The sequence below is a fragment of the Collinsella sp. AF11-11 genome, from assembly GCF_003465485.1.
Taxonomy (GTDB): domain Bacteria; phylum Actinomycetota; class Coriobacteriia; order Coriobacteriales; family Coriobacteriaceae; genus Collinsella.
This window is the reverse complement of the sequence record NZ_QSAS01000017.1, coordinates 1-40,917: the sequence shown is the minus strand read 5'-3', so window position 1 is coordinate 40,917 and position 40,917 is coordinate 1. Positions and strand designations below refer to the sequence as shown.

General features: G+C 62.2%; 38 protein-coding genes and 1 tRNA gene. 26 read left to right on the top strand and 13 right to left on the bottom strand.

All coding sequences use genetic code 11. The annotated features are described in order from the left end of the window. The first annotated feature begins 93 nt into the window (after nt 1–93). Genes DWV58_RS08775 through hisE form a run of 6 tightly spaced genes read left to right on the top strand, consistent with a single transcriptional unit; the run spans nt 94 to nt 3,220 of the window. On the top strand, nt 94–795 hold the full coding sequence (locus tag DWV58_RS08775) for an imidazole glycerol phosphate synthase subunit HisH (RefSeq protein WP_117776854.1): 702 nt from the start codon (nt 94–96) through the stop codon (nt 793–795). After that, complete coding sequence (locus tag DWV58_RS08770; protein WP_117776853.1) at nt 792–1,535, top strand: HisA/HisF-related TIM barrel protein; 744 nt, start codon at nt 792–794, stop codon at nt 1,533–1,535. The genes DWV58_RS08775 and DWV58_RS08770 overlap by 4 nt, the downstream gene beginning before the upstream one ends. 3 nt (nt 1,536–1,538) lie before the next feature. Then, the gene (hisF, locus tag DWV58_RS08765) at nt 1,539–2,321 is read left to right on the top strand and encodes an imidazole glycerol phosphate synthase subunit HisF (RefSeq protein ID WP_117776852.1); all 783 of its coding nucleotides are present in this window, start codon (nt 1,539–1,541) and stop codon (nt 2,319–2,321) included. 9 nt (nt 2,322–2,330) lie between these two features. After that, on the top strand, nt 2,331–2,663 hold the full coding sequence (hisI, locus tag DWV58_RS08760; RefSeq protein WP_370448365.1) for a phosphoribosyl-AMP cyclohydrolase: 333 nt from the start codon (nt 2,331–2,333) through the stop codon (nt 2,661–2,663). Further along, nucleotides 2,660–2,887 (top strand): hypothetical protein, encoded by a 228-nt coding sequence (locus DWV58_RS08755; RefSeq protein ID WP_117776850.1) that lies wholly within the window; start codon nt 2,660–2,662, stop codon nt 2,885–2,887. The genes hisI and DWV58_RS08755 overlap by 4 nt, the downstream gene beginning before the upstream one ends. 15 nt (nt 2,888–2,902) lie before the next feature. Next, nucleotides 2,903–3,220 carry a phosphoribosyl-ATP diphosphatase gene (gene hisE / locus DWV58_RS08750; RefSeq protein WP_117776849.1) on the top strand — a complete coding sequence of 106 codons (318 nt, stop codon included), beginning with the start codon at nt 2,903–2,905 and terminating at the stop codon, nt 3,218–3,220. A gap of 27 nt (nt 3,221–3,247) precedes the next feature. On the opposite strand, the gene DWV58_RS08745 is transcribed toward hisE, so the two are convergent. From DWV58_RS08745 to DWV58_RS08735, 3 genes are all read right to left on the bottom strand, one after another. After that, nucleotides 3,248–4,159 (bottom strand): PHP domain-containing protein, encoded by a 912-nt coding sequence (locus DWV58_RS08745; protein WP_117776848.1) that lies wholly within the window; start codon nt 4,157–4,159, stop codon nt 3,248–3,250. Between the two features lie 230 nt (nt 4,160–4,389). Further along, a complete protein-coding gene (locus DWV58_RS08740) occupies nt 4,390–4,809 on the bottom strand; it encodes a nitrous oxide-stimulated promoter family protein (RefSeq protein ID WP_117776847.1) in 420 nt (139 codons plus the stop codon). Beyond that, nucleotides 4,809–8,375: an ATP-binding cassette domain-containing protein gene (locus tag DWV58_RS08735; RefSeq protein WP_117776846.1), complete on the bottom strand. Its 3,567-nt coding sequence runs from the start codon at nt 8,373–8,375 to the stop codon at nt 4,809–4,811. Before DWV58_RS08735 ends, DWV58_RS08740 begins: the two co-directional genes overlap by 1 nt. 384 nt (nt 8,376–8,759) lie before the next feature. On the opposite strand from DWV58_RS08735, the gene larC reads away from it, so the two are divergent. From larC to DWV58_RS08705, 6 genes are all read left to right on the top strand, one after another. Beyond that, on the top strand, nt 8,760–9,245 hold the full coding sequence (larC, locus tag DWV58_RS08730; protein WP_233540553.1) for a nickel insertion protein: 486 nt from the start codon (nt 8,760–8,762) through the stop codon (nt 9,243–9,245). A 55-nt stretch (nt 9,246–9,300) separates the two neighbouring features. Then, nucleotides 9,301–9,849, top strand: coding sequence for a phosphodiesterase (gene yfcE / locus DWV58_RS08725; RefSeq protein ID WP_117776844.1), 549 nt, complete (start codon nt 9,301–9,303; stop codon nt 9,847–9,849). A 2-nt stretch (nt 9,850–9,851) separates the two neighbouring features. Next, a complete protein-coding gene (gene mazG / locus DWV58_RS08720; RefSeq protein ID WP_117629968.1) occupies nt 9,852–10,712 on the top strand; it encodes a nucleoside triphosphate pyrophosphohydrolase in 861 nt (286 codons plus the stop codon). 189 nt (nt 10,713–10,901) lie between these two features. Continuing rightward, a complete protein-coding gene (gene eno / locus DWV58_RS08715) occupies nt 10,902–12,191 on the top strand; it encodes a phosphopyruvate hydratase (protein WP_117564903.1) in 1,290 nt (429 codons plus the stop codon). 195 nt (nt 12,192–12,386) lie between these two features. Then, nucleotides 12,387–13,148, top strand: a complete 762-nt coding sequence (locus DWV58_RS10025; RefSeq protein ID WP_233540552.1) for a septum formation initiator family protein — start codon at nt 12,387–12,389, stop codon at nt 13,146–13,148. 20 nt (nt 13,149–13,168) lie between these two features. Continuing rightward, nucleotides 13,169–14,170: a hypothetical protein gene (locus tag DWV58_RS08705; protein WP_117776843.1), complete on the top strand. Its 1,002-nt coding sequence runs from the start codon at nt 13,169–13,171 to the stop codon at nt 14,168–14,170. Between the two features lie 85 nt (nt 14,171–14,255). Here DWV58_RS08705 and DWV58_RS08700 read toward each other — a convergent pair. Together DWV58_RS08700 and DWV58_RS08695 are read right to left on the bottom strand one after the other, a co-directional pair. Beyond that, a tRNA-Leu gene (locus DWV58_RS08700) sits at nt 14,256–14,340 on the bottom strand. Between the two features lie 31 nt (nt 14,341–14,371). Continuing rightward, nucleotides 14,372–14,995, bottom strand: a complete 624-nt coding sequence (locus tag DWV58_RS08695) for a hypothetical protein (RefSeq protein WP_117776842.1) — start codon at nt 14,993–14,995, stop codon at nt 14,372–14,374. Nucleotides 14,996–15,158: 163 nt separating this feature from the next. On the opposite strand from DWV58_RS08695, the gene DWV58_RS08690 reads away from it, so the two are divergent. Together DWV58_RS08690 and DWV58_RS08685 are read left to right on the top strand one after the other, a co-directional pair. Next, nucleotides 15,159–15,446, top strand: a complete 288-nt coding sequence (locus tag DWV58_RS08690; protein ID WP_117640417.1) for a PTS sugar transporter subunit IIB — start codon at nt 15,159–15,161, stop codon at nt 15,444–15,446. A gap of 11 nt (nt 15,447–15,457) precedes the next feature. Further along, nucleotides 15,458–15,832: a VOC family protein gene (locus DWV58_RS08685; protein WP_117640416.1), complete on the top strand. Its 375-nt coding sequence runs from the start codon at nt 15,458–15,460 to the stop codon at nt 15,830–15,832. Nucleotides 15,833–16,130: 298 nt separating this feature from the next. On the opposite strand, the gene DWV58_RS08680 is transcribed toward DWV58_RS08685, so the two are convergent. The 3 genes from DWV58_RS08680 to DWV58_RS08670 are packed head-to-tail and all read right to left on the bottom strand — an operon-like array spanning nt 16,131 to nt 18,756. Continuing rightward, entirely contained in the window at nt 16,131–17,426 is a 1,296-nt protein-coding gene (locus tag DWV58_RS08680; RefSeq protein WP_117640415.1) for a cell wall metabolism sensor histidine kinase WalK, read from the bottom strand. Next, complete coding sequence (locus tag DWV58_RS08675) at nt 17,410–18,195, bottom strand: response regulator transcription factor (protein ID WP_117640414.1); 786 nt, start codon at nt 18,193–18,195, stop codon at nt 17,410–17,412. The genes DWV58_RS08680 and DWV58_RS08675 overlap by 17 nt, the downstream gene beginning before the upstream one ends. An 18-nt stretch (nt 18,196–18,213) precedes the next feature. Beyond that, on the bottom strand, nt 18,214–18,756 hold the full coding sequence (locus tag DWV58_RS08670) for a DUF4342 domain-containing protein (RefSeq protein ID WP_117776841.1): 543 nt from the start codon (nt 18,754–18,756) through the stop codon (nt 18,214–18,216). A gap of 544 nt (nt 18,757–19,300) precedes the next feature. Here DWV58_RS08670 and DWV58_RS08665 point away from each other — a divergent pair. Together DWV58_RS08665 and DWV58_RS08660 are read left to right on the top strand one after the other, a co-directional pair. Continuing rightward, complete coding sequence (locus DWV58_RS08665) at nt 19,301–19,540, top strand: hypothetical protein (protein WP_117564911.1); 240 nt, start codon at nt 19,301–19,303, stop codon at nt 19,538–19,540. An 85-nt stretch (nt 19,541–19,625) separates the two neighbouring features. After that, nucleotides 19,626–20,351: a metallophosphoesterase gene (locus DWV58_RS08660; protein WP_117776840.1), complete on the top strand. Its 726-nt coding sequence runs from the start codon at nt 19,626–19,628 to the stop codon at nt 20,349–20,351. 17 nt (nt 20,352–20,368) lie between these two features. On the opposite strand, the gene gluQRS is transcribed toward DWV58_RS08660, so the two are convergent. Further along, nucleotides 20,369–21,487, bottom strand: coding sequence for a tRNA glutamyl-Q(34) synthetase GluQRS (gluQRS, locus tag DWV58_RS08655; RefSeq protein ID WP_255413164.1), 1,119 nt, complete (start codon nt 21,485–21,487; stop codon nt 20,369–20,371). Between the two features lie 394 nt (nt 21,488–21,881). Between gluQRS and DWV58_RS09895 the strand changes: the two genes are divergently transcribed. Then, entirely contained in the window at nt 21,882–23,828 is a 1,947-nt protein-coding gene (locus DWV58_RS09895; protein WP_158564553.1) for a DUF2207 domain-containing protein, read from the top strand. Nucleotides 23,829–24,280: 452 nt separating this feature from the next. Here the strand turns inward: DWV58_RS09895 and DWV58_RS08645 are convergent, their stop codons facing one another. Further along, nucleotides 24,281–24,922, bottom strand: a complete 642-nt coding sequence (locus DWV58_RS08645) for a GNAT family N-acetyltransferase (protein ID WP_117769936.1) — start codon at nt 24,920–24,922, stop codon at nt 24,281–24,283. Between the two features lie 277 nt (nt 24,923–25,199). Here DWV58_RS08645 and purH point away from each other — a divergent pair, with 277 nt between their 5' ends. The 4 genes from purH to DWV58_RS08625 all read left to right on the top strand — a co-directional run bounded on the left by purH (nt 25,200) and on the right by DWV58_RS08625 (nt 29,693). Then, nucleotides 25,200–26,807, top strand: a complete 1,608-nt coding sequence (purH, locus tag DWV58_RS08640) for a bifunctional phosphoribosylaminoimidazolecarboxamide formyltransferase/IMP cyclohydrolase (RefSeq protein WP_117583593.1) — start codon at nt 25,200–25,202, stop codon at nt 26,805–26,807. A 274-nt stretch (nt 26,808–27,081) separates the two neighbouring features. Next, nucleotides 27,082–27,789 (top strand): hypothetical protein, encoded by a 708-nt coding sequence (locus DWV58_RS08635; protein ID WP_233539219.1) that lies wholly within the window; start codon nt 27,082–27,084, stop codon nt 27,787–27,789. Between the two features lie 179 nt (nt 27,790–27,968). After that, nucleotides 27,969–28,640, top strand: coding sequence for a response regulator transcription factor (locus DWV58_RS08630; RefSeq protein ID WP_117776838.1), 672 nt, complete (start codon nt 27,969–27,971; stop codon nt 28,638–28,640). Nucleotides 28,641–28,649: 9 nt separating this feature from the next. Then, complete coding sequence (locus tag DWV58_RS08625) at nt 28,650–29,693, top strand: sensor histidine kinase (protein WP_117564916.1); 1,044 nt, start codon at nt 28,650–28,652, stop codon at nt 29,691–29,693. 312 nt (nt 29,694–30,005) lie between these two features. On the opposite strand, the gene DWV58_RS08620 is transcribed toward DWV58_RS08625, so the two are convergent. Further along, the gene (locus DWV58_RS08620) at nt 30,006–30,443 is read right to left on the bottom strand and encodes a universal stress protein (protein WP_117583590.1); all 438 of its coding nucleotides are present in this window, start codon (nt 30,441–30,443) and stop codon (nt 30,006–30,008) included. A 249-nt stretch (nt 30,444–30,692) separates the two neighbouring features. Here DWV58_RS08620 and DWV58_RS08615 point away from each other — a divergent pair, with 249 nt between their 5' ends. Together DWV58_RS08615 and DWV58_RS08610 are read left to right on the top strand one after the other, a co-directional pair. Beyond that, nucleotides 30,693–31,673: an undecaprenyl-diphosphate phosphatase gene (locus tag DWV58_RS08615; protein ID WP_089572431.1), complete on the top strand. Its 981-nt coding sequence runs from the start codon at nt 30,693–30,695 to the stop codon at nt 31,671–31,673. 227 nt (nt 31,674–31,900) lie between these two features. Then, the gene (locus DWV58_RS08610; protein WP_117776837.1) at nt 31,901–34,801 is read left to right on the top strand and encodes an ATP-dependent helicase; all 2,901 of its coding nucleotides are present in this window, start codon (nt 31,901–31,903) and stop codon (nt 34,799–34,801) included. Nucleotides 34,802–35,082: 281 nt separating this feature from the next. Here the strand turns inward: DWV58_RS08610 and DWV58_RS08605 are convergent, their stop codons facing one another. Next, nucleotides 35,083–36,015, bottom strand: coding sequence for a type I phosphomannose isomerase catalytic subunit (locus tag DWV58_RS08605; protein WP_370448364.1), 933 nt, complete (start codon nt 36,013–36,015; stop codon nt 35,083–35,085). Nucleotides 36,016–36,090: 75 nt separating this feature from the next. Further along, nucleotides 36,091–36,810, bottom strand: coding sequence for a GntR family transcriptional regulator (locus tag DWV58_RS08600; protein WP_117776835.1), 720 nt, complete (start codon nt 36,808–36,810; stop codon nt 36,091–36,093). 338 nt (nt 36,811–37,148) lie between these two features. Between DWV58_RS08600 and DWV58_RS08595 the strand changes: the two genes are divergently transcribed. The 3 genes from DWV58_RS08595 to nhaA all read left to right on the top strand — a co-directional run bounded on the left by DWV58_RS08595 (nt 37,149) and on the right by nhaA (nt 40,812). Next, nucleotides 37,149–38,102 (top strand): ROK family protein, encoded by a 954-nt coding sequence (locus DWV58_RS08595; protein ID WP_233540551.1) that lies wholly within the window; start codon nt 37,149–37,151, stop codon nt 38,100–38,102. Nucleotides 38,103–38,261: 159 nt separating this feature from the next. Then, nucleotides 38,262–39,185, top strand: a complete 924-nt coding sequence (locus DWV58_RS08590; RefSeq protein ID WP_006235927.1) for a manganese-dependent inorganic pyrophosphatase — start codon at nt 38,262–38,264, stop codon at nt 39,183–39,185. 268 nt (nt 39,186–39,453) lie between these two features. After that, nucleotides 39,454–40,812 (top strand): Na+/H+ antiporter NhaA, encoded by a 1,359-nt coding sequence (gene nhaA / locus DWV58_RS08585; protein ID WP_117757644.1) that lies wholly within the window; start codon nt 39,454–39,456, stop codon nt 40,810–40,812. Nucleotides 40,813–40,917: the final 105 nt, after the last annotated feature.

Below are 40,917 nucleotides of genomic sequence, written 5' to 3'. Positions count from 1 at the left end.
GGAAAACCTCCCATTTCCCGATGTCCAAGAAATGGGAGGCAGTTCACAGGCGCCTTCGTGGTGGTTTTGGATGATGAGAAGTGGAGGGGTCGCGTGGGCGAACCGAAGATTGTGGTGGTCGACTACCACAAGGGCAACTTGTCGAGCGTCGTGCGCGGGCTTGCGCGCGCCGGTGCCGCTGCCTGCACGTCGGACGATCCGGAGCAGATCCGCAACGCCGACGGCCTGGTCATCCCGGGCGTGGGTGCGTTCTATGACGCGATCGCCTTTATGCGTCAGAGCGGCGAGGAGGTGGCCGTGCTCGATGCCGTTGCCGCCGGAACTCCGCTGCTCGGCATCTGCCTGGGCCTTCAGCTGTTTTTTGAGCGCGGCGACGAGGGCGTGCCGGCGGACGAGGGCGTTGCCGCGGACGGTAATGCCTCCGAGCGGGCTGACGGCCCCTGGATCGATGGCCTGGGTATTATGCGCGGTTCGTGCACGCGCTTGGAGTCGAGCCGCCTGAAGGTGCCGCACGTGGGCTGGGACCAGGTGCACATGACGCCCGCCGGCGCGGCCGATCCGCTGCTTGCTGGTTTTGCCGAGGGTGCCAACATGTATTTCACCCACAGCTACGCGGTGGCCGACGACGCCGATGCCGCCGATGTGCTGGCGCGCACGCACTATACGCGGAGCTTCCCGTGCATCGTGCGTCACGGCAACGTGTGGGGCTGCCAGTTCCATCCCGAGAAATCTTCCGCGCTGGGTCAGCGCATTCTTAAGAACTTCGTCAATATCGTCGAGGAGGCCGGCCGATGATCCTGTTCCCCGCAATCGATTTGATCGGCGGCAAGGTCGTGCGCCTGGAGCGCGGCGACCGCAGCCGTTGCAAGGTATATTCCGATGACCCCGTCGCCGTTGCCCGCTCGTTTGCCGAGCAAGGTGCAAGCTGGGTGCACGTCGTCGACCTGTCCGCTGCCTTTGGCGAGGACGAGGACGCGTGCGCTGCCAACTCGGCGGCAATTAGGGCCATCTGCGGCGTCGATGGCCTGTCCGTGGACGTGGGCGGCGGCGTCCGCTCGCTCGCACGCATTGACGAGCTGGCCGGCTATGGTGCGCGCCGCATCGCGCTGGGGACCGTGCTAGTGACCGAGCCGGGTTTTGCCGAGGTGGCAGCGCACGGCTTTGGCGAGCTGCTGGTGGCAGACATCGCCGCCCGTGACGGCCAGGTCAAGGTGAACGGTTGGCGCGATGGCGCGGGCGTGGCACTCGATGATGCCGTGGCGCAGCTTTCCGAGCTGGGCTTTAAGCATCTGGTGTACACCGACATCGCGCGCGATGGCATGCAGACGGGCATCGATGTAGCGGCATATCGCCATGTGGCCGAGGTCGCGGGTTTTCCCGTCGTGGCTTCGGGTGGCATCTCGACGCTCGACGACATCCGTGCGCTGGCCGCGGTGGGTGAGGGCGCGATTGAAGGTGCCATCACCGGTCGCGCGCTCTACGAGGGCAACTTTACGCTGGTTCAGGCGCTCGCCGCCACCCGAGGGGAGGAGTAGTCCATGCTTACCAAACGCGTAATTCCCTGCCTGGACGTCAAGGACGGCCGTGTGGTCAAGGGCGTCAACTTTGTGAGCTTGCGCGATGCGGGCGATCCGGTGGAGCTGGCGCGTGCCTACGACCGCGAGGGTGCGGACGAGGTTGTATTTTTGGACATTACCGCGACGAGTGACAACCGTGCGACGACCATCGAGATGGCGGCGCACGCGGCCGAGGAGCTCACTATTCCCTATACCGTGGGCGGCGGCTTTCGCGACTTGGCGGGCATGCGGACCATGGTTGCCGCCGGTGCCGACAAGGTGTCGCTCAACTCGGCGGCCGTGCGTGACCCGTCGCTGATTAGCCAGGCTGCCGCGGCTTTTGGCAGTCAGGCCGTGGTCGTGGCGATCGATGCCAAGCGCGTCGGTTTGCCCGGAGAGCCGGGTGCTGACAAGTGGGAGGTCTTCACGGCGGGCGGCCGCAACGCCACGGGTATCGACGCGGTGGCGTGGGCCGAGGAAGCGGCTCGTCGCGGCGCCGGTGAGATCTTGCTGACCAGTATGGATCGCGACGGCACCAAGGCCGGCTTTGACCTGGCGCTCACCCGCGCCGTGGCCCGCGCGGTGCCAATCCCCGTCATCGCGAGCGGCGGCGTTGGTACACTCGAGCATTTTGCCGAGGGCGTGATCGAGGGCGAGGCCGATGCCGTGCTGGCGGCGAGCGTCTTTCACTTTGGAACCTTCAGCATTCGCGAAGTCAAAGAATACATGGCCAGCCAGGGAATACCTGTGAGATTGGATTTTTAAATGGAGCAAGTGACAACTGCGTCCGAGCTCAAATACGACGCCCGCGGGCTGATTCCTTGTGTGGTTCAGCAATATGACACCGGCGAGGTGCTTATGGTTGCTTGGATGAACGAGGAATCGGTGGGGCTGACGCTCAAGACCGGCACCACGTGGTTTTGGAGCCGCAGCCGCCAGGAGCTCTGGAACAAGGGCGCGACGAGCGGCAATATGCAGGAGGTCAAGGAGCTCTGGGCCGACTGCGATAGCGATACGCTGCTGGTAAAGGTCGACTCGCCGGGTCCGGCCTGCCATACCGGCAACCGTACCTGCTTCTTTAAGCGCGTGGAAGGGGGAGTGCAATGAAGGTCGTGACGCCGTTCGAGGTCGCCGACTGCAACACCGAGCTCCTCCGCGCGGGCGTGCCGTGCCGCGTGCACCTGACCGATGCCTGCGGGGCGCAGTCGTTTTGGCTCGAGGCCGAGAAGGAAAGGCTCGATGAGGCCCATGCCGTCATCGTTGAGTTCTTTGAGAAAAAGGGCGCAAAGCTTCGGTTCGATGAGACCGGTACTTACTTTACGCTGCAGTAACGAGAGGAAATAACCATGGGAGTCAGAACAGCTAACGTGCAGCTGGGAAACATCGGCGAGACGCTGACGGGACTGGCCGAGGTGATTCACGGTCGTCGCGACGCGTCGCCGGAGGAGAGCTATACCGCCCGCCTGCTGACCGATGTCGAGGACGAGCTGCTCAAGAAGCTTGCCGAGGAGGCGAGCGAGGTGATCATGGCCTGCAAGGATGACGACCACGACCACATTCGCTACGAGGCGGGCGACCTGATTTACCACCTGCTCGTGACGCTCGAGCGCTACGGCATCACCCTCGACGAACTGGCCGGCGAACTCAACGCCCGCCGCCACTAGTCATTGGGGACGTTCTTAAACGACTAGTTAGGCGAGGGGTGTGGATTCCCATTCGCCGGTGGGGTGGGGGATGTCGAAGGTTCGATAACCGCAGTCGTAGGCGTGGGCCTGAGCCTCGCGGATGTTCCAGCAGATGTCGCAGGCGCGGTGTGCGTCCGATCCAAAGGTAATGGGCACCTCGGCATGGGCAAAGCAGCGCAGCAATCCGGTCGTGGGATAGTAGTCGTCGAGGCCCTTGCGCGGTGCGGCGGTCGAGACCTCAATGCGGCGGCCCGTATCGTGGGCGCATTCGGCCATCTGCTGCCAAAACGGTGCGGGGTCAAAGTCGGGCGCAAAGCCTTCCTTCGAAAAGCGCATGACCAGGTCGGGGTGAGCCATTACATCAAAGTTGAGCGGGCTCTCGCAGGCGCGGCACCAGTCATCGACATAGCGCTCCCACACGCCGCGCACGCCTAAGTTTTCCCAAACATGCAGGTCGGTATCATCGTCGATCCAACCGCAGCGCGAATCGGGCGTATCGGGACGAGCGACGTCCTCCGTCCCCGCCGCGCCCGCAGCACCTGCCGCAATATTGCCTGGGTTGCCAATCCAATGCACACTGCCCAGGCGCACGACGGCGCCCGCGGACCAGCGCTCAACTAAAGGCTCGCAGCCTTCGTACCAATCACATTCAAATCCATAGATAAGCTCGAGCCTTGGCGCGATCTGCGCGGCGAGTTTGCAGACGTCCTCAAAGGCCAGGCGATGTGTCGGCAAGTCGCCCTCGACAACCTGCACTTCGCAGTTGGCGTCCATGCTGGCAGACAGGGTGAGGTGGTCGGTCGAGACCATGACACGGCAGCCGGCGGCGGCAGCAGCGCGGACGTTGTCCTCAAACGAGGCATGGCCGTCCGAAAACGAAGTATGGGTGTGGCAATCGACCAGCGGGCAGGCGGGCATGGCGACTCCTTTGCATTTGGTGAATCCGCTCCATTGTAATGGCGCAGCCCTCAACACGCCGGGCACGCCGGGGGTCGAAATCGATCGGAAAGGCTGCGCGGTGCGGCCTCGTTTGCTCTCAAAACGTGTACGTCAGCCTCCAAAAGCTGCAAAAAATGACATGTTTGGAGGCTGACGTACACGTTTGAGATGAGGACGAGGGGCGGGGCGGCGCGTGCCGGCGCCGGCGACTACTTGCTTCGTGCCGCCACGCGTTTGGCCTGCACCGTTACCATCGCGTGTCTTACGGCGGTGATGGGGCGATAGCGGATCATACACGGTCCCGACCAGCGCATGATCTCGCGGATCTTCTCGCGCATGGCAGGCCGGTAGCAATGCGAAGGACAGGCCGAGCAAAATGTCTTGGTGCCCATGTGCGGGCAGTGCTCAATGCGCGCGATGGCGTATTTCTGCAGCTCGGCGCATTCGGGGCAGAGCGTAATGGTCCGAAGGCCGAGCTTCACGCGCACGGGCTCATCGTCGCCAGCCTGTTCGACCGCATGCCCGCCGCCATGATGCCCACGACACCACAGCGCAATCATCTGCGACACCATTTGGGCCTCGCGCTCACGTTTGCGTGCCAGCTCCGGTGTGTCGACTGGGCGCGCCATTAGCTCAGCCTCCCGTGCTCGACCGAAAGCGAGAAATCGGCAAACGCGCAGGTGCTGGCACGGTGGCTTACGAGCACAATGGTCTTGCCGCGGCGCTTGAGCTCGTCGATTGCCTGCATCACGGACGCCTCGTTGAGGGCATCGAGCGCGCTGGTGGGTTCGTCGAGCAAGATGAAGGGTGCGTCGTTGAGGAAGATGCGCGCAAGGCCGATGCGCTGGCGCTCGCCGCCCGAAAGCGAGTCGCCCAGTTCGGCAACGGGCGTGTCGAATCCCTGTGGCAGACGGTCGATGAGCGTGGTGAGTGAGGCGGAGCGGCAAGCGTCGAGCAGCTCGGTATCGGTGGCGTTGGCGTGCGCGACCAGCAGGTTCTCGCGTACGGTGCCGCAGAACAGATGCGTGTCCTGGGTCATATAGGCCTCGTGGCTGCGCAGGCTCGCCGTGTTGATGTGGCGGGCATCGACGCCGCTCACCGTGATGGTGCCGGCTGCGGGGTCCCAAAAGCGCATGAGCAGCTTGAGCAGCGTCGACTTGCCCGAGCCCGAGCGTCCCATGATGCAGGTCATGGTGCCGGGCGCAAAGGTGCAGGTCACGTCGTCGAGGATGAGACTCGAGGCGGGGTTGTTCGCGGCCTGCTCTGTGGTGTCGGCACCGCCCGCGTCCACGCCGCCCGCATAGCTAAAGCCCACATGCTCGGCTGCGGCGCCGGCAAACCCAACGTCCTGTCCGTCGGAGACCTCGGCGCACTGGGGCTGCTCGTCGAGCAGATCGAGCACGCGTGCGCCCGAGGCGAGCGTCTCCTGCAGTGAGGCGCCCAGGCGGCTCACGGCCATCACCGAGCCAAACGACGACACAAAGGTAAAGACGGCGACAAACGCTGCGGCAAAATCAATCGTTCCCGCAGACACCAGCTGCAGCGCACGCCCGAGCATCACCAGATTGGCCGCAAGAATAAGCGCATCGGCTACGGCCTCGCTGGCCGTCTGGCGGCGCTTGAGGCGCGCGTCCACGGCGCCGACTTGCTCGGTCAGCTTGCCCAGGGCCCGGCTGCGATCGGCGCCACCGGCAAACTGGATAGTCTCGGACGCGCCGCGCAGACTGTCGAGCACAAAGGCGCCCAGCTTACCGGCGCCCTCGCGGCTCTGGCGACCGGTGGTGCCGCATGCCTTGGCCGAGATCAGGGGCAGCAGCACGCCCAGGACCGCGTAGGCCACGAGCGCGATGCCCGCGAGCTCGGGGCTCACAGCCAGCAAAAAGCCTTCAAACACAACGGTGCAGACCAGTGCGATGGCAATGGGCGAGATGGTGTGCGCGTAGAAGACCTCGAGCAGCTCGATATCCGAGGTGACCAGGCTCACGAGCTCGCCCTTGCCGCGGCCCTCGAGCTTGGCGGGGGCGAGCTGGCGCAGGGCGCCAAACACCAGGTCGCGAATGTGTGCGAGCAGACGGAATGCGATGTAATGGTTGCAGAGCTGCTCGCCGTAGTGGAGCGGCCCGCGCGCGATGCCGCAGGCGGCGCAGGCCGCGCATGCTGCGATAAGACCAAGCCCCAAGGCGTTGCGGCCCAGCGCGGCCATAAGGCCAAGGGCGCCAAAGGCCGGCACGAACGCGGCGGTGAGCATGCCAATGCTGCCCAGCGCGACGGCTAGCACAAGCCAGCCGGCAAGCGGTCGGACGAGCCCCATCATGCGCCACATGATGGACGGCGCCGAGCGACGGGCGTGGCCGGAGTCAGGCGCCGCGGCAGCGGAAGACGAACTAGTACCGTTGAGGCCATCGGCACAGGCGGCGCTGCCGTCAACAGCCTCAACCGCGCCGGCATCCTCAGCATCACCCTCTGCATACGCATATGCCGAGAGCTGCTCCTGGCTGTTCCACATGCGCGCATAGGCGCCCGCGGCGGCCAAGAGCTCGCCGTGAGTCCCGTGCTCGGCAATGCGGCCGCGTTCCAGCACCAGGATCTGATCGGCGTCCACGATCGTCGACAGGCGGTGTGCCACCACAATTACAATGTGCCCGCCGGCAAGCGACGCGATGACCTCGCCGATCGCGGCCTCGCTTGCGGCATCGACGTTGCTCGTAGCCTCGTCAAACACATAGATCGGCGAGTCGTGCAGCAGGGCGCGGGCCATGCACACGCGCTGGCGCTGGCCGCCCGAAAGGTTGGTGCCACCCTCGTTAATCACCATGTCGAGCCCGCCGTTGGCCCGCACAAAGGCCGCCACGCGCGTGCGGTCGAGCGCGCGCAAAAGCTCGGTGTCGGTGGCGTTGGGCTGGGCGAGCAGCAGGTTGTCGCGCAGGGTGCCGGCAAACAGGTAGCCGTTGGTGGGCACCAGCGTGACGGCGCGCATGAGTGAGGCGGCCGTGGCATCGCGCAGCTCGACGCCGCCAATGCGCACGCTGCCGCGGTAGGCGTCCTTGCGGCCCGCGATAATCCCCGCGAGCGTGGACTTGCCGCCGCCGCTTTCGCCCACGAGTGCCACGAGCGAGCCGTGCGCAATGGTCGCGCTGGCGCTGTCCAGCACGGTGCGGTCGCCGTAGGCATAGCTCACGCCTGCGAGCTCGATATCGCCGCGACCATCAAGCTCAACATCGCCGCGCTCGGGCTCGGGCGTATCCAAAATGCCAAACATGCGGCGCGAGGCGGCCATGCCGTTCATGGCCGTGTGGAACAGCGATCCCAGGCGGCGCATAGGCAAAAAGAACTCCTGTGACAGAAAGACGATGAGGAAGGCAGCCTCAAAGCCGATCTTGCCCGTGGCGAGCTGCAGTGCGGCCACGATAATGCCGAGCGCGGCGCCCATATAGACGACCAGGTCCATAACGCAAATGGAGCGCAGCTGCATCACCAGCAGGTGCATGGTCGCTGTGCGGAAACGCTCGGACTCGGCGTTGATGCGCTCGTGCCAGCTTCGATCGGCCTGGTAGACCTTAAGGGTGGTGAGACCCTGCACGGCCTCCAGGAACATGCCGCCAAGATCGACATAGCTGCCCCAGTACTCGGCACCGATCTTTTTGGCGTTGCGCATGACCATCATAATGGAGACGGGGATGACCGGAACGCAGGCGAGCAGCAGCGCGGCGGGAAGACCCGCCTGGCCCACGAGCAGTACAAACAGCGTGATGGGTGCCAAGCCGGCAAAGAAGAGCTGCGGCAGGTAGCCGCCAAAGTACACCTGGAGTTGCGTGGCGCCCTCGACGCTGGTCTGGACGGCCTCGGCGGTGGGGACGGTCTCGGTGTAGGAGGGGCCGAGTGCGGTGAGCTTGTCGTAGACGAGCGAGCGCACGCGGCGGACGGCCTCGAACGCGGCCTTGTCGCCGGCGCGTTGGGCCAGGTAGATGGAGGCGGCGCGCACGATGATGGCGGCGGCGAGCGGCAAGGCCGCCTGTGCGAGGGCATCGACGGCGAGTGCGGCGGAAAGGCCGTCCGTGACGATGCCGCCCAAGATGCGCGCAAGCACCCACATCACCGTGATGTTTGCCATGAGCGCGATCCACTTAAACAGGACGCTTGCCATAATGTAGGGCGTTGCCTGCGGAACCAGGGAGAAGAGCCGCTTCTCGAACATGAAACCTCCTATACCGTAACGGTGCCGGGCGGGGTTCTCGGCAGCCGCTTAGTTAGCCAAATGCAACTAGAGTAACATCGTGCAGTGGGTAAGTATGCCGAGGGTTATTTTTTGGCCGATGAACTGCGTAGAAAGTTCAAAATAGTTGAGTGCGGCGAACTTTGTGGTGGACGGAGTGCGCGCGCAATTCTGATCGTGTGCGGCCCCGCTCCAAAACGTGTACGTCAGCCTCCAAAACCGACAAAAAATGACATGTTTGGAGGCTGACGTACACGTTTGGATAGGGGTGAGGGCGGCGACGGACGAATGTCACGCCTATGCCACGTCCGATGTGCTAGCGTTTGGGTGAATAAAACGAGCCCGTGCGGAAAGGATTCGGACCGTATGCAACGTGGAAGTACATCTCCGCTGTCCCGCGAGACCGATGCGCCCGAAACTATCGTCAAGCTGGAGTGCGACATCGATGACGCGTCGCCCGAGGTGCTCGCCTACGCCGCCGACCGCCTGCGCGAGGCCGGCGCCCGCGAGGTGCACTGGCTGCCCCTCTACTGCAAAAAGGGCCGCCCCGGATGGCAGTTGCAGGTGATTTGCTCGCATGAGGATATCGAACGCCTGCAGACGATTATCTTTTTGGAAACCACGACCAACGCCGTTCGTCGCCAGGTGATGGAACGCGTTTGCCTGCCGCGCCGATTCGAGCAGGTGACGACGCCTTGGGGCGAGGTATCCGTTAAGGTGGCGACTCTGCCCGACGGCAGCGAGCGCGCGGCTCCCGAATACGAGGATTGCGCCCGCCTTGCCCGCGAGCATGGCGCGCCGCTCCAACGCGTGATGCAGGCGGCTCAGAGCGCGGCGCTGCGATTTGAGTGATGCGGGCGAGTGACGTGCCGCGCCAATCCAATTAACCCCACCGAAAGGACCACCCATGAAATACCTCATCGCCTCCGACATCCACGGCTCGGCATACTGGACCGAGCGCCTGGTCGCCGCTATCGAATCCGAGCAGCCCGACCGCATCGTTCTGCTGGGCGACCTGCTCTACCACGGCCCGCGCAACGACCTGCCGCGCGACTATGCCCCCAAGCGTGTGATTCCGCTGCTCAACGCCCTGGCCGACCGCATCATCGCGGTGCGCGGCAACTGCGACGCCGAGGTCGACCAGATGGTCCTCGACTTCCCCGTCATGGCCGACTACGCCACGCTGTTCGACGAGACCGGCCGCGAGCTGTTCCTGACGCATGGCCACGTCTTTGGCGCTGGCATGCATAACAGCGTTGATCACGCGCCCGCGCTGCCCGAGGGCTCCGCGCTCGTCTACGGCCATACGCACATCAAGGTCAACGAAGCGAGCGAGACGCACCCGGGCCTGTGGCTCTTCAATCCCGGCAGCGTGAGCATTCCCAAAGACGGCACGCACAGCTACGGTATCTACGAGGACGGTGCGTTCCGCCACGTGATCCTGGAGGAGGAGTAACCATGCCCGAGCAGCTGGCTCAGCAAAATGCCGAGGGCTCGCGCGATCTGTCCACGCTGGTCGACGCGTCGGCCGAGCTGCAGCATCTGGTGCAGACCATCTGGCGCCTGCGTCAGCCCGATGGCTGCCCGTGGGACCGCGAACAGACGCATCAGAGCATTGGCAAGAACATGATCGAGGAGGCCTACGAGGCGCTCGACTGCATCGAGGCCGACGACGTGGCGCATCTGCGCGAGGAACTCGGCGACGTGCTCATGCAGGTCGTACTGCATGCGCAGATTGCGGCGGACGCCGGTGAGTTTTCGCTGGCCGATGTGGCACGCGATATCGACGCCAAGCTCATCCGCCGCCACCCACACGTGTTTGGCGATGCGGACGCCGAGAGCTCCGACGAGGTTCTCAAGATCTGGGACGAGGTCAAGCTTGCCGAGAAGGCCGCCAAAGACCAGGCCGTGGCGGCAGGCGAGGCCGCGCCCGAGGGTCTGCTCGACGGCGTGCCCACGCACCTGCCGGCGCTGATGCAGGCTCAGAAGGTGTCGCGCAAGGCGGCTGCCGTGGGCTTTGAGTGGGAGACGGTCCAGGACGTGTGGGACGAGGTCGCCGAGGAGCGTGCCGAGTTTGAGGCCGAGGCTTCCGGCTCGCCCGAGCGCGAGATGGAGTTTGGCGACCTGCTCTTTGCCCTGGTCAACGTTGCGCGCAAGGAGGGAATCGACGCCGAGAGCGCCCTGCGTGCCAGCACGGCAAAGTTCCGCCGCCGCTGGGCCGCGATGGAGCAGATGGCGGCCGACGCCCACGTGGATCTGGCCGAGCTTTCGACCCACGGCCTCAATGACCTCTGGGATGCCGCAAAGGCAGAGGAGTAAGACTGCGGGGGCGACGGGACGGACTTTCTCATCGCCCCCATTATTTTTTCAAAAAGATTGTATCCCTTGGCTAACTTAGGGCATAATGCAAAAAGTGCGATAAGGCTAACTTATGAACCTGCGCGCCACTGTAGCGTGCAAGCCGTGTCGCCAAGCATTCAACCCGTTTCCAAGTGAGAGGGAGACAACATGAGCGATATTTTGGATGTCTACGGTCGCGAGGTACTCGACAGCCGCGGCAACCCCACCGTCGAGGTCGAGGTCGTGCTCGAGGACGGCAGCTTCGGCCGCGCGATGGTGCCTTCGGGCGCTTCGACCGGCGCCTTTGAGGCATGCGAGCTGCGCGATGGCGACAAGGGCCGCTACCTGGGCAAGGGCGTTTCGCAGGCCGTCGAGCACGTCAATAACGAGTGCGCTAACGCCGTCGTGGGCCTCGACGCCTTCGACCAGCGCGCCGTCGATGCCGCGCTGATTGCCGCGGACGGTACCCCCAACAAGACCAAGCTCGGTGCCAACGCCATCCTGGGCGTGTCGCTGGCCGTCGCCCGCGCCGCTGCCGAGTCGGCGGGTCTTTCGCTGTACCAGTACCTGGGCGGCGTCAACGCCCATCTGCTGCCCACGCCCATGATGAACATCCTCAACGGCGGCGTGCATGCCGACAATAACGTCGACTTCCAGGAGTTCATGATCATGCCGGTGGGCGCCCCGAGCTTTGCCGAGGGCCTGCGTTGGTGCGCCGAGGTCTACCACACCCTCAAGGGCGTGCTGCACGAGGCGGGCCTGGGCGGCGGCGTGGGCGACGAGGGCGGCTTTGCGCCCAACCTCAAGACCAATGCCGAGCCGTTCGAGTACATTACCAAGGCCGTCGAGAAGGCTGGCTTTAAGCCCGGCGTCGACTTCATGTACGCCATGGACCCGGCCTCGACCGAGTTCTACAACGCCGAAACCGGCATGTACGAGCTCAAGGGCGAGGGCGTGGAGTACACGAGTGCCCAGATGGTTGATTACTGGGAGAAGCTCGTCGACACCTATCCCATCATCTCCATCGAGGACGGCATGGCCGAGGAGGACTGGGACGGTTGGGTTGAGCTTACCCGCCGCATTGGCAACAAGGTGCAGCTGGTGGGCGACGACCTGTTCGTCACCAACACCGAGCGCCTCAAGAAGGGCATCGAGCTGGGTGCCGCCAACGCTATCCTGGTCAAGGTCAACCAGATCGGCACGCTCACCGAGTCGCTCGAGGCCATCGAGACCGCCAAGGAGGCCGGTTACGCCTGCATCGTGAGCCACCGCTCCGGCGAGACCGAGGACTCCACGATCGCCGACCTGGTCGTGGGCGTCAACGCCGGCCAGATCAAGTCGGGCGCCCCGTGCCGCAGCGACCGTATCGCCAAGTACAACCAGCTCATTCGCATCGAGGACGAGCTCGAGGGCAGCGCGCGCTACGCCGGCAAGGCCGCGTTCTACAACATTCGCTAAACGGGCGAATTTGGCGAGGGGGAGGCTGACTCGGTTCCGCCCCGCCTTGGCTGGACGCCGCAAAGCGCTGTGGGCGCTGGGCTATATGGCTCAGCGCCTTTTTTATGACGAGCAAAGGCTGGCGAAGGCGTTGCGTGTGCTCGTGCTATAACTAGAATACTTAGCGCAAACAAACCTCAACCGCACAAGGCGCACATGGATCAGATTTACGACAACAGGTACTATTCCGCCGGTTCGCGCGAGCCGTCGCTGCACCGTGCGCGCACGGTGCAGCTCGGTGGGTCCGCCTACGCCGGCGTCGGCCGCCCCGCGCAGCGCCCGACAAGTACCTCGTGCCCCAATGCCCAATCAAATACTTTGGCAGATGGACCAGTGCGCCCGGCGCGTTCGTCGCATGCATCGCGTCTCTCGACTCAGGCACACGACAAATCGAGCAGACCCTCGAGTCGTCTTTCGGGCTCGGACTTTATGCATTACGCCAACGACAACGCGGTGGTCAAGGCGATCTATGACTTTACGCATGGCTCTCTGCGTCCGCTGTTTATCGGTATCGTGGTGGCGCTGGTGCTCGTGAGCCTGTATTTTCCCGTGCGCGATCTGTACGTGGCAAAGCGTTCGAGCGATATCTTGGCCAAGCAGGTCGAGATTCGCCAGCAATACAATGATGAGCTGCAAAAAAGCGTCGACAAGCTGCTCTCGGAGGAGGGTATCAAGGACGCGGCGTCCGAGGACCTGGGCCTGGTGATGCCCGGCGAGAAGAAGATTGACGTGCTAGGCTTGGACGACGATTCGGACTCGTCGTCGAGCAAAAAGTCCTCAAACGCCAAGAAGGCCAGCGAAGTGGCCAAGGAAATCGAAGAAGTCGGCAAGGACGCGCCGTGGTACATCCAGGCGCTCGACATGCTGTTTGGGTTTAACGGCGTCGAGGGTCAGACGGTCGTGTCCAACGGCAAATAGCGCCCGGAGGGGAGCCCGCAATGACAAATTGCAAACGCTATAAGGTGGCCGCGATCGACCTGGGAACGGTGTCGTCGCGACTGGTGTTGGCCCAGGTCGAGGGCGGAGCGATTGTGGAATCGTCCAAGCATACCGAGATTACCGACCTGGGCGAGGGCGTGGACGCGACGGGGCGCTTCTGCGAGGCGGCTGTCGAGCGTGTGCTCGCTGCGTGCCGCATGTTTGTGGACGAGGCCCGTGCCTTTGGGGCCGTGTGCGTCTGCACCACGTGCACGAGTGCCGCGCGCGATGCGTCCAATGCCGCGCTGCTGCTGGACGGCCTGCGCGAGTTGGGGCTCAAACCACAGGTGATTCCGGGCGAGGTCGAGGCGCGCCTGACGTTTTTTGGCGTGGCGCACGACTTTGCCGGCGAGCGCATCATCGTCGCGGATTCGGGCGGCGGGTCCACGGAACTCGCGACGGGCGTATACGCTCCGGAGCGCGGCGTCTTTGCGCTGGAGGGAACGCGCTCGCTGGACATCGGTTGCCGTCGCGTGACGGAGCGCTTTTTCTCTGCGTTGCCGCCCGCGGATGGCGAGCTTGCTGCCGCTGCCGCGTGGGCAGGCGAGCAGTTCGCCGCCTATTTTGAGGGCCTGCCTGTCGACTTTGAGCGCGCCGAACGCTTAGTCGCGGTGGGCGGCACGGTGACTACGCTGGTGGCTCTGGTCCACGAGCTGGAACCGTACGATTCGAGCTTTGTGCACCTACGCGAGCTGTCGCTGGAGCAGGTCTCGGCCGCTATCGAGCGCATGTCTGTGTTGGACGCGGAAGGCATCGCCGCGCTACCGGGTGTACAGCCCAAACGCGCGGGCGTGATCTTGGCTGGTGCCGTGGTGATTCGCGAGCTTATGCGAGCCGGCGGCTACGACACGCTCACCGTAAGCGAGAACAGCCTGCTTGCCGGCATGGCCGCCACCATTAACGCGGTTCTCGACGGTGAGCTACCCACCATCGGCTGGACCCCCAGCCTCAGCGCCTTTTAACTATTCCACCGCAACTTAGAGCTCCGCCGGCGTGAAAAAGAGACGAGCCCGCATCCCTTGGGGATACGGGCTCGAACGCTTCATATGGTAGGGGCGGTGGGACTCGAACCCACAATCCTTGCGGCGAGGGATTTTAAGTCCCCTGCGTATGCCAATTCCGCCACGCCCCCGTGAGACTAGAAGTCTAGCACAAGCCGTCCGTTACGCGTTGACGGCCATCGAGTGTTGGCCCGACTTTTCCAAGTACTCGGCGAACTTGGCCTCGTCGCCCTTGTTCTGGTACTGCAGGGCTAGCAGGTATTCCAGGCGGCAGCTCTTAACCTTGTCGTCACCGGCTTCCTTGAGCATGCGCTCCAGCTCGGGAATGTCGTTGTGGCGCTTGAGGATCATCGTGTCGTACATCAGCTGGCATTCGTGTGCGACCGCCTCGGCCTGACCGCCCTCAAAGCCCTTGATCTCGTGCAGAAGCTCCTTGGACTTTTTGCGGTCCTCCTGGCCAGCATAGTAGTTAAAGGCCTTAATCACCAGGTCGACGCGCTGCATCTTGGGCAGATTGAGCCCCAGCAGCAAATCGAACATCTCATCGGCGCGCTTGTGGTCCTCGCGCAGCAGATAGGAGTTCAGACGCAGGTAGTCGCGGTTGTAGCGCGGGTACAGCATGCTGGTGAGTTTGCCGTCGAGCAAACGATCGAACTCGTCCCACTGCTTGGCAGCCATAAGCTGCTGCAGACGCTTGAACGTGGTGCGTTTTTTGACGCTAAAGAACACCGACACGCCGATGCAGATGATAACGACGGCGGTCCAGAGGGTGCGGGAATCGGGCATATTGGGATCCTTAGTCGCTCATATAGCGAGCGGTATGACAACACGTACTAGATGTATTATACGCAGCGCGCAAGCAAACTGGCATAAAAGCTCATCGAGGCTGAGTGCCATCGCTCGCTGCGGTACACTTACCTAAAGTAAACCATGAAGGGAGACATTACCTATGAAGAAAATCGTTTTGGCTTGCGGTGCTGGCGCTGCTACTTCCACGCTCGTTGCCCAGAAGGTCGCCACCCTGCTCGACGCCAACGGTTACGCCGACAAGTATGAGATCGTGCAGTGCGCCATCTCCGAGGCCAAGGACGCTTGCGACGAGGGCGCCGACCTGCTGATCGCCACCACCGTTGCCCCCGAGGGCCTCACCTGCCCGTACGTGAGCGGCGTGCCCTTCATGACCGGCATGAACCGCGTTGCCGCCGAGAAGGCCGTTCTTGACGTCATGGCTCAGTAGGCGCTGCCTGCATGAGTGAGCAGAACGCCAATCCGGTAGAGCTCTTTGGTATGCGCGTTGCCCATGTGGGCATTAACGCTGCCGACCCGGCAGACGCCTTGGAGATCGCGGAGCTGTTCTCGACGATGATGGGCCTGCCCGTTATCGAGACCCCGGTTTCGTACTTTAACGATTCGCTGGTCGAGGTTATGAAGCAGAACGGTCGTGGCACCAAGGGCCACATTGGCTTTGCCGTCAACGACATCGATGCGGCCGAGAAGTGGTTTGCCGAGCGCGGGCTCGAGGTCAACGAGGAGTCGCGCGCGCTGCTGCCCGACGGTAGCACCAAGCTCGTGTACTTTAAGCGCGAGTTCGCCGGCTTCGCCGTGCACCTGTGCCGCGAGTAGCGCACGAGCTGCTTTAGTTAGCAAAAAGGGATAGGGCCGTATGGCCTTATCCCTTTATTTATGCCGAGGGATCGACTTTTGCAACGGTCAAAAAACCGAAGTCTAATACTTTTCCGAGAAGTGAACGAGACAAATCAGCCCCCCCGAAGCATCGACACTTTAAGGGCATCGTTTCCTGCAGTTTCGATGCTGGAATCCTGCGATTTTGCGGCCGAAAAATGCGGATGCTTCGGGGGTCCGAATATGGTCGTTCACTTCTCGGGAAAAGTATTAGACCTCGATCCACGAGGGGGCATCCCTACCGTGGCAGGCGAATCGTAAAGCGGCTGCCGACCCCTTCGACCGAGGTCACACCGATGACACCGCCATGGCTATCGACGATCCACTTGGCAATGGCAAGCCCCAGACCCGAGCCCTGCGCGCCGGCATCGCGCGCGTTGTCGGCGCGGTAGAACCGCTCGAACGCGTGAGCTGCGGATTCCTGGTTCATGCCGATACCCTCGTCCTCAACGCTTATGTCGATCGTGCCCATGCCCGCATCCGGCGCTACGCCAAACGAGATGGGCGTTCCCGCATCCGAGTACTTGGCGGCATTCTGCACGATCACGCGAAGAGCCTGCTTTACAAGCGCCACATCGACGGACGCATCGCAGCGCGAGTCGCTGACAAGCGCAGCGTCAAAGGCCAGTCGATACGTGTGCCCGGCATCGATCATCTGTGATTCTTCGCAAACCTCGCCGACCAGTGCAGCCAGGTTGGTATTCGCGCGCCGCAGCACGGTGCGACCGGCATCGCCGCGTGCCAAAAACAGCAGCTGTTCCACGAGCTCCTGCATATGCTCGCTTTCGGCTTTGAGCGAGGTGATGGATTCTGCCAGCACGTCCGGGTCGTCTTTGCCCCAGCGGTCGAGCATGTTCACGTAGCCCTGAATCACCGCGATGGGCGTGCGCAGCTCGTGGCTCGCATCGTTGACAAAGCGCATCTGCTGCAGCTTGGCCTCTTGCATCTGGCGCAGCAGGCGGTTGAGTGCGACCTCGATGCTTGCCAGGTCGGCGTCGCCGGTGGTGACGCTCGGCGAGTCGACGCTTGCGCGCTCGATGGCCTGTTCCAGCGTTTCCATCTTGCCGCCGGAGAGCTGCATACGGCCGAGCTCGTCCACGCGCAAGGCAAGGTCGTTGAGCGGCGCCATGGTGCGGCGCACGCGGCGGGCGCCGCCGAGCATGTTGAGCACGCTGATGACCTGCCAACCCATAACGACAAGGTAGAGAGGCCATAGCGCGACGAGGTCCTGCGCGAGGGGGAAGGTCTTGGTGGTACGCGCAAACTCGACGGTATAGGTGAGCGTTGTCAGGTCCCAGCCGCGTGCGGGCGTCAGCGACATGCCGTGAACGGTGGCGCCGGGAATCCAGCCTGCGGTAAACGCGCTGTCGGGCAGCGTCTGGTTGTATCCATAGACGAGGATCGCCGCCGCAATCACCATCAGCAACAGATCGAGCCAGACGTAGCTCATCAAGCGGCGCCACATATAGCCCCAGTTGATGGCGCGGGCGATGGAGGTGACGCGCTTGGCCTCGGCGTTATGCGCGGCAGACATAGCCCACCCCGCGCACGGTCTGGATGATGCGGGCGCCGCCAGCGTCTTCGATCTTGGCGCGCAAATGTGCGATGTGCACATCGACGTTGTTGGTATCGCCCACGTAGTCGTAGCCTAGCGCCTCATGCGCGATGCGCTCGCGCGTGAGCACGGTGCCGGCGTGCGCCATAAGCAGGGCGAGGACGTCGAACTCGCGGGCCGTGAGCGCGATGGGCGAGCCGCCGACCGTGACTTCGCGGCGGTCGGGGTCGAGCGCAACCGATCCCACGGTGAGTGTGGCAGGGGAGGGCGAGGCAGGGGTCTGGGCCATGTCACTGGCCGGGGGCATCGCGGTGGCCTTCTCGCCCGCGACGCCCGCCATGCCCGCTCCGGCGCCGACGCCAGCTACGCCCGAAGCCGCCCGCATGGCCTCCGAGCGCTTCAACGCCACGCGGATCCGTGCGAACAGCTCCTCAATCGCAAACGGCTTGGTCAGGTAATCGTCGGCGCCGGCATCGAGCCCAGCCACCTTGTCCATCACGGCATCGCGCGCGGTGACCATAATCACCGGCACATCCTTGTGCTTGCGGATGCGCCGCAGCACTTCCATACCGTTGAGCTGCGGCAACAGTACGTCGAGCAGAATCAGATCGTAGTCGCGCTCCAGCGCCAGGTCCACGGCGGTGCGGCCGTCGGCGGCGTGCTCTACCTGGTAACCCTCGTGCTCCAGCTCGAGCGTCACAAAGCGGGCGATTTTCTCCTCGTCCTCTACAATCAGGATTCGTGCCATACGTGCCCCCGTCTGCGATTACTTGTCGTCGTTGAGATTTTGCTTGATGTCGTCTGCGGCGTCGGCGGCGTGATCCATCAGGTTATTGATGCTGCCGGGTACATCACCGTCGCTGTCGATGCGGTAGCGCATGCCAAAGAACAGGCCAATCAGCATCAGCCATATCGTGGCGCCCCAGGCAAACAGCGCGACGATGGGGATCAGGATGGGAATGTTGAGGATGATCGCATCGCGGCGCGTGGCGATAAACTTGGTGTCCAGACTCAGGCGGAAGAGCTTTTTGAGGTACTCCCACACGCTGTCCATCTTCTTGGAGAAGTCGGTCTTTTCGCTCGACTTTTCGTAAGCGACCTGCGCGGCGACCATCTCGGCAGAGGGCTCATCGACTGGCGCGGGCTCGGTGGCGGCATGCGCCGACGTGGTCTGGGTCTTGCCCTGCGACTCGAGCCAAATGATGGCATCCAAAACGTTGCCGTCGGCAGCGTCGAGCGCCGCCTTGGCATCGGTGTAACTCACGTTGCACTTGGTGCGGATGGTTTCAACTTTTTCGAGGTCGTCCATGACCTGTCCTTTCGTTCGATGGGCGCGACGCCGGGCAATTTGCTCGGGCGCGAGCGTTGCGTTCGGCGGTTTGCGTTGCGCCGCCCCGCCCTTGGTCGAACTCTATAGTGCAGGTTATAGATTAAGCGATTCTTGAGCCAAGATTAATGTTGGATGAGTTTTTGGGTGTGTATAGAGGGGTCATTATTAGTGGCCCGCGGCGAGGTCTAATACTTTTCCCGAGAAGTGAACGAGCAAAATCGGACCCCCGAAGCATTGACACTTTGAGGGCGCCGTTCTCTGCGGTTTTGATGCCAGAATCCTGCGTTTATGCCGTTGAAAAATGCGGATGCTCCAGGGGTCCAAAAACAGACGCTCACTTCGCGGAAAAAGTAATAGAGCCCGATAGCGGGGGATGGGGTACCGATGCAAAACGGCGTCAAGGGTTGGTCGAGCAGGAGGTTTCTCCATTGATGTCCGCACGATATGTGACACTTACCCTGCCGCCATGCTCCGTCGCGGCGGCATGCATCTGAAAAACGACCCTCTAAGGAGTTCGATATTGATGAGTGGCAACACCAAGCACCTTGCAAAGAAGTGCGTCAAGGACGCAGGGCCGTGTCTTGTGCTGTGCGCGGCCGGCGTGGCGGTCGCGCTGCTGGCTGTTCTGGGACCATTTGACGTGCTCCGAAGTGCCAGTTCTCTGCATGTTTGCATGGCCCTTGCCGGTGCCATGATGACCAGCGGCGTGCTCGATCTGGTTTTTTGGGTGCTTGACCCGTTTGGATGGAAGAGCGAGGGGTAGGTCCTAAAGGATGGAAGGGCTGGAACGGTTGGCTTAGTGATCGTGCAGAATGTGGGCTAGCGACTTACAGGGAAGTGGTGATCCGATGACGGTCTATGTGACGGGCGATATTCACGGCGGCCTCGACATGCAAAAGCTGCGCGATTGGGATCTTGGGGAAAGCCTGACGAGCGACGACTATCTCATCATTGCCGGCGACTTTGGCTTTCCGTGGGATTTCTCTGCCGAGGAGTGCGCCGACATCGCTTGGCTGGAGTCGCGCCCCTATACCGTGCTGTTCGTCGACGGCAATCACGAACGTTTCGACCACTGGGCGGAGCGACCCATGGAGTTGTGGCACGGCGGACTGACACAGCGCCTGTCGGACACCTCGCCCATACGGCGCCTGACGCGCGGCGAGGTTTTTGAACTCGACGGCTCAACGGTCTTTATCATGGGCGGCGCCACGAGCGTGGACAAGGAATACCGCATTCCGTATTCCAGCTGGTGGCCGCAGGAGTTGCCGGACGAGCGCAACTTTGAGGAGACACGGACGAAGCTCGACAGCGTGGCCTGGAAGGTCGACTACGTGGTCACCCACACCTGCTCTACGCGCATGCTTTCGCCCACGCTCTATCCGGCGCCCGGCTGGAATTGCCCCGCCGTCGATCGACTTACGGCATTTTTTGACGAGTTGGAAGACCGCTTGGACTACAAGCGCTGGTACTACGGGCATTTTCATCGGGATGCCAACCCGACCGAGCGCCATACCGTGCTCTACGACTGCATCGTTCGCCTGGGCGACGAACTCCAGCCTTGGGATGTTGCGTAGGGGTGGGGCGTATTTGGCTACTCGGCCGTTACAGCGATGTTCTCTCGGTGCGCGCGGATAACATCCCAGCTAAAGTGCTCGACCAGCCGCTCGGCAGAGCGCGGCGTGGTGTCCGGCGCGATGCCCGTTTGCCCGGCGAGCCAGCCCAGCAGCGCTTCGGGCGTGCCAAAGCGGGCGCGGAGTTCGCCCAGGTCCAGATCGCGGTCTCGTTTGGAAAGGCGGCGGCCGTCCGGTGCCATGAGCAGCGGAATATGTCCGTAGTGCGGCGTGGGCAGTCCCAACAGGTGCTGCAGATAGATCTGGCGCGGTGTGGACCCCAGCAGGTCGCATCCGCGCACGACCTCGGTGACGCCCATGGCAGCGTCGTCGACCACCACGGCTAGCTGATAGGCAAACACGCCGTCGCTGCGGCGCACCAAAAAGTCGCCGCACTCGGTGGCGAGTGCTTCGCATTGGGCGCCGTACGTGCGATCCACAAATTCGATCACGTCGTCTGCGAGGTCGTCGACGGTGGGCACGCGCAGACGTGTGGCCGGGGCGCGCAGGGCGCTGCGGCGGGCCACCTCCTCGGCCGAAAGACTTCGGCAGGCGCCACGGTAGATGGGCGTGCCGTCGCTCGCGTGCGGTGCACTCGCGGCGTGGAGCTCGGCGCGTGTGCAAAAGCAGGGATAGGTGAGGCCGGCGTCTTTCAGCCGGCGCAAGGCGCTCTCGTACAGGTCTAGGCGGTCGTGCTGGTAGTAGGGGCCTTCGTCCCACTCCAGCCCCAGCCAGGCCAGGTCGTCAATCAATTGGGCGGCAAGTTCCGGGCGCTTGCAGCGATCGTCCAGGTCCTCAATGCGTAACACGATGCTGCCGCCCTGGCTGCGGGCCGAAAGCCATGCGCACAGGCAGCTGAACACGTTGCCCAGGTGCATACGGCCCGAGGGCGACGGGGCGAAGCGCCCCACGACGGGCGCGGGAGCGGCCGGCGTCGTTGGCGCGTCGGCGGCGGTTGTTGCTATGTTGCGTGCGTTGATGTCCATGCGGACGAGTATAGCGCGGGGCGCGGTGGGGGAGACGCTGCCGTGGCCTGCAAGTTGCTGAGGCCGCGCGTTGCGCGTGCCGGACCACCGGCTCGGCACCTTAATCGTCGTCAATCAATTTAGCCCTCAAACGACAGAAACCCCGGCAGCTCTTCGCAACTGCCGGGGTTTCCGCGGAAAAGGGGGACATGATCCTCGAGCGGACGGCAAAGGGGCAAACCGTTTTCGCTCAACTGCTTTATGCCCCTCAACTGGCGGCTCAATCAGCGCATGCCGCGCCCACACAAAGCCGCTACACCTGTGACGGAGCTGTGAAGTGGTGTCTGCTGCTGGCGCGGGCCATGGCAAGGAGTGTCCCAGACTGCCGGCAGATAAGGAACGTCCCCAAGTGCCGGCCGTGGACGTGACTTTCGTCCCGTTTGATACTCCGCTGGCCTAGATGTTCGTCACATGAGCCCGCAAACGTGGGACAATGACGCTACTGGTACCACAGACAAAGGATGTGCCTATGAACGCCCCCGTTGCCCAGCCCTGTCGGCAGCGCCGCCTGTTTGCGCGATTCGCTTCCGTCTGCGCACTCGTCGCGCTTGCGTTGTTGCTGCTGCCTGCCGCCGCGCACGCCGACGGCTACTCCATGAGCCAAACCTACATCGGCGCCACGGTTGAGGCCGATGGCTCGCTGACCGTTGTCGAGGGACGCCAGTTCGATTTCGACGACGACATCAACGGCGTGTATTGGGATATCAATACAGGCTCTAACCAGCAAGGCGGCTCGGTGGTCGTCAATGTGCTAAGCGTCGAGGAAGACGACACTGCGTTTAACAAGGTCGACAGCGCAAACAAAGGCGACGACGGCGTTTACACGGTGGAACAGTCCGACGACGGCGTAAAGATTAAGGTGTTCAGCCCTCACGAGAGCGGCGACAGCGCAATCTACTACGTGAGTTATTCCATGACCGGTGCGGTTATGAACTGGGCCGATACCGCCGAGCTCTACTGGAAATTTGTGGGTGACGGCTGGTCTGCGGACTCCGATGACGTCGAGATGGAAGTCTACTTTGCAAATGCCGCTGCCGGGACGGCCGCCGTCAAGGGCGATAACTTCCGCGCATGGGGCCACGGCCCGCTGACGGGCGACGTGTCACTCGATGCGGACGAGCCCATGGTCACCTATACCATTCCCTGCGTGCATGAGGGAGAATTCGCCGAGGCACGCATCGCCTTCCCCAACGACTGGGTGCCGCAGCTCGCCGCCTCGAGCGAAGAGCGCATGTCGACGATTCTGAGCGAAGAGAAGGAATGGGCCGACGAGGCCAACGCTCGCCGTGAGCACGCGCGTGCGGTTGCCGGCGCGATTGCCGTGGTGTGTGTTGTCGTGGCGGTTGCCTATACCGGTGTGATCGTGATGCTTAAGCTGCGCAGGCCCAAGCCCAAGCCACTCTTCCAGGACGAGTACTTCCGCGATGTGCCCTCGGCCGACCATCCCGCGGTGCTTGCAGCTCTCATGAGCTGGAACGACGTGCCCGATCAGGCATATATCGCCACACTTATGAAGCTCACCGACGACCGCGTGATCAAGCTGGAAGAAGCGACCGAGACCAAGAAGAAGGGTCTGCTCCGTCGCGAAAAAGAGGAGCAGACGTATCGCATCACAGTGACCGACGAGGCCTGGAAGGCTGCCAAGAAGGACGGCATCGATCGCGACGTGCTCAAGGTCTTCTTTGCTGGCGTTAAGCCCGATAAGGACGGAGTCCGTTCGCGCACGTTTAGCGAGTTGGAGGAGTACGCTAGCGAGCGCACCACATCTGTTGGCGACAAGCTCGAGGACTATCAGAGCACAGTTAAGGGCAAGCTGGAGGCGCGCGAGCTTATTGCATCGGATGGCACTATCGCGATGGTGGCCGGCCTGGTTCTCGGCATCATCATTGTCTTTGGCATTCTGGGCTCTCTGTTCTATACCGACTTTGCGGATGCCAACGTCGGTGCCGCTATGATCTCGATCCCCGTTACGATCGTGGGCTTTGTCCTGAGCTGCACCTTCCGCCGTTACACGCCGGAGGGCGCCGAGGTGGCGGCTCGCTGCAAGGCGCTCAAGCATTGGCTCGAGGACTTTACGCGCCTGAAGGAGGCTATCCCCAGCGACCTAATCTTGTGGAACAAACTGCTGGTGATGGGCGTTGCCCTGGGCGTTTCGAAAGAAGTGCTGCGACAGCTGGCCGAGGCCGTGCCTGCGGATCTGCGCAACAGCGACGATTTCTACGACAACTACCCCTGCTACTGGTGGTATTACCATCACTACGGCAACGAGTCTCCGCTCGATTCGTTCAACGAGGTGTATCACGAGACCATCCGCGAGCTGGCTTCGAGTTCCGATAGCTCGAGCGGCGGCAGCGGCGGCGGCTTTTCCGGTGGCGGCGGTGGCGGCGTCGGCGGAGGCGGCGGCGGAACGTTCTAGCGAGCGCTTGCTTTGGGGTGGATCTTTCTGGGCGGTTGCCAGGGAAGATTCATCCCATTTTTGTGCATCGAAACGGGTCAAACTTTCCGCTGCGGACCTTCGCGCAAGGGACAGTGGACAAAAAATGCCAAATATGAGTACTGTTGCTGCGTTGGTCACATATGTTTGCACATAATAATGGGCTCCTAATGAGAGTACTTCTCGTTAGGAGCCCATTTTATTGAACATTTGGGGAGTTATGTCAGCTCGTGCAGCTGGTCGTCATGCCTATAAGCATCAAAAATGCCCCAAATCGCTGCTACTAAAAAGGTAACAGTACTCATATTTGATGTTTTTTGACCAGGGCTATCTACAAACCCCCTAGGCCACTCATTGGGGACAGACTTAAATGACTAGTTGTTGGGGATCAGTCATTGGGGACGTTCTTAAATGACTAGGTGTGGCTGCTTGGGCTAGGCTGTTAGGTCGAGTTCGTAGAGAAAGCTTTCGCGCGGCATGTCGTGACGACGCTCTTCGCGGTTGGCGCGGTGCGTGGCCGTGCGCTTAAAGCCGTGCAACTCGTAGAACTTCCACGAGCAGTTGGAGTCGGTGTACAGGTGCGCCCTTGTCGCCCCGCGCGAGGACAGGTACGAGACCGCGGCATCGAGCAACACTGAGCCTACACCCAGGCCGTGGACATCGGGATCGACGGCGAGCAGCGTGACTTCGTTGTCGTGCGGCAACGGGCTGCTCTCGAGCAGGCGGTTGTTGGTTCGGATGGTTGCGCGCACAAACGAGAGATACTCGGCGCAGACATCGGGCTCCAGCTCGCGCATCTGCGAAAGCAGCGCGCGTTCGGTATCCATCCAGTGTTCCTTAACGGTGGCGCCGGAACTCTGTCCCGCGCGCGCGAGCGCAATGCCACGCGCCTGACCGTCGATTACGGCAACCTGCGAAAACGTCGATGACGAAAGGCAATGGGCGAGGTCGCACGCGGCCTCGAGGCGGTTGTACTCATCGTTATCCGAATTGTTATGCCAAAGCTGCTGCAGAATCAGCGCGATGGCGTCGAAGTCTTCGGTATCAAACGGTCGGTAGAGAACCCGCGAGACCATGGTGCCTCTTTCTTTTGCGGATGCATATCGAGCACAGTTCTACCACGCTATTGGCATCTAATTATGGTGCCCCTGTGTTCCATGAACTCACCGTGCCCGGTGCCGTGCCCATCCCCTCTGCTCGCAAACTTTTTCTGCACATGCGCCCGTTGCGGGGTGCATCGATGCGCTCGATGCGCTACATTGAATCAGTATTTTCAATGCCGCTGCGCGAGCGCTGCAGATCGACGTATCACCGACTCACAGAGCACGGCGGCGTACCAGACAGGAGGACTGCATGGGATCTGATGTGAAGATCGCGCGCGCGTTGATCTCGGTTACCGATAAGACGGGCGTCGTCGATTTCGCACGGACGCTGGTCGATGACTTTGGCGTCGAGATCATCTCTACGGGCGGCACGGCTCGTGCCATCGAGGACGCGGGCGTTCCCGTAACCCCCATCGAGGAGTTCACGGGCTATCCCGAGATGATGGACGGCCGCGTTAAGACCCTGCACCCCAAGGTTCACGGCGCGCTGCTGGCCCGCCGCGATTCCGAGCAGCACATGCAGGAGGCCGCCCAGCACGGCATTAAGCTGATCGACCTGGTCGTCGTCAACCTGTACGAGTTCGAGAAGACCGTCGCCAACCCCGAGGTCACCTTTGCGGATGCCATCGAGCACATCGACATCGGTGGCCCCTCCATGTTGCGCTCTGCCGCCAAGAACGCCGCGAGCGTTACCGTCATCTCCGACCCGGCCGACTATGATGCCGTCCTGGCCGAGATGCGCGAGACCGGTGGCTGCACCACGCTTGCCACCCGTCGTCGCCTGCAGGTGAAGGTCTACCAGACCACCGCCGCCTACGACACGGCTATCTCCCGTTGGCTTGCCGCCCAGGCAAGCGACGTGGCGGACACCTCTGCCAAGCTCGAGATTTCGCTGGAGAAGGTCGACGACCTGCGCTATGGTGAGAATCCTCAGCAAAAGGCTACGGTCTACCGCTTTGCCGAGGGCTGCGAGAACACCGCGAGCTCTCAGTTCCCGCTTGTGGGCTCCGAGCAGATCCAGGGCAAGCCGCTCAGCTACAACAACTATCTGGACGCCGATGCCGCCTGGAACCTGGTCCGCGAGTTCGACGAGCCGGCCTGCGTGATCCTCAAGCATCAGAACCCCTGCGGTTCCGCCGTTGCCGAGGACATCACGGCCGCCTACGACCGCGCTTTCGCCTGCGATCCCAAGAGCGCCTTCGGCGGCATCATCGCCTGCAACCGCGAGGTTCCCTTTGAGCTGGTTGAGCACTTTGCCGATCAGAACAAGCAGTTCGTCGAGGTCATCATCGCCCCGAGCTATACCGCCGAGGCGCTCGAGCGCATGGCCAAGCGCCCCAACCTGCGCGTGCTGGCTACCGGCGGCGTGGACCACGGTGCCCAAGTGGAGCTGCGCTCCATCGACGGCGGCATGCTGGTGCAGGAAGTCGACCACGTGACCGAGGATCCCGCGACCTTTACGTTCCCCACCGACCGCAAGCCCACCGATGCCGAAATGGCCGAGCTCGAGTTTGCCTGGAAGGTCTGCAAGGGCGTCAAGTCCAATGCTATCCTGGTCTCCAAGGGCAAGGCCGGCATTGGCATGGGCCCGGGTCAGCCTAACCGCGTTGACTCTGCACTGCTTGCCTGCGAGCGTGCCGAGGACTTCTGCGAGCGCGAGGGCGTGGAGAAGGGCGGCTTTGCTTGCGCAAGCGACGCGTTCTTCCCGTTCCGCGACAACGTCGACGTGCTTGCCGCGCACGGCGTGACCTGCATCATCCAGCCCGGCGGCTCCAAGCGTGACGACGAGAGCATCCAGGCCTGCAACGAGCACAATATTGCGATGGTTTTCACGGGTGCCCGCCACTTCCGCCATTAAGTAGGGAGGTGGCGCTGCGGCTTGCCCAACCACCGCACCTTGCCGCTCATTCGTCGCTCGCGTACCCAAGTACGCGTCGCTCCTCTTTCACGGCAATCTGCGGCACCTGGGCAACCCTCGCCGACCTGTTAGGTTGACTGGGGAGGATGGGATGTTATCTCGTCCCTTGGACCGCCTCGCTTCTAAAATAATCTCTGCAAAAGACGGTCGCTCCGTTTGGAGGGCCGTCTTTTTGGTATAAGAGGACGGAATGACTAACACGAAAGGTACAACCATGCCCCAGATTGATGATGCCGAGCTGTTTGGCAATGCCGAGGATCAGCGTGCGTACGAGGACTTTTGCGCCAATCAGGAGGCGGTCGAGAAGTTCACGCTCGACAAGCCCGCGCTTGTCTGCCGTTGGCGCATGTCCAATAAAAAGGTGCCCATGCTCAACCGCCACATCCGCGCGCTGTCCGAGCGCCTGGTGCAGGGCGAGCTACTTACCCATAACATGCTCAGCTGGGCCAAGCAGCACGTTGAGTGGTCGCTAGCCGAGGGCGATTACACCGCACACGACGGTGTGCTCATGCTGGTGATCGACATCAACGGCAACGCCGCCATGACAGTGGGGGAGTACGAGCCGCTCGCCGATACGTCGGCCAAGGCGCTGCGTGCCCGCTCCGCCGAGGCCCGCTCCGAAGCCGACGAGACCGGCGTGGCGCCCGAGCTGCTCGCCGCCGTCAACAACGGCGAACTCGCCTTTGTGGCGCCGGCGGACGAGTGCCTGTGCGGCACGGCGACGCTCATCGAGCAGCTGGCCCAGACCAAGGGCATCCCGGTCACGCGCGTAGATATTCCCGCGCAGCTTAAGGGCGCGCTGTTCCTGGTGAGCGACGAGCACGGCGTGGTCCCCGCAACCGAGACGGACGCCGCCGAGGCCGACGCCGCCACGGTCGCCTTCTTTGTCGACGGCTACGAAAAGCTTCGCGCCCGCCGCTAAATGATTATTCTGGGACGGGGATTAAAGAATCATTTTGGTTCCCGCCACCGCTGCGAGTGCGAGGCGGACAAAACGCCCCCGCTCGCGAACAATTCTGTCACCTTGGCGACGTGCGTGGCGCGCACCTGCAGTTTCGCAGCCATAATGGTGGCAAGACAATCAAGAGGGGAGCGGAATCCATGGCGCTAATCTATATCGTTGAGGACGACGAGCCCATTCGTCGTGAGCTTGTCGACATCCTTGCCCGCGCCGGGTTTGAAATCGAGGCCTGCGAATCGTTCGAGCATGTCTCGCGCGATATTCTCGCCGCCGCGCCCGACCTGGTACTGCTCGACCTCACGCTTCCCGTCAAGGACGGCCAGCATATCTGCCACGAGGTTCGCCGCGAATCCGAGGTCCCCATCATCGTCCTCACCTCGCGCACGACCGAGATCGACGAGGTCATGGCCATGACGCTCGGCGCGGACGACTTTGTTCCCAAGCCCTATAGCGCGCGCGTGCTCGTGGCGCGCATCAACGCACTGCTGCGTCGCACCGCGGCGTCAGGCGAGCGCAGCGCGCTCGTCCACAAGGGGCTGGAGCTCGACCTCGCCCGCTCTATGGTCACCAACACGGCGACCGGCGACAGCACCGAGCTCACCAAAAATGAGCTGCGCATTCTCTCGCTGCTCCTGAGCCGCGCGGGCAAGATCGTCTCGCGCTCGGCCATCATGCAGGACCTGTGGGACTCCGACGCCTTCGTGGACGACAATACGCTCACCGTCAACATCAACCGCCTGCGCACCACGCTCGAAAAAATCGGCATCAAGGGGTATTTGACGACGCATCGCGGCCAAGGCTATTCGGTCTAGGGGCCGGCTATGTCGTTTGGCAAGTTCTTTAAAGATGCACTGCTTCCCGTCGCCGTGTGGACGTGCGGCGTGCTGCTGAGCTGCTTTGTGCTGACGGTCGCCGGCGCACCCGTTTCTATCGTGGTCGTGGCGGTTGGCGTGTCCTTTATCTTCGGTATGCTCGGCATCGTGATCGAGTACGCTCGCCGTCGCCGTTTTCTGCGTCAGTTGGAGCGCGCGGCAGAGGAGCTCGAGAGTCCCGCATGGGTGCAGGAGATGGTGCAATGCCCAACCTATGCCGAGGGCGAGCTCGAGTACGAGGTCCTGTGCCGGGTGGGCAAAGCCGCCTGCGACGAGGTTGCCGAGGGCCGGCGTCAGACCGAAGACTATCGCGACTATATCGAGAGCTGGGTCCACGAGGCCAAGCTGCCCCTGGCGGCGGCTCACCTGATTCTGGAAAACCTCGACGGCGGCGCAGATGACCCAACACGTGTCGATGACCTGGGTCGCGAGTTGGCTCGCGTGGAACGCTATATCGACCAGGCGCTGTACTACGCGCGCTCGGAAGTCGTGGAGCGCGACTACCTGATTCGCCGCTGGGACCTTAAGACCTTGGTGACGGGTGCGATTAAGGCCAACGCGCGCGAGCTCATTGCGGCGCACGTGGCTCCGGTGTGCGAGAACCTCGACTTCGAGGTCTTTACCGACGAAAAATGGCTCGAGTTTATCCTGGGCCAGCTCATTCAGAACAGCATTAAATATGCGCGCGAGGACGGCGCGAAGATCGTGTTTTCGGGCGCGTTACTGGACGAGGGCCTGGCGAGCGAGCGCATCGAGCTCACCGTTGCGGACAACGGCTGCGGCGTGTGTGCGGCAGACCTGCCACGCGTGTTCGAGAAGGGCTTTACCGGCGACAACGGCCGCACCACCAAGCGCGCAACGGGCATCGGCCTCTACCTGGTGGCGCGCCTATGCTCCAAGATGGGCATCGACGTCACGGCGGCATCCGACTCCGGCGAAGGCTTTGTCGTAACGTTCGCCTTCTCGACGAACAAGTTCCAATACTTTGAGTAGCCGGGCCGTCTTGCGCTGCGGACGGCTATGTTCCCGAACGTGAACTTAGCTAAGGCAACTGGCGTTATGTTCCCGAACGTGAACATAACTATGAGGCTCAAATGGATCTCCCAAAACAAAAACGTGCAGCCCAAACAAAACGTGCCGCCCCAAACGGGGCGGCACGCCATCTTTTATCAGCCAACTCGCTGAAGTAAGGCTGCGAAGGCCGCGAGGCCGGGAGGGGTTTCCTAAGGGCACATCCCGCAGCCGCAACGCGGCGAGGACGTGCCCGTGGAAACCCCGCAGGCCCCGCGGCCGGTGGGAGCAACGCTACTTTACGACCAAAATGTCGCAGTCGGTATTGCGCAGCAGGAACGTCGAAATCGAACCCAGAAGCGCATACTTGATCGAGGACAGGCCGCGAGCGCCGCAGAGCACCAGGTCGGGCTTGACCACGTCGAGCATCTCGTCTTTGAGCGTCTCGCGAATACGACCGGCGCGTATCATGACCTCGACCTCGGGAATATCGGGATTGGCCTTGGCCTCTTCGAGCTGCTTTTCGATGGAGTTCTTAAAGGCCTCCTCCAGACCGTTGACCAAATCGACCGGATAGGAGCCGGCGCTCTCGAGCGCCGTGGAATCGATAACGTGGCCGATAATCAGCTTGGCGCCGTTGTTCGCGGCGACCTTGATGGCGCGTGCGAGCACAAAATCCTGCTGCTCAGTACCGTCGAGTGAAACAAATACCTTGGTGTAACCCTCGTTCATGGTTTCCTCCTTGGTCTATCGCACGGGCGCGGGGCTCGTGCGTCGGGCGGGCGCGGGTGCGTTGACCGCCGGACACTTTATCTTGTTGCAGTTATACCCAAGGATTTCGGTTTAACTGCTCGCAATTCTGTGAACGGGCGAGTTTTTTGGTAAGGGTAGGCGCGGTCGCACCGCCAACGGTTGATAATGGGACATCGCCCGCATCGTCCGCAGAACATCTACCGGCGGGTGTCTAACGAGGGGGTCCCTTTGGATATTATCGAGCTTCTAAAATCTGCCTTCATGGGCCTGGTCGAGGGCATCACCGAATGGCTGCCCGTTTCGTCGACGGGCCACATGATCTTGGTGGACGAGTTCGTCAAGATGAACGTGAGCGAGACGTTCTGGAATATGTTCCTGGTCGTGATTCAGCTCGGCGCCATTCTGGCCGTCTGCGTGCTGTTTTTCCACGAGCTCAACCCGTTCTCGCCCAGCAAGGGCAAGGAGGGCCGTCGCGACACCTGGGTGCTGTGGGGCAAGATTGTGCTCGGTTGCATTCCTGCGGCGGCGATCGGCCTGCCGCTCAACGACTGGATGGAGGAGCATTTCTACAACGCTCCCGTCGTGGCGCTGGCGCTCATTGTGTACGGCGTGCTGTTTATCGTGATCGAGAACTGGCGCGCGAGCAAGCGCGAGGAAATGGCCGTTGCCGGTTCGTTTGGTTCGCGTGCTGTGGTGTCGGGTGGACGTCCCGCCGGTGCGCACTTTGCGGCGCCCCCCACGGCTACCGCTGAGGATGAGGACGATGACGAGAATCTGGACTTTGGTTCCATCGCCACGCTCGAGGACCTCAGCTGGAAGACTGCGCTGGGTATCGGCTGCTTCCAGGTGCTTTCGCTGGTGCCTGGTACGTCTCGCTCCGGTTCTACCATCATCGGCGGCCTGCTTTTGGGCTGCACGCGCTCGGTGGCGTCTAAGTTTACGTTCTTCCTGGCTATTCCCGTTATGTTTGGCGCGAGTGCGCTCAAGCTGGTCAAGTACTTCATCAAGGGCGGCACGTTCGGCACCAACGAGATCGCCATCTTGGGCGTGGGCTGCGTTGTGGCCTTTGTGGTTTCGCTCATCGCCATCAAGTGGCTCATGGGCTTCGTCCGCCGTCACGACTTCAAGTGCTTCGGAGTCTACCGCATCATCCTGGGCATCGTAGTGCTCGCATACTTCTTCGTTCTGGAGCCCATGCTCGGCCTGTAACTTGGTTGACGCTGCGCGGCGGCCAGAGCGACAACTTGTCATTCAAAGAGGGCGGCATGACCAAAAGGTCTATGCCGTCCTCTTTTTTGGGCGATGGGGCGGGCCTGACGGCGGCGCACGGAGTCGTGGTGTGATTTGCGTCGGTGTCCGCGCGGCTCGGTATACTGGTACGGCTCAAACTATGGCGCTGCCCGCAGGCGCGCCGTCTGTCAGATGAGGAGTCGCCCATGACCCAGCCCTTGCCCTGGGAAAAGAACGCCGCGGTACCCGTGCCGCCCGCGCCGGAACCCGTGCCGCTCGATGCATACACCGCCCCCGCTGCGCCGGAGCCCGAGCTCGTTCCGCTCGACATCTATGACGCTCCCGCGCCGGCGCCCAAGCCTATCAAGCCGCTCGTCGACATCGACAGCCTTAATCCCGCCCAGCGCGAGGCGGTCCTGTCCACCGAGGGCCCGTTGCTGGTGCTCGCCGGCGCCGGCTCGGGCAAGACCCGCGTCTTGACCTTCCGCATCGCACATATGCTCGGCGACCTGGGCGTTAAGCCTTGGCAGGTTCTTGCCATTACGTTTACCAACAAGGCTGCGGCCGAGATGCGCGAGCGTCTGGCGGCACTCATCCCCAGCGGCACTCGTGGCATGTGGGTGTGCACCTTCCATGCCATGTGCGTGCGCATGCTGCGCGAGGACGCCGACCTGCTGGGCTATACCGGTCAATTCACCATCTACGATGACGACGACTCAAAGCGCATGGTGCGCGACATTATGCAGGCGCTCGGCATCGAGCAAAAGCAGTTCCCCATCAACATGATCCGCAGCAAGATCAGCTCTGCTAAAAACGCCATGATCGGGCCCGAGGACATGCTCAAGAGCGCCGATAGCCCCAACGACAAAAAGGCCGCGCAAGTCTACCTGGAGCTGGAGCGCCGCCTGCGCGCCGCCAACGCGATGGACTTCGACGACCTGCTCGTGCGCACGCTCGAGCTACTGCGCACCCGCCCCGAGGTGCTCGACAAGTACCAGGAGCGCTTCCGCTACATTAGCGTCGACGAGTATCAGGACACCAACCACGTCCAGTACGAGATCGCCAACCTGCTGGCCGCCAAGTACCAAAACCTTATGGTCGTGGGCGACGATGACCAGTCCATTTACAGCTGGCGTGGCGCCGACATCACCAACATCTTGGACTTCGAGAAGGACTTTAAAAACTGCAAGACCGTCAAGCTGGAGCAGAACTATCGCTCTACGGGTCATATCCTGAGCGCCGCCAACGCCGTGGTGCGTCACAACTCGCAGCGCAAGGACAAGCGCCTGTTTACGGCCGAGGGCGATGGCGAGAAGATTCAGGCTTTCCAGGCAAGCGACGAGCGCGACGAAGGTCGCTGGATTGCCGGCGAGATCGAAAAGCTGCATGCCAAGGGTACAAGCTACGACGATATCGCCGTGTTCTACCGCACCAACGCCCAGTCGCGTATCCTCGAAGATATGTTCCTGCGCGCGGGCGTGCCCTACAAGATCGTCGGCGGCACGCGATTCTTCGACCGCGCCGAGATTCGCGACGTCATGGCCTACCTCAAGATGATCGTGAACCCGGCCGACGAGATGAGCGTCAAGCGCGTCATCAACACGCCGCGCCGCGGCATCGGCTCCACCTCGATCCAAAAGATCGAGCAGCTGGCGCGCGACAACCGCTGCTCGTTCTTCCAGGCCTGCGAGATCGCAACAGCCGAGACGGGCATGTTTAGTGCCAAGGTGCGCAACGGCCTGTCGAGTTTTGTGGCGCTGGTGCGCGAGGGCCGCCGCATGGACGGCGAGCTCAAGGACGTCGTCGAGATGATTGTCGATAGGACGGGCCTGCTGCAGGCGTTTCGCGCCGAGGGCACCATGGAGTCCGAGAGCCGCGCCGAGAACATCCAGGAATTCCTGGGCGTCGCCGCCGAATTTGAGGAGGCGCACGAGGATATCGAGGGTACGCTCGAGAGTCTAGAAGAGCTGCGCGCGGCCGGTGTTGCCGACGTGCCGTCCGTCGCCGAGTCCGAGTCCGTCGTGGTGAGTGCGCCCGCGTCCGAGCCGGAGCCGTCCGCTCCGGCATCCTCGTTTGAGGCACTTGTCGGCGCTCGTGACGCCGCGGGCTCCAATCCGCTCGATAGCCTAGCCGCCCCGGCGCTCTCGCCGCAGGATGCCCTGGCCGCCGCCATCGCGGGCAACGCGTATGCCGTGCCAACAGAGCTACCGGCGGGCGCCGTGCATGCCGACGAGATCGAGCGCACCTACGGTCCGCTCACCTGTAAGGCACTGCCGGCACTCATGGAGTGGCTGGCCCTGCGCTCCGACTTGGATTCCCTGGCCGGCGAGACACATGCCATCACCATGATGACCATCCACTCCGCTAAGGGCCTGGAGTTCCCCGCGGTGTTCGTGGCCGGCATGGAGGAGGGTATCTTCCCGCACGTGCACGACTTTGGCGGTAGTGACGATCCGGGCAAGCTCGAGGAAGAGCGTCGCCTGGCCTACGTCGCCATCACGCGTGCTCGCAAGCGCCTGTTCCTGACCTATGCGGCCACGCGTCGCACTTACGGCTCGACCTCTGCCAACCCGCGCTCGCGCTTCCTCAACGAGATTCCGTTTGAGGATATCGAGTTTAGCGGTATCGGTTCTGCCGGTTTTGAGGGCACGGGCTGGGAGAAACGCGGCGACCGTCACGGCACCTTTGGCTCGGGCATGGGCTCGGATATGTATGGCGGCAAGGTGTTTGGCTCGCATACGCGCTCGACCGGCGGTTCCGGTTCGCGCGGCGGATCGAGCTTCGACGATTTCTTTGGCGGCAGCAGCTATGGGACCGAGCGCCATCGTGGGGTCTCGCCCGACGCCGGCCGTGTTGCCTCGACCTTTGGCTTGGGCGCGCCGCGAGCCAAAAAGCCGTCGTCCAAGGTGTCGCCGACGGTGGAGCGCAAGGTCGATCGCGCCAGCGCGTCGCAGGACTTTGCCGCGGGCGATACCGTGAGCCACAAGACCTTTGGCACGGGTACCGTGATCTCGGTCGCCGGAGACATGATCGAGGTTCAATTCGAAAAGACCGGCCAGACCAAAAAGCTCATGAAGGGCTTTGCGCCGATCGTCAAGCTGTCGTAATCTCGGCGGCCCCGGACAGGCGCCTTGGACAACGTCGCCTGCTCGGACAGTCCTGCTCGCACGGAGAGCACATTAAGTGCTCTCCGGCTCGTGCGGAACTCGCGATCGACGTTGTCCATGGCGCCTGTCCGGGGCCTTGGGTAACGTTGCTTGCGAACGTCGCTTTGCTCGTTCGCTTTTTGGTCTGGAGAGCCGGGTGGGCTGATAAATAGATGTGAGTAGGGGCTCTCCCGTTTGATGAGCGGGGGAGCCCCTTGTTGCGTTTTGGTTGTTGGTGCGACCTAGAGGTGGCTGATGATCAATTCCATTTTGCCTTCGAGGTCGATGGAGCTGACGGTGCTCGGGGCTAGCAGGTGGCTTCCCTTGTGGACGGGGTCGCCGCAGACGGTGCCTTCGCCGTCGATGACCGACAGACACATGAAGGGCCAGCGCTGGTCGAGGGTCTTGCTGCCGTCGACACGCACGCGATCGACGGTGTAGCAGGAGTTAGACTCGAGCTCGGTCACGCCGTCGACCTCGGGCGCGGTCACCGTGCCGTCGGTCGGAGCCTGAGCATCAAAGTCGATGCAGTCGAGGCTCTGCTCAATGTGCAGGGGACGCAGTTTGCCGTCGGTGCCGGGACGGTCGTAGTCGTACAGGCGATACGTCACGTCGCTCGACTGCTGCGTCTCCAAAATGAGCGTGCCGGTCTTGATGGCGTGGACGGTACCGGAATCAATCTGGAAAAAGTCGCCCTTGTGAATCGGCAGCACGTTGAGCATGTCGTCCCAGCGGCCGTCCTCGATCATACGCGCGGCCTCGGCGCGGTCGTGCGCGCGCTGTCCGACGATGATCGTGGCGCCGGGCTCGCAGTCCAGTACATACCAGCACTCGGTTTTGCCCAGGCTGCCGTTCTCGTGCTCGGCGGCGTACTCGTCATTGGGATGGATCTGGATCGAAAGGTCGTCCTTGGCGTCTAGAATCTTAATGAGCAGCGGGAACTCCTTGCCCTCGCAGTTGCCAAAGAGCTCGCGGTGCTCGGCCCACAGCCATGACAGCGTGTGACCGGCGTACGGGCCCTCAGCGATCTGGCAGTCGCCGTTGGGGTGTGCCGAGATGGCCCAGCACTCACCGATGGGACCCTCGGGAATGTCATAACCAAATACGGTTTCGAGCTGGCGGCCGCCCCAGATCTTCTCGTGAAAGATCGGCGTCAGTTTAATCAAATCGGACATGTTCATACCCCCATGGTGTTGCGCGGCCGCCCACTCTAAACGAGCCGTAACGAGCGCCCGCATGACTACAAAAACCTATGCCAACGTTACGTTGTGCAGCTCAAAGCGGTCACCAACGTTGCGCGAGATCGAATGCTCAAAGGCGGTGCCGCTATCCAAAAAGCCAATCTGGTTGAGCTCGAGCAGGGGAGAGCCGGGCTTGGTGTCCAGGCGCTCAGCCTCTTCCTCGGTTGCCGCCACGGCACGGATGGTGCGGTGGAAGCTCGAAATCTTAAGCCCGCATTGCTTGCGGATGAAGCTGTAGACCGATCCATACAGGTCTTTCTTTTTAAGGCCCGGAATCAGCTCGAGGGGCATGTAGGTGTACTCGATAACGATGGGCTTCTCGTCGACCTGGCGCACGCGCACGATGTGATAGGCAAAGTCGTCCTCGGCAATTCCCAGCTGGGCGGCGACGTCTGCTGGCGGATTGACAATCGAGAAATCGTAGACCACCGAGGTCACCTTCTCCCCGCGGTGCTCATACGAAAAGCCCTGGGAGCGATCGTTCTTGCCCTGGAAAAATGCCTGGTCGGGGAGACCCGCCGTGTCCTTAACGTAGGTGCCCGATCCGCGCCGGCTGGTGATCAGGCCTTCCTCGGTGATCTGCTCAATAGCTCGTTTGACGGTGATCTTGGAAACGCTATAGAGCTCACAGAACTTAACGACGGTGGGTAGCTTGTCGCCCGGTTTAAGAGTGCCGTCCTCGATGCTTCGACGGATATCCGCAGCTATCGCCTCGTATTTGGGAATCATGGAACCCCCCTTTCCAGCTTGATTGAGTATAAAAGAAAGTATAGCCAACACCTAAGTATCCCTATTGCGTTTTAGAATAGTTCGAGAAAGAGAATATCTAAAACGCTTTTCTTATTAAATAAAAGCGCCTTAAAACGAAATACACTCGAATGGTGCCGTATTGAGCGGATGATCAGTCTGGGGACGGGGCCGAGTCGCGTTGCCGCCTAACGAACTGATTGTCATCCCTGCGTTTCCCCAGATAAAACCTGCCAAAACAAACCTGTCCCTTTTTGGTGGGTTTTTGCCTTGGGAGCGGTACCATACAGGCAATGTTTAAACGAGAAAGGTGGGCTCCCATGGAACCTAAGCAGTACTACATCGGCATTGACGTCGGCGGCACTTCGGTTAAGGAGGGCCTGTTCGATGAGGACGGCAACCTGCTTGCCAAGGCCAGTGTGCCCACGCCTCCCATCGTTGATGCTGCGGGCTTTGCCGCGGTGACCGAGGCTATTGACCAGGTGGTTGCCAAGGCGCAGATTCCGCGCGCCTTTGTGGCGGGCATTGGCCTGGCCGTTCCGTGTCCCATCCCGGCGTCGGGCGATGCCAAGGTCAAGGCCAACATTGCCATCAACCTGCCTGAGCTAAGAGTCGCCATTCAGGAGCACTGCCCCGACGCGGTCGTTAAGTACGAGAACGATGCCAACGCCGCTGCCATGGGCGAGGCCTGGCTCGGCTCTGCCAAGGGCGTACAGAACGTGGTGATGGTCACCATTGGTACCGGCGTGGGCGGCGGCGTTATCGTTAACGGCGACGTGGTATCAGGCGTTGTGGGCGCCGGCGGCGAGATTGGCCATATGTGCCTGAACCCCGACGAGGAGCGCACCTGCGGCTGCGGCGGCCATGGCCATCTGGAGCAGTATTCCAGCGCCACCGGCGTGGTGAGCAACTACCTTGCCGAGTGCGAAAAGGCGGGCGTCGAGCCCATCGAGCTCACCGGGCCTTCTGATTCCAAGGACGTGTTCCAGGCCTGCCGCGAGGGTGACAAGCTCGCGCTGGCAGCTGCCGATACCATGGCCGACTATCTCGGCCGCGCCCTGGCGCTTATTGCCAACGTGGTCGATCCCGAGATGTTCCTGATCGGCGGCGGTGCTTCCGCTTCGGCCGATGTCTACCTCGACAAGGTCCGCGAGCACTTTAAGCAGTACGCGCTCTCCGCCTCGCGCGAGACGCCCATTAAGGTCGCTTCGCTCGGCAACGACGCCGGCATCATCGGTGCCGCTTACGTAGCCCTGCGCGCCGCCGGTAAATAGCTGGTGCGGGGGCAGGTGGTGAAAGGGGGACAGGCTTCGTCCCTGACCTCGCCTCAGCGCTTGCCCCAAATTGTGCCGCGACCCTTCCGTCTCATAAGGTTCGGCGTCAGCGTGCTACCATAGCTACGTCCAAGTACACATATCAAGTGGAGGATATCCATGGCAAACGTTCTTGTCTTTGGTCACCAGAACCCCGATAACGACGCCATCATGAGCGCCGTCGTCCTGTCCCAGCTGCTCAACCAGGTTGAGTATGCCGGCAACACCTACGAGGCCTGCGCCCTTGGTCAGCTTCCGGCCGAGTCCGCCAAGCTGCTTGCCGACGCCGGCATTGCCGAGCCCCGCGTGATCGAGTCCGTCGAGGCCGGTCAGCTCGTCGTTCTCACCGACCACAACGAGTCTGCCCAGTCCGTCGCCGGTCTTAAGGACGCCACGGTCTTTGGCGTTGTCGACCATCACCGCATCGGCGACTTCGAGACCGCCGGCCCGCTGCATTACATCTGCCTGCCCTGGGGCTCCAGCTGCACCATCGTCACCAAGCTCGCCGGCGTGCTCGGCGTTGAGCTTTCCGACGTCCAGGCCAAGCTGCTGCTCTCGGCCATGATGACCGACACGCTCATGCTCAAGAGCCCCACCACCACCGATGTCGACCGCGCCGTCGCCGCCAAGCTCGGCGAGCAGGTGGGCGTCGACCCGGTCAAGTTTGGCATGGAGGTCTTCCTCACCCGTCCGTCCGGCTCCTTCACTGCAGCCGAGATGGTCGGCAACGACATCAAGATGTTCGAGCCCGCTGGCAAGAAGCTGCTCATTGGCCAGTACGAGACCGTCGACAAGAGCCGCGCACTCGGCATGATCGACGAGATCCGCGAGGCCATGCGCGCCTACGCCGCCGAGAAGGGCGCCGACGGCATTGTCCTGTGCATCACCGACATCATGGAGGAGGGCTCGCAGGTCCTGCTCGAGGGCGAGACCGAGGCTGCTCAGAAGGGCCTGGGCATTGCCGACGAGCACGACGGCGTCTGGATGCCGGGCGTCCTCTCCCGTAAGAAGCAGGTCGCTGCCCCCATCATGGCCGCCTGCTAGGTTTAGTTGACCAAACGCCCCGACCGGATCGCGGACGCCCCGCGCTCCGGTCGTTTTTTTGTGCACGTCGCCGCGTCGTCTCTTGGACAGGCGTGCCTGTGCCGTTGAGCAAATAATGTTCAACCTGTGGTTCCGCTTTTCGGCCGCGCTTGCGCGCTTGTCGCGCAGGGTAGGCTAGATGCAAGCGTAATACGTTAGAGCGCGGCGCCGCCATCTGGGCGGGCCGTGCTTTTTTAAGACGGGAGCTTTCCCGTGAAAGGAGCCGCCCATGGCAGCAACTGAGCAGCTGTTCAATGTTCGTGAGCGCAAGCGCTTTGAACGTCACGACATCTGGGAGCGCATTGCCGAGAACGGCACCATTTCTGCCGCCGTCATGGTGATCGCCGCCATCGCCGCCGTCATCTGCGCCAATACCGATGCCTACGAGGCCATCCATCACTTTTTGGAGACCCCGCTGTATGTGGGTCTGGGCAACCTTACGGCTGGTCTCACCGTTGAGCTTTTCGTCAACGACTTCCTCATGGCGATTTTCTTTTTGTTGGTGGGCATTGAGCTTAAGTACGAGATGACGGTCGGCGAGCTCAAGAATCCGCGTCAGGCCATGCTTCCCATGTTGGCGGCGGTGGGCGGCGTCGTCGTTCCCGCCTGCATCTACCTGATCTTTAACCATGCCGGCGCCCGCAACGGTTGGGCCATCCCCATGGCAACCGATATTGCCTTTGCGCTGGGCGTGCTGTCGCTTTTGGGCAACCGCGTTCCCAACGGCGTGCGCGTGTTCTTCTCGACGCTCGCTATCGCCGACGACCTGATCTCCATCGCCGCCATCGCCATCTTCTACGGTCAGAGCCCCAATCCGTTTTGGTTGGGCGCCGCCGCGCTTGTGACCTGCGCGCTCGTGTGGCTCAACAAGACGCAGCATTACCGCCTTGCCCCGTATTCGGTACTGGGGCTGCTGTTGTGGTTCTGCATGTTCAAGAGCGGCGTACATGCCACGCTTGCTGGCGTCATCCTGGCCTTCACCATTCCGGCCAAGTGCGGCGTCAAGCTCGATAGTCTCACCGATTGGCTGGGCGAGTGCCTGCCGCTGCTCGATGACCGCTACGACGACGAGGCACACATCCTGGGCCAGCATGACTTTACCGTCTCGACTACCAAGGTCGAGCGCGTCATGCACCGCGTGACCCCGCCGCTTATCCGTATGGAGCGTCTGATCTCCACGCCGGTCAACTTTGTGATCCTGCCGATCTTTGCGTTCGTAAACGCTCAGGTTCGCTTAGTGGGCGTGGACATGAGCACGCTGCTCACCGATCCGGTGACGCTCGGCGTGTACTTTGGCATGCTGCTGGGCAAGCCGATCGGCATCTTTGGTATGACGTTTGCCCTGGTTAAGCTTAAGGCCTGCGAGCTGCCGCACAATGTCAACTGGCACATGATTGCCGGCGTGGGCATTCTGGGCGGTATCGGCTTTACCATGTCGATTCTCATCAGCGGCCTTGCCTTCCCGACGGCCCAGTTTGAGGTTCTTGCAGCCAAGGCCGCTATTCTCGCCGGTTCGGTCACCGCAGCCGTGCTCGGCATGATCTACATGAGCGTGGTCTGCAAGCATCCCGCGCCCAAGGACGAGTAGGGGCACATACAAGTTTGAAAACGCTGCCTGTGAATACCATCACAGGCAGCGTTTTAGTCATTGGGTGTTCCTATAGTTTTGTCAACCTTCGACGCTACTCCCGGT

Excerpts from the sequence above, each read along its gene's own strand:
- yfcE (WP_117776844.1), top strand. The coding sequence starts at position 9,301 with ATGAAATACCTCATCGCCTCCGACATCCACGGCTCGGCATACTGGACC.
- DWV58_RS08630 (WP_117776838.1), top strand. The coding sequence starts at position 27,969 with ATGGCGCTAATCTATATCGTTGAGGACGACGAGCCCATTCGTCGTGAG.
- DWV58_RS08740 (WP_117776847.1), bottom strand. The coding sequence starts at position 4,809 with ATGGCGCGCCCAGTCGACACACCGGAGCTGGCACGCAAACGTGAGCGC.
- DWV58_RS08735 (WP_117776846.1), bottom strand. The coding sequence starts at position 8,375 with ATGTTCGAGAAGCGGCTCTTCTCCCTGGTTCCGCAGGCAACGCCCTAC.
- DWV58_RS08665 (WP_117564911.1), top strand. The coding sequence starts at position 19,301 with ATGAGTGGCAACACCAAGCACCTTGCAAAGAAGTGCGTCAAGGACGCA.
- DWV58_RS08670 (WP_117776841.1), bottom strand. The coding sequence starts at position 18,756 with ATGGACGACCTCGAAAAAGTTGAAACCATCCGCACCAAGTGCAACGTG.
- DWV58_RS08635 (WP_233539219.1), top strand. The coding sequence starts at position 27,082 with ATGCCCCAGATTGATGATGCCGAGCTGTTTGGCAATGCCGAGGATCAG.
- purH (WP_117583593.1), top strand. The coding sequence starts at position 25,200 with ATGGGATCTGATGTGAAGATCGCGCGCGCGTTGATCTCGGTTACCGAT.
- DWV58_RS08590 (WP_006235927.1), top strand. The coding sequence starts at position 38,262 with ATGGCAAACGTTCTTGTCTTTGGTCACCAGAACCCCGATAACGACGCC.
- DWV58_RS08675 (WP_117640414.1), bottom strand. The coding sequence starts at position 18,195 with ATGGCACGAATCCTGATTGTAGAGGACGAGGAGAAAATCGCCCGCTTT.
- DWV58_RS08595 (WP_233540551.1), top strand. The coding sequence starts at position 37,149 with ATGGAACCTAAGCAGTACTACATCGGCATTGACGTCGGCGGCACTTCG.
- DWV58_RS08600 (WP_117776835.1), bottom strand. The coding sequence starts at position 36,810 with ATGATTCCCAAATACGAGGCGATAGCTGCGGATATCCGTCGAAGCATC.
- DWV58_RS08645 (WP_117769936.1), bottom strand. The coding sequence starts at position 24,922 with ATGGTCTCGCGGGTTCTCTACCGACCGTTTGATACCGAAGACTTCGAC.
- hisF (WP_117776852.1), top strand. The coding sequence starts at position 1,539 with ATGCTTACCAAACGCGTAATTCCCTGCCTGGACGTCAAGGACGGCCGT.
- DWV58_RS08610 (WP_117776837.1), top strand. The coding sequence starts at position 31,901 with ATGACCCAGCCCTTGCCCTGGGAAAAGAACGCCGCGGTACCCGTGCCG.
- hisE (WP_117776849.1), top strand. The coding sequence starts at position 2,903 with ATGGGAGTCAGAACAGCTAACGTGCAGCTGGGAAACATCGGCGAGACG.
- DWV58_RS08680 (WP_117640415.1), bottom strand. The coding sequence starts at position 17,426 with ATGTCTGCCGCGCATAACGCCGAGGCCAAGCGCGTCACCTCCATCGCC.
- DWV58_RS08625 (WP_117564916.1), top strand. The coding sequence starts at position 28,650 with ATGTCGTTTGGCAAGTTCTTTAAAGATGCACTGCTTCCCGTCGCCGTG.
- eno (WP_117564903.1), top strand. The coding sequence starts at position 10,902 with ATGAGCGATATTTTGGATGTCTACGGTCGCGAGGTACTCGACAGCCGC.
- DWV58_RS08605 (WP_370448364.1), bottom strand. The coding sequence starts at position 36,015 with ATGTCCGATTTGATTAAACTGACGCCGATCTTTCACGAGAAGATCTGG.
- DWV58_RS09895 (WP_158564553.1), top strand. The coding sequence starts at position 21,882 with ATGAACGCCCCCGTTGCCCAGCCCTGTCGGCAGCGCCGCCTGTTTGCG.
- larC (WP_233540553.1), top strand. The coding sequence starts at position 8,760 with ATGCAACGTGGAAGTACATCTCCGCTGTCCCGCGAGACCGATGCGCCC.
- DWV58_RS08770 (WP_117776853.1), top strand. The coding sequence starts at position 792 with ATGATCCTGTTCCCCGCAATCGATTTGATCGGCGGCAAGGTCGTGCGC.
- mazG (WP_117629968.1), top strand. The coding sequence starts at position 9,852 with ATGCCCGAGCAGCTGGCTCAGCAAAATGCCGAGGGCTCGCGCGATCTG.
- DWV58_RS08685 (WP_117640416.1), top strand. The coding sequence starts at position 15,458 with ATGAGTGAGCAGAACGCCAATCCGGTAGAGCTCTTTGGTATGCGCGTT.
- DWV58_RS08690 (WP_117640417.1), top strand. The coding sequence starts at position 15,159 with ATGAAGAAAATCGTTTTGGCTTGCGGTGCTGGCGCTGCTACTTCCACG.
- DWV58_RS08745 (WP_117776848.1), bottom strand. The coding sequence starts at position 4,159 with ATGCCCGCCTGCCCGCTGGTCGATTGCCACACCCATACTTCGTTTTCG.
- DWV58_RS08755 (WP_117776850.1), top strand. The coding sequence starts at position 2,660 with ATGAAGGTCGTGACGCCGTTCGAGGTCGCCGACTGCAACACCGAGCTC.
- DWV58_RS08660 (WP_117776840.1), top strand. The coding sequence starts at position 19,626 with ATGACGGTCTATGTGACGGGCGATATTCACGGCGGCCTCGACATGCAA.
- DWV58_RS08695 (WP_117776842.1), bottom strand. The coding sequence starts at position 14,995 with ATGCCCGATTCCCGCACCCTCTGGACCGCCGTCGTTATCATCTGCATC.
- DWV58_RS10025 (WP_233540552.1), top strand. The coding sequence starts at position 12,387 with ATGGATCAGATTTACGACAACAGGTACTATTCCGCCGGTTCGCGCGAG.
- nhaA (WP_117757644.1), top strand. The coding sequence starts at position 39,454 with ATGGCAGCAACTGAGCAGCTGTTCAATGTTCGTGAGCGCAAGCGCTTT.
- DWV58_RS08620 (WP_117583590.1), bottom strand. The coding sequence starts at position 30,443 with ATGAACGAGGGTTACACCAAGGTATTTGTTTCACTCGACGGTACTGAG.
- DWV58_RS08705 (WP_117776843.1), top strand. The coding sequence starts at position 13,169 with ATGACAAATTGCAAACGCTATAAGGTGGCCGCGATCGACCTGGGAACG.